Here is a 56,684-nt window from a genome sequence, read left to right on the forward strand (position 1 = left end):
TGACTATCGTCAGTGGAGACAAGGACTTGATTCAGCTGACAGATGAGCATACGGTGGTTGAGATTTCTAAAAAAGGGGTGGCAGAGTTTGAAGCCTTTACTCCTAGCTATCTGATGGAAAAAATGGGAATTACTCCTGCCCAATTTATCGACCTAAAAGCGCTTATGGGGGATTCGTCCGATAATATCCCAGGTGTGACCAAAATCGGAGAAAAAACAGGTCTGAAATTGCTCAAGGAATATGGTAGCCTAGAGGGGCTGTATGAGCAAATTGAGGATATGAAGAAATCCAAGATGAAAGAAAATCTCATCAATGATAAGGACATTGCCTTTTTGTCGAAGACGCTTGCAACTATTGATACACAGGCGCCGATTGAGATTGGGCTGAGTGACTTGGCTTACCATGGTCCGAAGATTGAGGAGCTTGGGCGTTTCTACGATGAAATGGGCTTCACCCAGCTCAAAAAAGCCATGAATGCAGCTGAGGAAACGACGAATACGACTGAGATTGCTTTTGAGGTGATTACTGAGGTTCGAGCAGAGATGCTATCGAAAGACCAGTTTTTCCATTTTGAGCTTATCAAGGACAACTACCACACAGAAGAGATGGTTGGCTTTGCTTGGGGAAATGCTGAAAAAATCTACGTCAGTGATGACACGAATCTTTTGACGCAACCTATTTTCAAGGAATTTTTGGAGAATACTGCGCTTTGTGTCTATGACTTCAAACGTGCAAAAGTTCTGCTCAGTCGCTTGGGAGTCACTCTTCCTCAGCCTGCTTTTGACAGCCGCCTAGCAAAATACCTGCTATCCACCGTCGAAGACAATGCCATCTCCACTATTGCGAGCTTGTACGGTACGACTGTGCTTCCGACCGATGAGGAATTTTACGGTCGTGGTGCCAAGCAAGCGGTGCCAGAAAAAGAGCTACTCTTTGCTCACTTAGCAAGAAAAGTCGCCGTACTGGTCGAGACGGAAGAGCCGATGAGAGCAGCCTTAGAAGAGCATGGGCAAATCGCTCTGTTAGAAGAGATGGAGCAACCTCTATCCTATGTACTTGCCAAGATGGAAATTGCAGGGATTCGCGTGGAAAAAGCAACGCTGCAAGATATGCAAGCAGAAAATGAGGTAGTCTTAGAGCGCCTCACTCAAGAAATCCATGACATGGCTGGCGAGGAATTTAACATCAACTCACCAAAACAACTAGGCGTGATTCTCTTTGAAAAGCTAGGTCTGCCGCTCGAGATGACGAAAAAAACCAAGACAGGTTATTCGACAGCCGTTGATGTCTTAGAGCGCTTAGCCCCAATCGCCCCAATCGTGGCAAAGATTTTGGAATATCGCCAGATAGCAAAACTCCAATCGACTTACGTCATTGGTCTGCAAGACTCGATATTAGACGATGGAAAGATCCATACGCGCTATGTGCAGGATTTGACCCAGACAGGTCGTCTGTCAAGTATTGACCCCAATCTGCAAAATATCCCTGTCCGCCTTGAGCAAGGGCGTTTGATTCGAAAAGCCTTTGTGCCAGAGTGGGAGGACAGTGTGCTTCTTAGCTCGGACTACTCGCAGATTGAATTGCGCGTGTTGGCGCACATCTCAGGAGATGAGCATTTGATTGACGCCTTTAATCACGGAGCGGATATCCATACCTCAACTGCCATGCGGGTCTTTGGCATTGAAAAAGCCGAGGACGTAACACCAAATGACCGCCGCAATGCCAAGGCTGTTAACTTTGGCGTGGTCTATGGGATTTCTGATTTTGGCTTGTCCAATAACCTTGGAATCACGCGCCAAGAGGCAAGATCCTACATTGACATGTACTTTGAACGCTATCCGAAAATCAAGGAATACATGGAAAATGTCGTGCGTGAGGCAAAAGACAAGGGCTATGTCGAAACCCTCTTTCACCGTCGCAGAGAAATTCCTGACATCAATTCACGGAATTTCAACGTGCGGAGTTTTGCGGAGAGAACGGCAATCAACTCACCGATTCAAGGAAGTGCGGCTGATATTTTGAAAATAGCCATGATTTCTTTGGATAAGGCATTGGTTGAGGGCAATTTTAAAACCCGCATGTTACTGCAAGTACACGATGAAATCGTCCTTGAAGTACCAAATGAAGAGCTAGAAAGCGTGCGTAAGCTCGTCAAGGACATTATGGAAGCAGCGATTGAGCTGTCTGTGCCTTTAGAAGCCGATGAAAATGCAGGAAAAACATGGTATGAAGCAAAATAATCTCGTTTTAGCTTTATTTAAGCTAGCTGCGTTATACTAATACCATCAAATAAAGACCTCCTAACTTTATTTTGATAACATCCTAAACTTTTTCATAATAATCTCCGAAAGAGGAGTCCGTAAGGGCTCTTCTTTTTGCCTTTTGAGATGGAAACCCTTTTCATCTATGATATAATAGAAGAAAAGGAGGAAATATCATGTACGAATTTCAAAATCCAACAGACGAACAAGTGAGAAGCTATCTCGCAAACAGCAAGACCATTGCGGTGGTTGGCTTGTCAGATAGAGATAGTGCAGTGAGCAAGCGCGTCTCCAAGTTTATGCAGGACATGGGCTATCAGATTATCCCTGTCAATCCTCGATTAGCAGACGGTGAGATTTTAGGGGAGAAAGTCTATGCCAGCCTAGCGGATATTCCACTTGCGATTGATATTGTCAATGTCTTTCGCAGAAGTGAGTTTTTGCCAGATGTGGCGCGTGAGTTTGTAGAGAGTGATGCTCAAGTCTTTTGGGCGCAACTAGACTTACAAAGTGAGGAAGCAGGAGCGATTTTACAAGCAGCTGGACGAAAAGATGTGGTCATGAACCGCTGTATCAAGCGAGAGTATGCTCGCCTGATGGAAGGATTTGCGAGCTAATGGCGACCCTTGTCATCATTCGTGGCAATTCTGGCTCGGGTAAATCAAGCCTCGCTCAAGCGCTGCAAGATCACTATGGGCGTAGAACCCTCGTCATCTCGCAAGACAATGTCCGAAGAACCATGCTGAGAGAAAAGGTAGAGCCAGATAATCTCTCCATCTCTCTGACCGAGACCATAGCCCGCTTTGGGTATGAGAAGGATCTACTGGTCATTATTGAGGGCTTTTATGAGACAGCAGTCTATGGGGAAATGCTGGAGCGCTTGCGCACGCTCTTTGCTCCGCGTGTCTTTCCCTATTATTATGACTTACCGTTTGAAGAGACGGTCAAACGCCACGCCACTCGAGATAAAAAAGACGACTTTACCGCAGCAGACATGAAGCGCTGGTGGGTGGAGAAGGACTATCTCGGTTGGGAAGAGGAAGAGTTCCTCACCGCTGAGGTGAGCCTTGAGATGGCTATGAAGCGGATTTGTCAAAGGATAGACTATGATTTGTAGAATGTTGATGGTTAATGTTTTATCGTTATCTAGTTTTCAGTTATTCTGTTCAAATAAGACAGCATCAAATGGTTACATCTATCAAATAGAATGAAGTCTGGGGCTTTTCCCAGTCTTTTTTGTTTGTTTCTAAAATTTACAAAAAGCATACATCGCTGATATTGTCCGTGAAAATAGCTCTTGCGCCTAGAATAACGAGAGTATTGTTCGTATTATGAGAACGTTATCTATGTTCCGTCTATACTTATTCAAAAGGTCTATGAAAATGCTATCATCTGTGTTTTGTCTATGTTTGTTTGAGGGGTGCTTTTGATGTATAATGAGAGCGATTTAACAAAGGTGGTTCATTGGAACCTAGAAAGTGAGACGTAGATATGAAGAAACAACTTTGTCTAGCAGCAGCTAGCTTGGCTATTTTATCAGCCGTACCTCAACATTCTCCTATTGTGCAGGTGTCTGCAGAAGTGCTAGACCAACATACTCAAGTGAGAAATCAATTAAAAACCTTGTATAAGCAAATTACTGATTTGGAGAGACAGTATAATCAAAGCCAAGGGTTGAAGAAAAATTATAAGGACGAGGTTAAAAAACCTTATTTTAACGAACTAAAAGCATTTGTTGAGAAAGAGACAGTGGACTCAGTCGATATTTCAGCTTTGATTAGCCAGATTACTGTTGGCGGTGATCCTGATAGAAAGAAAGAAGAATTTGAACAGTTCCTAGCTGATGTAGCTGCTGATTATGACACACGGTTTGCAGATGCTTTAGATAATTATAAGCATCTTATAGCGAATGCAGATCCAAAATATACCAAGCAGCTAGAGGAAGCTGCTGGGAAAAAGGATTTAGGAGCTTTGCTGGAAGCATTCAGTGATATTACAAAGCAAATCCAAAAAGATAGAGAACAGCCTAAGGACACTGCGGATCCAAAACTGCAAAATGACCTCAAAACCTTGTACAAGCAAATCAAGGAGTTGGCAGTGGTAGGCGATGAAAGCTTGAACTTAACTAAAAAGAACTACTATGAGCCTGAAAGTAAAAAGGACTATTTCCAACAGTTAAAAGATTTTGCTGAAAAAGGAAATGCTGATAAGGCTACACTTGAGAAGCTAAAGAAAGAGCTTGCACCTGAGGGAGATGATGCCTTTAACAAGCTCCTAACGGATGTGGCTACTGATTATGATAAAGTGCTCAACAATCTTGTGAGTGCTTTCCGATCTACTTTTGGACGAAGCTACCCAGACTATCTCAATCAATTAGAGGAAGTTGCCAAACAAAAAGATGTTGCAGCCTTGCAGCAAAAATTCAAAGAAATTCAAGAGAAGCTCGATCAAGAAAGAGCATTAAAACCACAAAATGACCTCAAAACCCTGTATAAACAACTTATGGATTTGATGGATTATGACAAACGGGGTACAGGGATTCTTTCGAAAAGTTATAAAGATTTAGATAAAACAGATAATTTTGCTAAATTAAAAGAGTTTGTAGAAAAAGACTTTCAAGGAGTCACTGCTGACGAGATTAAAAAATTGCAAGCTGACATTTCAGATAAAGATGTAATTGTAAAAGATTACCAAAAAATGCTTGATAAGCTTGTAGCAGATGCAAAAGTTTTTCTGGAAAGTAATCCCGATAAGGACAGATATTATAAACAAATAGATGAAGCAGCGAAAAAACGAGATTATACAGAATTAAACGAAACATTCAAGATGATTCAAGCGGAAATTGATCAGAAAAAGAACCTACCTGATTATAAAAAACCGCTTTTAGAGGCAGTTAAAAAACTTCCACTACCAACGAACGTCAGAAATAGCTATTTACAGAGAATCCAAGATGCGACAAGTGCAGAAGAAGCTTCTAAGGTTCACGCAGAAGCATTGGAAGCAGTAAAAGCCCAAGAGGATCTCAAGGCGAAAAAAGAAGCTGCTAAGAAAGAATTGTCAGGTAAAAACGACTTGGAACCCGATGAGCGTTCAGGATATTTGGAACGTGTGGAAAAGGCTTCAAGTGTAGAGGAAGTTGATGCGATTTTGCGTGAAGCAAACGAAAAAGCAGCAAACAACAAACCAATCATCGATAAACGTCAAGCACTGACAGAAGAAATCAAAAAATTAGGCTTTTTGACAGAAGACCACCGCTCTGAGTTGAATGACCGCGTAGAGCAAGCGCAGACCGTAGAACAGCTAGATGCTGTCTTGGCAGATGCTAAGAAGAAAAATATCGAAGATTTAAAAGCGGAAGAAAAAGAAACGCTTAAAAAGGCGAAAGAAATTCTTAAAGTTTTAGATACCCTGCCAGAGTTAAAAGATAAAAATCTTTATGGAACAAGTATCGAGACATGGCCGTACATCAAGGACTTATTAAAACCTTATACAAAGGCTTTTGAAAATTTGAAGCCAACAGATGACTACGATGATAACCGACTTTATCAGATTCGAGAACATCTTTACTTTGTGACACAGTTTGGAGAGGTGGAGAGACTTGCGCGTGAACTTGAGCAAAAACGCCGCCAGTATCCAGAAAATAAAGAGTTAGAAGACGTCATTAAATCCATGTTTACAGGAAGTCCCTGGGCAACCATTGAAACAGGGAAATTTGCTGATTTTAGACATTTCTTGAAAGATGATATCTATCCAAAAGCAAAGAAATTTAACGACATCTATGAAAAATTAGAAGCAGAGCACAGCACTCCGCTTACCCCGCTAACACCAGCAGTCAAGACTACTAAGGAAACGAAGACCGAAGAGCTTCCATTCGAGGAAAAAGTGGTTGAAAATCCAGACTTACCAAAAGGTGAGCGTAAAGTTACCACCCCAGGTGTGAAAGGGATTAAAACGATTGTCGAAGAAGTGAAAACGCAAGGCGACAAGGAACTCTCACGGACCAAGATTTCAGAGATGGTTACTAAACCAGCAGTGACACAAATTGTCGAAGTTGGCACCAAAGAAGTGAAACCATCTGTACCATTGACACCGCTCACCCCAGCGATTAAGACCACTAAGGAAACAAAGACCGAAGAACTTCCATTTGAGGAAAAAGTGGTTGAAAATCCAAACCTACCAAAAGGTGAGCGTAAAGTTACAACGCCAGGTGTGAAAGGGATCAAAACGATTGTCGAAGAAGTGAAAACGCAAGGCGACAAGGAAATCTCACGGACTAAGATTTCAGAGATGGTTACTAAACCAGCAGTGACACAAATTGTCGAAGTTGGCACCAAAGAAGTGAAACCATCTGTACCATTGACACCGCTCACCCCAGCAATCAAGACCACTAAGGAAACGAAGACCGAAGAACTTCCATTCGAGGAAAAAGTGGGAGAAAATCCAAACCTACCAAAAGGCAAGCGTAAAGTTACAACGCCAGGTGTGAAAGGAATCAAAACCATTGTCGAAGAAGTGAAAACTCAAGGCGACAAGGAACTCTCACGGACTAAGATTTCCGAGATGATTACCAAACCAGCAGTGACACAGATTGTCGAAGTTGGTACGAAAGAAGTCAAACCATCTGTACCTCAAACACCACTCACCCCAGCGATTAAAACCATTCAGGAAGCACGCAGTGAGGAAATTCCATTCACAGAACAAGAAGAACTCAATCCAGAACTTCCACAAGGTGAGCGTAGAATTAAAGTACCAGGTGTAAATGGTATTCGTACGATTATTGAAGAAATCAAAACGCAAGGTGATAAGGAGCTTTCACGGAAAGTATTGTCTGAGACAGTGACTAAAGAAGCGGTCACTCAGATTGTCGAAGTTGGAACAAAAGCGCCCGTACCAGCGCCACCAGTTACTCCAGCACCGACTCCTCAGCCAGAAGCGCCGATTGTGCCAGAAACCCCACCAATGGAACCAGAACAAACTCCAGCACCTGCCCCAGCGCCAATTGAACCACAAGCACCGATTGTTCCGGAAACCCCACCAATGGAACCAGAACAAACCCCGGCGCCCGCCCCAGCACCAATGGAACCGCAAGCACCGATTGTACCAGAGCAACCACAAGTACCGGAACAACCGCAAACCCCAGCCCCTGCTCCACAACCAGAGAATCCAGCGCCAATTGAACCACAAGCGCCGATTGTGCCGGAGCAACCCCAAGTACCAGAAACTCCAGCGCCAATTGAACCACAAGCGCCGATTGTACCAGAGCAACCACCAGTGCCAGAACAACCGCAAACTCCGGCGCCCGCTCCAGCTCCAGAGAATCCAGCGCCAATTGAACCACAAGCACCGATTGTACCAGAGCAACCACAAGTGCCGGAACAACCGCAAACCCCGGCGCCTGCTCCACAACCAGAGAATCCAGCACCAATGGAACCACAAGCACCGATTGTACCAGAGCAACCACAAGTGCCAGAACAACCGCAAACTCCGGCGCCCGCTCCACAACCAGAGAGCCCATCGCCAATGGAACCAGAAGCGCCGATTGTACCAGAGCAACCACAAATCCCAGCACCAGAGGCACCTAAGGAAAAAGAACAACCAAAAGCACCTGAATCTCCTAAAACTTCTCCAATGAAACCAAAAGAAGAAGCACCAAAAGGAAATGATTCGAAGAAGCCAGAGGATTCTAGCAAAGCAGGTCAATCCAATACTCCAAAAGAAGAGAAAAAGGATAAACCAGCACCAAAACCTGAAATGCCTAAAGCACCAAAAGGAAACTCTGATACATCTGATAAAGATGGTGTGAAACGACAAAATGAGACTCGTCCGCTTCCACCACGCTCAGAGAAAAATGCTGATGCAAAAGACCGCATGCTCGGTGGTGCGAAATCTACCAAAGCAGCGAAAAAATCAAATAACCTACCAAAAACAGGTGAGAAATCAAGCTTTGCACCCCTAGTTGGAATTGCCCTTGCAGGCATTGCAGCATGGTTTAGCAAATGCAAAAAAAGAATCGTGAAAAAATAATAAAAAAGGAAGCGGAACAATAATCGTGATTTCGAAGAAATCGATTTTGTAGTCCCCCCTTGGCAAGGTTGACTAGGTCAAATTGTTCAGGTTATAAAAAGAACGAGGTTAGAGACTTTTGTCCTAACCTCGTTTTTTATGTTGTTGATGACTCGCCTGATGTTTCAAGCGTTCATAGAAAATAACTTGACTGGCATACCGATAAGGATAGACATAGATGGACAAAGTACCAAAGGTAAAGCTTGATAGAATTGCCCAACCGATGAAGCTCAAATCAAGGATGAATCGACTGCCCTTATACCCTTTCATCATGCGCCGACTTTGTCTTAGAATGGCGAAAGCCTCTTGATAGTGTCCAGTTTTAAGTTGGTCGCAGAGGATAAATTCGACTTGAGAGTAGGCGTAGTTTTGCGGAATGCTGATGATTAGTCCTATAATCATCATGATCACTCCAGCAGCGAGATACATGCTCATGTCTTGTAAACGCCCTTCTTGAGCTAGCGGGATGCCCTCAGGATAGGTAAATGCAATATTGAGTATGATAATGCTGGCATACAGCATGAGAAGTGCTCCCATTGTTGCAAGAATGCTCCAAAGAAAGAGCATGATTTCTTTAATCAAGAGTGTTAGAAAAACAGGTCCAAAGACATCGCTTTGAAAAGCACGAGTGGAGTCTTGGAAATGAACTTCTTGCTTGTTGCCCTGCAGCACTTCTAGCAGAGCAGCGAATGCAGATGTGATAAAGATAGACAGGACAAAATTCATGACCCATGGAAAGAGCGTACGATTAAACAAAAAAGTGAAAAATACGCTAGGGCTTAGAATCTGCTGGATACTGATGGTTGTTGGATGTAAAAGATTAAAAAGAGATGATCCGATAGTGGCAAGAATCGGAGCTAAAAAGAGCAATCGGATACCTTTTACTGATGATTGTAATTGACGAGCTTCTGCTCGAATAGCAGAAATATCCATAGAAAACCTCCATTTCTTACCTTCTAGTATATCATAAAGTCTTCATATAGAAAGGAAAACCCTTTCTATTTTACAGGATTTTTGATACAATCATACAGGACTCAGTTGGCAAAGCTGACTGAAGGTCAGTGGATTGAAAAAGGACTAGGACAAGGCAAGGAGCTTACAGATAACCCTTTAGAACCTGTATTCACAGCTCAGCAACTCTATTCAGGGCTTATTTTTCGCTACTCATCGTTACTTTTTCTCGAAATACAATCAGTATTCCTTCAAAAAAAACGTCTTGATTATCGTAAAATAAGCTCCCGCTTAGAAGACTTCGCTTATGAATACAGGTTCTAGTGCATCAAAGCGACTGAACGATATCCTACTCTTTATTCAATGCGCTATAAAATAAGATCTGGGACTGTTTTTCCCAGAATCGGAGGTAAAAGATGACATCACCTATTCAATATCGGTTGATCAAAAAAGAAAAACACACAGGTGCGCGTCTGGGCGAGATTATCACACCGCACGGCACCTTTCCAACACCTATGTTTATGCCAGTAGGTACTCAAGCAACGGTTAAAACTCAGTCGCCTGAAGAGCTTAAGGAAATGGGTTCAGGAATTATCCTATCCAACACCTATCATCTCTGGCTTCGTCCGGGAGATGAGCTGATTGCACATGCAGGAGGTCTCCACAAGTTCATGAATTGGGACCAAGCGATTTTGACAGATAGCGGCGGTTTCCAAGTTTACTCCTTGGCAGATAGTCGAAATATCACCGAAGAAGGAGTGACCTTTAAAAACCACCTTAACGGTTCCAAAATGTTCCTCTCACCTGAAAAGGCGATTTCAATCCAGAACAATCTCGGCAGTGATATTATGATGAGCTTTGACGAATGTCCACAGTTTTATCAACCTTATGACTATGTCAAAAAATCAATCGAACGCACCAGCCGTTGGGCAGAGCGTGGCTTGAAAGCCCACCGTCGTCCGCACGATCAAGGTCTATTTGGAATTGTGCAAGGTGCAGGTTTTGAAGATTTGCGTCGCCAGTCAGCTCAGGACCTTGTCAGTATGGATTTCCCAGGATACTCTATCGGAGGTTTGGCAGTTGGAGAATCACACGAGGAGATGAATGCCGTGCTTGATTTCACAACTCCGCTTCTGCCAGAAAATAAACCGCGCTACCTCATGGGAGTAGGGGCGCCTGATAGCTTGATTGATGGGGTGATTCGTGGGGTCGACATGTTTGACTGCGTCTTGCCGACACGGATTGCAAGAAACGGGACTTGTATGACCAGCGAGGGTCGTTTGGTGGTGAAAAATGCCCAGTTTGCAGAGGATTTCACGCCACTTGACCATGATTGTGACTGTTACACTTGTCGCAACTATACACGGGCCTACCTCCGTCATCTTCTCAAGGCAGATGAGACCTTTGGGATCCGCTTGACCAGCTACCACAACCTCTACTTCTTGATTAAGCTCATGAAAAATGTTCGCCAAGCCATTATGGATGACAATCTCTTGGAATTCCGTGAAGACTTTATCGAGCGCTATGGATACAATAGTTCAAAACGGAATTTCTAATCATGGAAAAGAACTCTTTCTAAAGACCCTTTATCAGGAAATGATAAAGGCAATCTACAAACTATTGGGATCTATGGTCACGGAGGCTTAGGGAAAAGCGTGCTTGTGCAGGAACTTTGGAGCTTGATTGGCACAGAGAGGGCAAATCTACTAGAGACGGATGTCTATGTCCTAGATAGCTCACTACGTGATTTAGTAGCACCTCGGACCTTTCCAAATCAAAAAGTGACAGCCTGTATGCCTCTCGCTCATGAATTGGGAAGTTTAGAGCGCGATATAAAAGCGCTGCAAGCTGGCTTGGATATTTTGACGATTGAAAAAGACTGGCAAGCGAGCAAGCGTTTGTCAGGAGGAAAGCCAATTCTCATTGTGGAAGGGATGTCTGTTTCGTTTCTATCTTCTACCTTGTTTGATGTGAGAATTTGCCTTTATACGGACGAGGAGACTTCGCTAGCCAGAAGATTGACGAGAGATGTTGCCCACTGCAATCGTAAAGAGGACTTTGTCAGAGCGATGGAAAAAGAGCGACGAGATCAGTATCATGCTTACTATGAAGCCTATCAAGCCCAAGCAGATATTCTCATTAACCAATCACAGAATCAGTTTGTAATAGAAAGAAATACTTATTTTTGATTTCGCCTCCCTCAATAGGGAGGTTTTTCTATAAAAAACTTGACAAATATATTAGGGGGGGGGGATATAATATATTTGTTGTTAAAATATGTTTTGCAGTCAAACGAAGGAGACGATATATGAAAAAAGCATCTATTTACATGAGCGGATTAGCCCTGGCTTCTGCATCAGCGATTGGACTTGCCGCTAATCAAGAAGTCCATGCAGATGAGCAGATGGATAAAGTCTTGGAACAGGCAATCAATGAAGCAAAAGCACAGGAAGATGTTGCAGCAGTGCTTCAAGAAGCGAAGCAAGACGTTGCTCAGCAAGAAAAAGTAGTTGCAGCAGCTCAAGCAGCAGTAGAAAAGCAACAAAAGCAAGTAGCAGACCTAGAGCAAAAGGTTCAAGAAACAGCTCAACTAGACCCTGCGGCAGTAAAAGAGCAAATTAACTCAGCAAAAGCAACTGTGGCAGCAGAAGAAGAAAAGGTTACAAATTTAGAAAAAGGATTGACTAACCTTGTCTCTGAGCAAGAAAAGCAACAGAAAGAACAAGCAGCAGTGCAACAAGCAGTGGATGCCAAAAAAGCAGAAGTAGAAGCAAGTCGCAAAAAAGTGAGCGATAACCAAGTTTCTACGGACAATCAAGCAGCCTTGACTGAGCAAAAAAATGCTCAACAGGCAGTAAAAGGTGCCCAAGCTAGTTTGACAAAAGCTGAGAAAGAACAAGCAGCAGCCCAAACAGCGTTAGATACAGCTAATCAGCAAAATAGCCAGAAGAGTCAAAAGAATGACATTCAAGTGGATCAAACGTGGCTTGATAAAGTAGAAACCTATCTAACTTTAGAAAGTGCGGATACTCGTGATTTTGACAAAATATCAGCAGCTAAAGAAGAATTGCAAACTATGGCAGCTAGCATGATTGCTAAGAATGCCTATAAAGAAGAAAAAGGATTGGATGTCAGCAAGACCTATGATCTAGCCAATCTTCCAGCAGCGATCGTAGAAGATCTATCTCACTATGCAGCGAGCCTTTTAAATCCTATTCGGAAACAATTACAAACAAATGCCTTGGTTGTAAGTCCTGATTCTGTAAAATTGGCTGACTTAGTCGTAGCAGACTATGAAGCCCATGCTGATCAATTACGAGAATCAAGTGATGGTAGCGTTTATGGATATTTTGCGGATGTCAAAACAACAGCTAATAAAGTAGGGATTCCAAGTTTAGGAAGCGATCTTCGCTTGTCAATTTCTAAGGTTTCAACCCAAGTAACTCTACAAGATCTTCATCGTATGGTCTATCAAAGCTTGGTTCAATCTGTTTTTGCCATGAAATCAGATGGAGAAGCCCTTCTTGACTTGCCAACAAGAAAATTGAAGGTAGCGCCAAAACAAGATTACATTGGGATTGATTTTTCAAATAGCAAGGACTTTAGCTTATTGCATTTCACAGGAGTTAGCCAGTCATATGTAGAGCACTCAGCAGATTATAAAGATCGTTTTGGAGTGGTCTATAATGGGACAGTTGTTGCAAACCCTTATGAAAACTCTACTGCAACTAGCGTAGATGTCACACCTCTAAAAGATACCTTAGAGAAAGCGAAACAAGCTGTAAAAGCAGCTCAAGAAGGACTTGAAAAAGCTGAACTTCGCTTGACAAATGCAAACAAGGCAGTTGCGAATTCAACGACTAGCTCAAAAGCCCAAGAGGAAGCCTTAGCAGCAGCGCAGGCAGAACTTGCTAATAAAGAAAAAGAACTAGCCCAACTGGAAGCTACGTTACAAGCAGTTACGAAACAAAGTAATGAAGTAGCTGCAAAAGTAGTAGCCGCAAAAGCAGAAGTTGAAACAGCAAAGGCTAACGTACAAAAAGCAAAAGCAGCCTTACAAGCAGCAGAAATGCTTGATCAAGATCCAACTGCAAAAGAAAAACTAGCAAAAGAACTCGAAAAAGCGAAACAAGCCTTAGCAGAGGCTGAAGAAGCGCTAGCCAAAGAAACCTTTATCCTAGAATTTTACAAGGAAATCTTGCCTAAATTTGAAGAATGGGTCAACGCACAGTTGAAACAGAAAAAAGAAGGGGAGATGACAACATATCGTCCATCACGCTATATGGCTCCGATGAACAAACAAGTATTGTCTACTAAACCTTTGAAAAAGCCTGCTTCGACAGCAAAAGCAGCTTTGCCAGCTACAGGAGAGACTTCTTCTTTCCTTAGCTTAATCGGCTTAGGTCTAGGCTTACTAGGTCTCGCTCAATACAAAAAGAAACAAGGTTAAATCATTTGACCGCCTCCCTCAATAGGGAGGTTTTTTCTTGCTCTTCAAAAAGAAAACCATTTCATCAAATTTCTTTAAAAAATTTGCGCAAAGTCCTTGCAATCTCTAGGTCTTTGTGTTATTCTACTATGGTGCCGTAAAAAAAATACGGTTGTAGCTTTGATGCAAGAGGTTGCGACACGCTCGGTTGCATTGCCACGCAATCACCTGTCGGTTTTCTTGTGGAGCTAGCCTATTATCTTAAATAGACGAAAAGGAGAAAAAGATGGCAAACAAAAAAATCCGCATCCGCTTGAAAGCGTACGAACACCGTACACTTGATACAGCAGCTGCAAAAATCGTAGAAACAGCTACTCGTACAGGTGCAGAAGTTGCAGGACCAATCCCACTTCCAACTGAACGTAGCCTCTACACAATCATTCGTGCGACTCACAAATATAAAGATTCTCGCGAACAATTTGAGATGCGTACTCACAAACGTCTAATCGACATCGTGAACCCAACTCAAAAAACAGTTGATGCATTGATGAAACTTGATTTACCAAGTGGCGTTAACGTAGAAATCAAACTTTAATCAAACACTCGCTACAACGTAGAGATGTGTCTGAGCATAAAAAACGCTCGTTAAAAACTTTTTGAAATAACTTTATAGAAAAGGAAACATTTTCTCATGACAAAAGGAATCTTAGGGAAAAAAGTGGGAATGACTCAAATCTTCACTGAAGCTGGCGAATTGATCCCTGTAACTGTTGTTGAAGCAGCTCCAAACGTTGTTCTTCAAGTAAAAACAGTTGAAACAGATGGTTACAACGCTGTTCAAGTTGGTTTTGATGACCTTCGCGAAGTATTGAGCAACAAACCTGCTAAAGGACATGTAGCTAAAGCTAACACGGCTCCTAAGCGCTTCATTCGTGAATTCAAAAACATTGAAGGCTTGGAAGTTGGATCAGAAATTACAGTTGACACTTTCGCAGCTGGAGATGTTGTTGATGTAACAGGAACTTCAAAAGGTAAAGGTTTCCAAGGTGTTATCAAACGCCACGGACAATCTCGTGGACCTATGGCTCACGGTTCTCGTTACCACCGTCGTCCTGGTTCAATGGGACCAGTTGCGCCAAACCGCGTGTTTAAAAACAAACACTTGGCAGGACGTATGGGTGGCAACCGCGTGACAATTCAAAATCTTGAAATTGCACAAGTTGTTCCAGAGAAAAACGTTATCCTTATCAAAGGTAACGTACCAGGTGCTAAGAAATCTCTTATCACGATCAAATCAGCAGTTAAAGCTGGTAAATAATAAAGAAAGGGGAAATCAGTCACAATGGCAAACGTAACATTATTTGACCAAACTGGTAAACAAGCTGGTGAAGTAGTTCTTAACGATGCAGTCTTTGGTATCGAACCAAACCAAGCAGTTGTGTTTGATGTCATCATCAGCCAACGTGCGAGCCTTCGTCAAGGAACTCACGCTGTTAAAAACCGCTCTGCAGTATCAGGTGGTGGACGCAAACCATGGCGTCAAAAAGGAACTGGACGTGCTCGTCAAGGGTCTATCCGTTCTCCACAATGGCGTGGTGGTGGTGTAGTCTTTGGACCAACTCCACGTTCATACGCTTACAAACTTCCACAAAAGGTTCGTCGTTTGGCACTTAAATCTGTTTACTCAGAAAAAGTTGCTGACAGCAAATTTGTAGCGGTTGACAGCCTTTCATTTACAGCTCCAAAAACTGCTGAATTTGCAAAAGTTCTTGCAGCACTTAGCATTGATACAAAAGTTCTTGTAATTCTTGAAGAAGGAAATGAATTCGCAGCACTTTCAGCTCGTAACCTTCCAAACGTGAAAGTTGCAACTGCTACAACTGCAAGCGTTCTTGACATTGCAAATGCAGACAAACTTCTTGTAACTCAAGCAGCTATCTCTAAAATCGAGGAGGTTCTTGCATAATGAATTTGTATGACGTAATCAAAAAGCCTGTCATCACTGAAAGCTCAATGGCTCAGCTTGAAGCAGGCAAATATGTCTTTGAAGTAGATACTCGCGCTCACAAACTTCTCATCAAACAAGCTGTTGAAGCAGCATTTGAAGGTGTAAAAGTTGCAAATGTGAACACAATCAACGTAAAACCAAAAGCAAAACGTGTTGGACGCTACACTGGTTTTACTTCTAAAACTAAAAAAGCAATCATCACGCTTACAGCTGATTCAAAAGCAATCGAGTTGTTTGCAGCTGCTGATGCAGAATAATCTAAGGAGGAAATATCGTGGGAATCAGAGTTTATAAACCAACTACAAATGGTCGCCGTAATATGACTTCTTTGGATTTTGCTGAGATCACTACTAGCACTCCAGAAAAAACTTTGCTTGTTTCATTGAAGAGCAAAGCTGGTCGTAACAACAACGGACGCATCACTGTTCGTCACCAAGGTGGCGGTCACAAACGTCACTACCGTTTGATTGACTTCAAACGTAACAAAGACGCTGTTGAAGCAGTAGTTAAAACTATCGAGTACGATCCAAACCGTTCAGCGAACATCGCACTTGTGCACTACACTGACGGTGTGAAAGCATACATCATCGCTCCAAAAGGTCTTGAAGTTGGTCAACGTATCGTTTCAGGTCCAGAAGCAGATATCAAAGTCGGAAACGCTCTTCCACTTGCAAACATTCCAGTCGGTACCCTTATCCACAACATCGAGTTGAAACCAGGTCGTGGTGGAGAGTTGGTCCGTGCAGCTGGAGCATCTGCTCAAGTATTGGGACAAGAAGGTAAATATACACTTGTTCGTCTTCAATCAGGCGAAGTTCGTATGATCCTTGGAGCTTGTCGTGCAACAGTTGGTGTTGTCGGAAACGAACAACACGGACTTGTAAACCTTGGTAAAGCGGGACGTAGCCGCTGGAAAGGTATCCGTCCAACTGTTCGCGGTTCTGTAATGAACCCGAATGATCACCCACACGGTGGTGGTGAAGGTAAAGCACCAGTTGGTCGTAAAGCACCATCTACTCCATGGGGCAAACCTGCTCTTGGACTTAAAACTCGTAACAAGAAAGCAAAATCTAACAAGCTTATCGTTCGTCGTCGCAACGAGAAATAATCTGTTACAAGTAGCATAAAACATTATCCGCCAGCTCGGTAGCCTTGCATTTGCAAGGCAGGCCGCTGTGGTACATATTTTAAAGGAGAAAACACTAAAATGGGACGCAGTCTTAAAAAAGGACCTTTCGTCGATGAGCATTTGATGAAAAAAGTTGAAGCTCAAGCAAACGACGAAAAGAAAAAAGTAATCAAAACTTGGTCACGTCGTTCAACGATCTTCCCAAGTTTCATTGGATACACAATCGCAGTTTATGACGGACGTAAACACGTACCTGTTTACATCCAAGAAGACATGGTAGGTCACAAACTTGGTGAATTTGCACCAACTCGTACTTACAAAGGTCACGCAGCTGACGATAAGAAAACACGTAGATAAGAGAGGAGAAAAACATGGCAGAAATTACTTCAGCTAAAGCAATGGCTCGTACAGTGCGCGTTTCACCTCGTAAATCTCGTCTAGTTCTTGACAATATTCGTGGTAAAAACGTCGCTGACGCAATCGCAATTTTGAAATTCACTCCAAACAAAGCTGCTGGCATTATTGAGAAAGTATTAAACTCAGCAATCGCTAACGCTGAAAACAACTTTGGTTTGGAAAAAGCAAACTTGGTAGTATCTGAAGCATACGCAAACGAAGGACCAACATTGAAACGTTTCCGTCCACGTGCGAAAGGTTCAGCTTCACCAATCAACAAACGCACAGCCCACATTACAGTGGTTGTTGCAGAAAAATAAGGAGGTAAAATCGTGGGTCAAAAAGTACATCCAATTGGTATGCGTGTCGGCATCATCCGTGACTGGGATGCCAAATGGTATGCTGAAAAAGAATACGCGGATTACCTTCATGAGGATCTTGCAATCCGCAAATTTATTCAAAAAGAATTGGCTGATGCAGCAGTTTCAACAATTGAAATTGAACGCGCAGTTAATAAAGTCATCGTTTCACTTCACACTGCAAAACCAGGTATGGTTATCGGTAAAGGTGGAGCAAACGTTGATGCACTTCGTGCAAAATTAAACAAAATGACTGGAAAACAAGTTCACATCAACATCATCGAAATCAAACAACCTGATTTGGATGCACACCTTGTTGGTGAAGGAATTGCTCGCCAATTAGAGCAACGTGTTGCTTTCCGTCGTGCTCAAAAACAAGCTATCCAACGTGCAATGCGTGCTGGAGCTAAAGGAATCAAAACTCAAGTATCTGGACGTTTGAACGGTGCTGACATCGCTCGTGCAGAAGGATATTCTGAAGGAACAGTTCCGCTTCACACACTTCGTGCGGATATCGATTACGCTTGGGAAGAAGCTCTTACAACTTACGGTAAACTTGGTGTTAAAGTATGGATCTACCGTGGTGAAGTTCTTCCTGCTCGTAAAAACACTAAAGGAGGTAAATAACCAATGTTAGTACCTAAACGTGTTAAACACCGTCGTGAATTCCGTGGAAAAATGCGCGGTGAAGCAAAAGGCGGAAAACAAGTAGATTTCGGTGAATACGGTCTTCAAGCAACAACTAGCCACTGGATCACAAACCGTCAAATCGAAGCAGCCCGTATCGCGATGACTCGTTATATGAAACGTGGTGGTAAAGTTTGGATCAAAATCTTCCCACACAAATCATACACCGCTAAAGCTATCGGGGTACGTATGGGATCTGGTAAAGGGGCACCTGAAGGTTGGGTAGCACCAGTTAAACGTGGTAAAGTGATGTTTGAAGTTGCTGGCGTTTCAGAAGAAATCGCTCGCGAAGCACTTCGTCTTGCAAGCCACAAATTGCCAGTTAAATGCAAATTCGTAAAACGTGAAGCAGAATAAGGAGAAGACATGAAACTTAATGAAGTAAAAGAATTTGTTAAAGAACTTCGTGGACTTTCTCAAGAAGAGCTCGCGAAGCGTGAAAATGAATTGAAAAAAGAATTGTTCGAACTTCGTTTCCAAGCAGCTGCTGGTCAATTAGAACAAACAGGACGCTTGAAAGAAGTGAAAAAACAAATCGCTCGTATCAAAACTGTTCAATCAGAAGTTAAATAATAGACTAGGGAAGGAGAATTTCAATGGAACGCAATAATCGTAAAGTTCTTGTCGGACGTGTCGTTTCTGACAAAATGGACAAAACAATCACAGTTGTAGTTGAAACAAAACGTAACCACCCAGTCTATGGTAAACGTATTAACTACTCTAAAAAATACAAAGCTCATGATGAAAACAACGTCGCTAAAGAAGGCGATATCGTTCGTATCATGGAAACTCGTCCGCTTTCAGCTACAAAACGTTTCCGTCTTGTAGAAGTCGTTGAAGAAGCGGTTATCATCTAATCAAACCTGAAAGGAGAAAATTGAAATGATTCAAACAGAAACTCGTTTGAAAGTTGCTGACAACAGCGGTGCTCGCGAAATCTTGACAATCAAAGTTCTTGGTGGTTCAAAACGTAAATTCGCAAGTATCGGTGATGTTATCGTAGCATCTGTAAAACAAGCAACTCCTGGTGGTGCGGTTAAAAAAGGTGACGTTGTAAAAGCAGTTATCGTACGTACTAAATCAGGTGCTCGTCGTGCTGATGGTTCATACATCAAATTTGACGAAAATGCTGCGGTTATTATCCGTGAAGATAAAACACCTCGCGGAACACGTATCTTTGGCCCAGTTGCACGCGAATTGCGTGAAGGTGGTTTCATGAAGATCGTGTCACTTGCCCCAGAAGTACTTTAATCAAAAAAACAAACGCAGTCCCCTGAAAGACATCCTTTCAGGGTGCCCTTGTGGGCGTAAGAAATAAAAGGAGAAACCAATGTTTGTAAAATCAGGCGATAAAGTTCGCGTAATCGCTGGTAAAGACAAAGGCGTTGAAGCTAAAGTCCTTACAGCTCTTCCAAAAGTCAACAAAGTTGTTGTTGAAGGTGTAAACATCGTTAAAAAACACCAAAAACCAAATAACGAATACCCTCAAGGTGCTATCGTAGAAAAAGAAGCACCAATCCATGTATCAAACGTTCAAGTTCTTGATAAAAATGGTGTTGCAGGACGTGTTGGCTACAAATTTGTAGATGGCAAAAAAGTTCGTTACAATAAAAAATCAGGCGAAGTGCTTGATTAATCACGAAGGAAAGGAGAAGTAACATGGCTAATCGTTTAAAAGAAAAATATCTTAATGAAGTAGTTCCTGCTTTGACAGAAAAATTTAACTACTCATCAGTTATGGCAGTGCCAAAAGTAGATAAGATCGTTTTGAACATGGGTGTTGGAGACGCTGTATCAAACGCTAAAAACCTTGAAAAAGCAGCTGAAGAGCTTGCTCTTATCTCAGGACAAAAACCGCTTATCACTAAAGCTAAAAAATCTATCGCCGGCTTCCGTCTTCGTGAAGGTGTTGCAATCGGTGCGAAAGTAACCCTTCGTGGCGAACGTATGTATGAGTTCTTGGATAAATTGGTTACTGTATCACTTCCACGTGTTCGTGACTTCCATGGAGTTCCAACAAAATCATTTGATGGACGTGGAAACTACACACTTGGTGTGAAAGAGCAATTGATTTTCCCAGAAATCAACTTTGATGATGTTGATAAAACTCGTGGTATGGACATCGTTATCGTAACAACTGCTAATACTGACGAAGAGTCACGCGAATTGCTTACAGGCCTTGGAATGCCTTTTGCAAAATAATATAGGAGGTAAATCTAATGGCTAAAAAATCAATGATTGCTAAGAACAAACGCCCAGCGAAGTTCTCTACGCAAGCTTACACTCGTTGCGAAAAATGTGGACGTCCACATTCAGTTTACCGCAAGTTCAAATTGTGCCGTGTTTGCTTCCGTGAATTAGCATACAAAGGACAAATCCCAGGCGTTACCAAAGCTTCTTGGTAATAATATGATATGAAGGCGTTAAAAACGCTCAGCAAAAATAGGAAGTTTAGCAAAGGTGCTTGCACCTAGATAAATTTATCTTTTTTTGCCCAGCGTTTAGCCTGAACTCAATGATAATATAGAACTAATCACTTAGTTCAAGGATGATACAACATTATCACACTAGCTGATTTGAACACGAGCTACAACCTTTGCAAAAAAGATAGAATTGCTTAGGAGCGTCACTCCTATGTCAATTCTCCTATTTTTGCGGTGGTTGTCACGCTCTTTGTATCATTGTTAACTAGCAAGTGAAAACTTCAAACTACTAGTAAGAGGAGAATCTTAAAATGGTTATGACTGACCCAATTGCAGACTTTTTGACACGCATTCGTAATGCAAACCAAGCAAAACACGAAGTGCTTGAAGTTCCTGCATCAAACATTAAAAAAGGAATTGCTGAAATTCTTAAACGTGAAGGCTTTGTAAAAAACGTTGAGTACATCGAAGATAACAAACAAGGCGTTATCCGCGTATTCTTGAAATACGGACCAAACGGTGAAAAAGTTATCACAAACTTGAAACGTGTTTCAAAACCAGGTCTTCGTGTGTACAAAAAACGTGAAGATCTTCCAAAAGTTCTTAACGGACTTGGAATTGCAATCCTTTCAACTTCTGAAGGCTTGTTGACTGATAAAGAAGCACGCCAAAAGAATGTTGGTGGTGAAGTAATCGCCTACGTTTGGTAAGATTCTAGCTTCCAAATTCGTCATGATTCGTCGTTATTGCCTTTTGCCGTACGTCAGTACTGCCTGCAAGGCAATGCCTAGACTCATTTAGAATTTGAAACCTAGATGATATAATGAGTATTACGGGCACTGCAAGATTGATTATCTATTTTGCAAAGTCCGAGTTCTGATTATTTATCAAAAACTAGAAAGCTAATTGAGCACGGGCTAAAGCCAGTGTGAAAAAGATAAAATTTACTCCAGTCCCGAAGGACTGTTCACAATTTTCCTATTTTCACTTCGGCTTTTAAACGCCCTTTGCATCTTAGCTTCCCCGTGAAAACTAGCCGAATCGGCTTGATAATCTAACAGGAGAAAGAAAAACATGTCACGTATTGGTAATAAAGTGATTACATTGCCTGCTGGTGTTGAATTGACAAACAAGGACAATGTGGTAACTGTAAAAGGACCTAAAGGAGAGCTTACTCGTGAGTTCTCTAAAGATATTGAAATCCGTGTGGAAGGTACAGAAGTAACTCTTCACCGTCCAAACGATTCTAAAGAAATGAAAACAATCCACGGAACAACTCGTGCCCTTTTGAACAACATGGTTGTTGGTGTATCAGAAGGATTCAAGAAAGAACTTGAAATGCGTGGGGTTGGATACCGTGCACAACTTCAAGGGACAAAACTTGTTTTGGCTGTTGGTAAATCTCATCCAGACGAAGTTGAAGCTCCTGCAGGTATTACATTTGAACTTCCAAACCCAACTACAATCGTAGTTAGCGGAATTTCAAAAGAAGTAGTTGGTCAAACAGCTGCTTACGTTCGTAGCTTGCGTGCTCCAGAACCATACAAAGGTAAAGGTATCCGCTACGTTGGTGAATTCGTTCGCCGTAAAGAAGGTAAAACAGGTAAATAATATGGATTGGTTGATTTTTCAACCTTTTCAATCCATGTATTTAATCTGTGCATAAGCACACGAAAAAAATTAAGAGGTGAATATTGTGATTTCGAAACCAGATAAAAATAAAATCCGCCAAAAACGCCACAAACGTGTACGCGGAAAACTCTCTGGAACTGCTGATCGCCCACGTTTGAACGTATTTCGTTCTAATACAGGCATCTACGCTCAAGTAATTGATGACGTAGCGGGTGTAACGCTCGCAAGCGCTTCAACTCTTGACAAAGAAGTTTCAAAAGGAACTAAAACTGAACAAGCCGTTGTTGTTGGTAAACTAGTTGCTGAACGTGCAGTTGCTAAAGGTATTACTGAAGTGGTGTTCGACCGCGGTGGATATCTATATCACGGACGTGTAAAAGCTTTGGCTGATGCAGCTCGTGAAAACGGATTGAAATTCTAATAGGGAGGACACTAAAAAATGGCATTTAAAGACAATGCAGTTGAACTTGAAGAACGCGTAGTTGCGATTAACCGCGTTACAAAAGTTGTTAAAGGTGGACGTCGTCTTCGCTTTGCAGCTCTTGTAGTTGTAGGAGATCGTAACGGTCGTGTAGGTTTTGGTACTGGTAAAGCTCAAGAAGTACCAGAAGCTATCCGTAAAGCGGTAGAAGATGCGAAGAAAAACTTGATTGAAGTACCAATGGTTGGAACAACAATTCCTCACGAAGTAACATCTGAATTTGGTGGAGCTCGTGTATTGTTGAAACCAGCTGTAGAAGGGGCTGGAGTTGCTGCGGGTGGTGCGGTTCGTGCCGTTATCGAGTTGGCAGGTGTAGCTGATATTACTTCTAAATCACTTGGTTCTAACACTCCAATCAACATCGTTCGCGCAACTGTTGAAGGATTGAAACAATTGAAACGTGCTGAAGAAGTTGCTGCCCTTCGTGGTATTTCAGTTTCTGACTTGGCTTAAGAAGGGGGATAACATGGCTCAAATTAAAATTACTTTGACTAAGTCTCCAATCGGACGCATTCCGTCACAACGTAAAACTGTTGTAGCACTTGGACTTGGCAAATTGAACAGCTCAGTTATCAAAGAAGATAACGCTGCAATCCGTGGTATGATCACAGCAGTATCTCACTTGGTAACCGTTGAAGAAGTAAAATAAGACAAAACGCAAATCTTTCATTTTGTAGTTGAGTCCTGACAAGATTGATTTTCTAATCAATACTTGTATATTTCAAAAAATAAACACAGGACGAAGTCGCTTAGAGAAATCTTTGCGACTTACTGTCCATTCGTATAGGCGAGTTTTTAGGTTGAGGCCTTACCCAGCCTAAAGGCGCTAGCATTTTACACATAAGGAGAAAGAAAAAATGAAACTTCATGAATTGCAACCTGCTGCAGGTTCTCGTAAAACTCGTAACCGTGTTGGTCGTGGTACATCATCAGGTAACGGTAAAACATCTGGACGTGGACAAAAAGGTCAAAAAGCTCGTAGCGGTGGCGGAGTACGTCTAGGCTTCGAGGGTGGACAAACTCCATTGTTCCGTCGTCTTCCAAAACGTGGATTCACAAATATCAATGCTAAAGAATACGCAATTGTAAACCTTGATCAATTGAACGTATTTGAAGATGGTGCTGAAGTAACACCAGTTGTTTTGGTGGAATCAGGTATCGTTAAAGCTGAAAAATCAGGAATCAAAATTCTTGGTAACGGTGAATTGACTAAGAAATTGACTGTGAAAGCAGCTAAATTCTCTAAATCAGCTGAAGAAGCTATCACTGCTAAAGGTGGTTCAGTTGAAGTCATCTAAGAGAGGTGACATATGTTTTTTAAATTATTAAAAGATGCCTTAAAAATTAAGCAAGTACGCTCAAAAATCTTCTTTACTCTATTCATCATTTTTGTCTTTCGTATGGGGACAAACATCACTGTACCAGGGGTGAATGCAAAGAGTTTAGAAGCTCTAAGTGGGCTATCTTTCTTGAATATGTTAAGTCTTGTATCGGGAAATGCGATGAAAAATTTCTCAGTCTTTGCACTGGGAGTGAGTCCCTACATTACAGCTTCTATCGTTGTCCAGCTCTTGCAGATGGATATCGTACCGAAGTTTGTAGAGTGGGGCAAGCAAGGTGAGGTTGGCCGTAGAAAGCTCAATCAAGCAACTCGTTACATTGCTTTAATCCTAGCCTTTGTACAATCGATTGGGATTACGGCTGGTTTTCATACGTTATCAAGTGCGAAATTAGTCGCAACTCCAAACTGGCAGACCTATTTGTTGATTGGCTCTATCTTGACCACAGGTTCAATGATTGTGACATGGTTAGGTGAGCAAATTACAGATAAGGGATATGGAAATGGTGTTTCTATGATTATCTTTGCTGGGATTGTTTCTGCAATTCCAGGCATGATTAAAGGAATCTATGAAGATTACTTTGTCAATGTCCCAAGTGATCGTATTAATTCTTCTATTATCTTTGTCAGCATTTTAGTGATTGCTGTCTTGTTGATTATTTATTTCACAACATTCGTGCAACAAGCAGAATACAAAATTCCAATCCAATATACAAAACGGGCACAAGGAGCACCTTCTAGTTCCTATCTTCCATTGAAGGTCAATCCAGCAGGAGTGATTCCTGTTATCTTTGCAAGTTCGATTACAGCTGCTCCAGCTGCTATCTTACAATTCTTGCGTTCAACTGGACATGATGGACAATGGGTGCGGACTATTCAAGACTTATTTGCAACGACAACTCCAAGTGGAATTGCGATGTATGCACTCTTGATTATTCTATTTACATTCTTTTATACATTTGTACAGATTAATCCTGAAAAAACAGCGGAAAATCTTCAAAAGAGTGGTGCGTATATCCATGGCGTTCGTCCTGGTAAGGGAACTGAGGAGTATATGTCGAAACTCCTTCGTCGCTTAGCGACAGTAGGATCTCTTTTCCTAGGTTTTATTTCGATTTTACCGATTGTCGCAAAAGATGTCTTTGGATTATCAGATGCGATTGCTCTTGGTGGTACTAGTCTTTTGATTATTATCTCAACAGGTATTGAAGGAATGAAACAACTAGAAGGCTATCTCCTAAAACGGAAATACACTGGTTTTATGGAAGCAGAGTAAATAAATGTGAAATAGCAGTGCTGTGGATTCACGAGAATCCCAGCCTTCTATTTTGTTTTTAAAGAAATTTATTCTATACGAATAGGTTTCTTTAAAAACAAAATAAGGAGAACAATCATGAATCTTTTGATTATGGGTTTGCCAGGTGCTGGTAAAGGAACTCAAGCAGCTAAAATTGTTGAACAATTCAATGTTGCTCATATCTCAACTGGAGATATGTTCCGTGCAGCTATGGCGAACCAAACAGAGATGGGTGTACTTGCCAAGTCTTATATTGACAAGGGTGAACTCGTACCAGATGAAGTGACAAATGGTATTGTGAAAGAGCGTTTAGCTCAAGATGATATCAAAGAACACGGTTTCTTGCTAGATGGTTACCCACGTACGATTGATCAGGCACACGCTTTAGATGAAACACTAGCTAGCCTTGGTATTGACCTTGAAGGGGTTATCAATATTCAAGTGGACCCAGCGAGTCTATTGGAGCGTTTGAGCGGTCGTATCATCCATAAAGAAACAGGTGAGACCTTCCATAAAGTCTTCAATCCACCAGCTGGGGATTATAATGAAGATGATTATTACCAACGAGAAGATGATAAGCCAGAGACTGTTAAACGTCGCTTGGATGTGAATATTGCACAAGGTGAGCCGATTATTGAACATTACCGTGCCAAAGGTCTAGTTCATGATATAGAAGGCAATCAAGAAATTGAGGCAGTCTTTGCAGATATCGAAAAAGTCCTTACAAAATTGCAATAAAAGCGGTTTTCCTACTTGCATTAGTGGCAAAGTAGTGGTAAAATGAATTAGTCTGACTTATAATTGTTACCTCTGTATAGAGAGGTACGAATCGAAATTTAGGGAGGTACTTTTGCGTGGCAAAAGACGATGTGATTGAAGTAGAAGGTAAGGTAGTCGATACCATGCCAAATGCTATGTTTACGGTTGAACTTGAAAATGGACATCAGATTTTAGCAACAGTTTCTGGTAAAATTCGTAAAAACTATATTCGTATTTTAGCGGGAGATCGTGTTACTGTGGAAATGAGTCCATACGACTTGACACGTGGACGTATCACTTACCGCTTTAAATAGTCGAAAAAATTGGAGGGATAAGAAATGAAAGTAAGACCATCGGTCAAACCAATTTGCGAATACTGCAAAGTTATTCGTCGTAATGGTCGTGTTATGGTAATTTGCCCAGCAAATCCAAAACACAAACAACGTCAAGGATAATTTAGAAAGGAGAAAACATGGCTCGTATTGCTGGAGTTGACATTCCAAATGACAAACGTGTAGTCGTATCACTTACTTATGTGTACGGTATCGGTCTTCCAACTTCTAAGAAAATTCTTGCAGCAGCAGGAATCTCAGAAGATATTCGTGTAAAAGATTTGACATCTGATCAAGAAGACGCTATTCGTCGTGAAGTAGATGCAATCAAAGTTGAAGGTGACCTTCGTCGTGAAGTAAACTTGAACATCAAACGTTTGATGGAAATCGGTTCATACCGTGGTATTCGTCACCGTCGTGGACTTCCTGTCCGTGGACAAAATACCAAAAATAACGCTCGCACTCGTAAAGGTAAAGCTGTTGCGATTGCAGGTAAGAAAAAATAAAATAGGAGGTAAAAAAATTGGCTAAACCAACACGTAAACGTCGTGTGAAAAAGAATATCGAATCTGGTATCGCTCATATTCACGCTACATTTAATAACACTATTGTTATGATTACTGATGTGCATGGTAATGCAATTGCTTGGTCATCAGCTGGTGCCCTTGGTTTCAAAGGTTCTCGTAAATCTACACCATTTGCGGCTCAAATGGCATCTGAAGCAGCTGCTAAATCAGCACAAGAACACGGTCTTAAATCAGTTGAAGTTACTGTAAAAGGTCCAGGTTCAGGTCGTGAGTCTGCTATTCGTGCTCTTGCTGCCGCTGGTCTTGAAGTAACAGCAATTCGTGATGTGACTCCTGTGCCACACAATGGTGCTCGTCCTCCAAAACGTCGCCGTGTATAATTCAGAATCTTACACTGCTTTTCGTTTAAGAGGGAGTAACTAAATGATTGAGTTTGAAAAACCAAATATAACAAAAATTGATGAAAATAAAGATTATGGCATGTTTGTAGTAGAACCACTTGAACGTGGTTATGGTACAACGCTTGGAAACTCTCTTCGTCGTGTCCTTCTTGCTTCCCTACCAGGAGCAGCCGTGACTTCTATCAATATTGAAGGAGTCCTACACGAATTTGATACAGTTCCAGGTGTCCGTGAAGACGTGATGCAAATTATTTTGAACGTTAAGGGCATTGCTGTTAAATCTTACGTCGATGACGAAAAGACAATTGAACTTGATGTTGAAGGCCCAGCAGAAATCACTGCCGGAGATATTTTGACAGATAGCGATATTGAAATTGTAAACCCTGATCATTATCTCTTTACTATTAGCGAAGGAGCACGCTTTAAAGCAGTCATGACAGTCAATACTGGTCGTGGTTATGTTCCAGCAGATGAAAATAAAGCAGATGATGCACCAGTGGGAACACTTGCGGTAGATGCAATCTATACGCCAGTGAAAAAAGTTAATTACCAAGTTGAGCCAGCTCGTGTTGGTAGCAATGATGGTTTTGACAAACTAACCCTTGAAATCATGACTGACGGGACAATTATCCCTGAGGATGCTCTAGGACTTTCTGCGCGTATTTTGACAGAACATTTGGATCTCTTTACAGACTTGACAGAAGTAGCAAAAGCGACTGATGTGATGAAAGAGGTTGATAAGTCATCAGATGATCGTATCTTAGATCGCACGATTGAAGAATTGGATCTATCTGTTCGCTCATACAACTGTTTGAAACGTGCCGGAATCAACACTGTCTTTGATTTGACAGAAAAATCTGAGCCTGAAATGATGAAAGTAAGAAATCTAGGTCGTAAGAGTCTTGAAGAAGTCAAAGTTAAATTGGCGGATCTTGGCCTTGGACTAAAAAACGATAAATAAAGGAGGAATACATGGCTTACCGTAAACTAGGACGTACTAGCTCACAACGTAAAGCAATGCTTCGCGATTTGACTACGGATTTGATTATCAACGAATCTATCGTAACAACTGAAGCTCGTGCGAAAGAAATCCGTAAAACCGTTGAAAAAATGATCACTCTAGGTAAACGTGGTGATTTGCATGCTCGTCGTCAAGCAGCAGCGTTTGTACGTAACGAAATTGCATCAGAAAACTACGATGAAGCAGCTGATAAATACACATCAACAACTGCTCTTCAAAAATTGTTCTCTGAATTAGCGCCTCGTTATGCAGAGCGTAACGGTGGATACACTCGTATCCTTAAAACAGAACCACGTCGTGGTGATGCTGCCCCAATGGCAATCATTGAACTTGTATAAGATCATCAATTTTGTTGAGTGTTATGATGATGGAATGTTGTGGCATTCTTAGTCTAGCTCTGGTCTACCGCTGGGGGAACCCAGCGGGAACACTCATCATAAAGATCACAAGCAGACGCTTGTTTACGAAATTGCTTTTAAGAAAAACAATTTCGTAAGCAGGCGTTTTTAGGGCACTTTGTCAACTGTAGTGGGTAGATGAGAATCTAAACCCTAGAGAGGATCTTATTGTTCCTCTCTTTTTTGATGTTTAAGGTGATGAGAATTTTAGTTTTAAAGTTACTAAAATTTCTAAAACCAAAAGCTTGTCGTTTGATGTCTTTGATAAGTTTGTTGGTAGCTTCTAGCTTAGCATTAGAATAGGGAGGCTCTAAAGCATTCCTAATATATTTCTTGTATCGTAGAAAAGTCTTGAAGACTTTCTTAAAAGGTGGATTAACAAGCTTTATAGTATCTTCCATAAGTGAAAAAAAGTGAAGGCTATTCTTTTCTTGAAAGTGGAATAAGAGGAGCTGATAGAGGTCGTAATAGAATTGAAATTCATCTGAGAATTTAAGCGCTATATCTACGATTTCTTTAGGTGTTCTCGTTTCACGTAGTGTCCGCGAATAGAAGAGTTTATCAGAGAGCTTGCGGCTGTCTTTGTGGAGTATTCGCCAGTGATTCTTCAAGATACGGTAAGGTAATGACTGCTTATCAAACTGCTTCATAATGGCGATTCTAGTTGCCATCATGGCACGATTGAGATGTTGGATGATATGGAAGCGATCGAGGACAATTTTGGCATTAGGAAAGAGCAGCTTGATGATGGGAATGTAAGCTCCCGACATGTCTAGGGTGACGACTTTAACATCCTTTCTAGCTTCTTTAGAATATTTATAGAAATAGTTTTTGATGGTAGTTTGCCGATTATTCTCAAGGATAGCAATGATCTTTTTCGTCTTGTAATCCTGAGCAATGAAGGCTAGTTTTCCCTTGTTTCTAGAGAATTCATCCCAAGATAGGATATCAGGAAGTCTTGAGTAGTCTTCTTTGAAGGAGAATTTAGTCAGCTTTCGCTGTACGGTAGAGACAGACACGTGGTTCTTCTTAGTGATATCAGAGTTCGTTAGTCTTTCCGTATGTAGTTGAGTGATTTTGTCCCAGATAGGTTGAGAAATTTGATGATGTTTCTTGACGAGAGGCGTTTGAGCTACGGATACACGTAGACAACACTTGCATTTAAAGCGTCGTTTTCTAAGTTTTAGAAGAGTAGGAAATCCTTGAAGATCAAGAATAGGAATCGAGTATTCTCGTTGGAAGTCATACTTTATCATTTTTCCCTGGCAGTGAGGACAAGAAGGAGAAGGATAATCTAAGGTTGCTTGAAGGAGGATATGGGATTTAATCTTGTAAGCAGAAGTGATCGTGATATTTTTATCTTTTATTCCGATAAGATTTGTGGTATTATTAAGTCGTTCCATATGATTCTTTCTAATGAGTAGTTTGGTTGCTTTTCATGATAGATTATATGGGACTTTTTTTCTACACTGAAAAAGCCCTGTAATCTCTTCAGTGGGAGTTACCCACTACAGAAATTATAGAACCCGTTTTTAGCTATCCAAAAGGAAAAATGCTAGTCTACTACAATTATATTTGCTATAATATAAAAAATGAGTTTTTGGAGCAATCTATGGAGAGATCACTGGAATTATTATATCAGCGCTATACAGAAGCATTGAAGGAAGAAACAGAGCTATTTATCGGTATTGAATTAGAATTTCCTATTGTTAATTGTAAAGGTCAAGCTACGGATATCCGAGTAAGTCAGCAGTTGATGGGATTTTTAGCAGAAACACTGAATTTTGTGATTGAAAAAAGAGATCGACAAGGAAATCCGATTCAGCTTTCCTGCCCAAAAACAGGAGATTGCTTATTGTTTGAAGTATCTTATAATATTTTAGAATTTGCATTTGGAAAAGCAAAAGTTATTCAGGAAGTTGAAGAACGTTTTGAACAGTACCTCAAGATTATACAGTCGTATTTACGCTCGTATGAGCACGAATTGCAAGGCTGGGGAATTCATCCTCAGTGGCAGCAAAATGACAATCGTCCGGTGTCCTCGCCTCGTTACGAGATGCTGATGCATTATTTAGCATTATCGAAGTCTCTAGATAACCCTTTTCTTCATCCTTATCCTCAATACGGAGCATTCATTTGTGGCAGTCAGGTTCAATTGGATGTCACAAAAACAAATTATCTCAGAGTTATAAATGCGTTTAACCAGATTGAGCCAGCAAAAGCCTTTTTGTTTGCCAATTCTACTTTTGAGCCTTCAGAATGGACGACAAATGTAGCACGTGATCTGTTTTGGGAAGAGTCTATGCATGGTATTTTCTCTGAAAATGTTGGTGTCTTTCCTTATGATTTTCAAACAGAGAGTGAATTTTTTGATTATCTGAATCAATCAGCTATTTTTACAGCGCATCGAGATGGTGAAAGCTACTATTTTTACCCAATTCAGGTAAAAGATTATTTGAAGCAAGATAAAATAGAAGCTTTTAGCCTAACAGGTCAGAAGACTTTGATTAAGCCCTCTGAGAAGGATTTTTCAACGCATCGGAGTTACCAGTATCAAGACTTAACAACGCGAGGCACAGTTGAATTTCGCAGTGTTTGTACGCAAAATTTTGAGCTGACTTTTTCTTCTGCCGCTTTTCATCTTGGATTATTAGTCGAATTAGAGAAATTAGAAAGCTTATTGCGAGAGTCTTTCTTTTTCCAAAGATATGGAAGAGAGTATCGACAGTTACGCCGTAAGTTTGCCCAACCATTAGACGTGGAGGAACAGAAAGCCATTGTTCAATTTTCCAAAGAATTGTTGCAATTAAGTAGAAAAGGATTGGAGCAGAGACATCAAGGAGAAGAAATGTATTTATATCCTTTATTTGATCAAGTAGGATCTAAATTTGAAGGAGTACTGTATAATATTGTTGCTTTTAGAAAGTGAATTTTTTTCTTAAATACAACTGAAGAAGACCATAAAACTAGAAACCAGAACTTCTATCGATAGAAGTTCTGGTTTTTTAGTAGTCAGGAATTTTTAGGCTCAGATTCTTTTTTAAAGTCAGCATTATTATTGTCTCTACTTGTTTATGTATGAAATATGATGTATTTGAATGGAAACAATAAGAAAAAGACAGTTGGATATCCATCTGCCTTTCTTAATGTTATAGTCCGTACGGGATTCGAACCCGTGTTACCGCCGTGAAAAGGCGGTGTCTTAACCCCTTGACCAACGGACCATGTATGTATATAATACCGTAAAAACTATTAGAAGTCAAGCCCTAAAACTCTAAATGTGGAAGAAATTTATAATTTTTCTAAAAATATAAGTTTTCCCCCGTTGTAAAATGAAGTGCAACAGAAAAAGACATGTTTATCTGATATACTAAAGTTGCGAAACAAAGTATAGAAAGATAGATAAACATGTCCACTACTGATTGTACCACAAAACGTTCTTATAAGCATCTGACAGCTGGTCAGAGAGGGAAAATTCAGGCTTGGTTGTCTGATGGTCATTCCATGGCTGAGATTGCTCGTAGAATAGGCGTTCACCGTTCCAGCATCTCACGCGAGATTAAGCGTGGCTCTGTCCAGCAAGTCAAGAAAGTCAATGGTAAACTCGTTTATTTTCAGGACTATTTCGATGAGACAGCCCAAAATCTGGCTGAAAAGAGGCGGGAGGCTGTTTACTGTCTGAAACTTGAAAAGGTCTCAGAGTCTTTCCTAACCGCCTTTACGGAGGCCATGTTGGCTCAGCCAAGAATTCATAGTGTCGATACCTTTATTCATGCCTATAAGCAGGACAATCCTGATGAGCTAGTTCCCAGCACTAAAACCATGTACACCTATATTCATCAAGGATTACTGGCAGTTAAGCCTATTGACTTACCTCGTGCCATGCGACTAAAACCAAAGGTCAAGAAGCGTACATCAACTAAGAAGCATTTGGGGACTTCCATTGAGGAACGCCTAGAAGAAATCAATAATCGTTCTGAGTTTGGACATTGGGAGATTGACTCTGTCCTTGGATTGAAAACAGCTGGAGAGCCATCTATCCTGACCCTGATTGAACGCAAGACACGCTACGCGATCACCGTCTATCTGGCTGGGAAGAAGGCGGAGTATGTGAACGAAGCCGTGTCTCAACTCCTTAAGGAGTACCCCATCAAATCCATCACAGCGGATAACGGGGCGGAGTTTGCGACTCTGAGTCAATTAGAAGGGGTTTAGGTGTACTATGCTCATGCCTATTCCTCACACGAACGAGGCACCAATGAGAACTTTAATGGCTTGCTTAGGGAGTTTATCCCAAAAGGTAAATCGCTCAAATTCATCACAGCTGAGAGCTTAGCTACGGCTACCTCAGCCATCAACCAGAGACCAAGAAGATTATTAGGCTATCAGTCTGCCAAAACTCTGCTTGGGATAGCCCAAGCAGCCTAATACCAAACTCAACTTTACATCAGATACACACTGTTGCACTTAACTTGACAATTCGGCAAATATAAGTTTTGACACAAATAATTCATCTTTTTAGATTGTTAGCATGGTGTAAGATAGATTAAAAGGACTCTCAGATGTTTTATAAAAAATAGAAACTTTTTGTGTTATTTAGATTAGATAGTTGAGCAGATAAGTAAAAAATTTTAATTTTTAAATGTCAGTGAATTAGCACAAAAGTTAATGAATTTTTAAGAAAAGTACCTTATAAAAATTTTAGAGATTCGTTTAATTATATTTCGTAGTTTTATGAATATGAAAGCAAAAAGAATATAGACACTGTCATATTCAAGACAAAGATAACATATAGCTAAAAGGTTTAAGCTACATGCCAACAAAAGCAGATCTGATTGTATAGACTAATGAATCTTCGGAGTATATTGACTCACACGTTACCTCACTCTATGAAACAGGCACTATGCCAGCTTCTTCAGAAGATGAGTCATCCAGTACCCCCCCCGCATTATCCTATGATGAAATCAAGTCAAAAATGGAAGAAAATTAAGGATTAAATTGAGTTCTTGTAATAGAACTCAATTTTTTTGATATCTGAAATGACTCATTATGCGCCTGTATTGTCAGTTTTATCTAATTCAAGAGACTAGACAGCTGAATTTTCAGTCTATATAGGGAAAAGTCATTCAAAGCATTTCATTCTCTGCTAGACTATATACAGAGAGGAAAGGAGGCTGAAGGCTATGGAGGATTTCGGGAAGGTTTATAGAAAAGTACGAGGTATCGTCATGAGATGTAGAAAGGATTACTATGTCCATCTATGGGAGTTAGGTGATTGGGACCAAGAAGGAATGCTAGTCCTGTATCAATTATTGAGTCAACACCTAGACTTGGAAGACAGTAGATTGTATGTGTATTATAAGACCAAGTTCCGTAATCATGTCTTAGATGTGATTCGGAAACAAGAAAGCCAGAAAAGGAGATTAGATAGAATGTCGTATGAAGAAGTAAGTGAAGTAGGACATAGATTACATACAGGAGGCTTACTCCCTGATGAAGCCTATCTACTAAAAGACCAACTCAGCCGTTATCGCTCAGGACTCACCCCAGACTTACAAGAGCAGTACGACCGCTTACTCGCCGATGAACGATTTAAAGGACGCCGCAAACTCTTACGAGACTTACGCATCCATTTAAGAGACTGGGAGTAAAAGCACCCTCACTATAGAGCGTATCTACAATACAAAAACTAAAAAGAACAGGAACATAGAGAAAAAGGAGAAAGTATGAACACATATAAGAGACATAAAGGGAGCTATCTTGGCTATTATTACAAAAGCGGACTTCATTTACGGATGGATTATGAGAGTTATCAAGTCCATGTAGAAAAAATCTTGGAAATAAGTAAAAAAAGTTCAGAAGAGGGAGGGGTATAGAAAATATTTTAAAATAGAGAAAAACACCTTATCAATCAAAAAAGGATTAAAAAAAGTAATAAAAAAATCAAAAAAAACGAAAAAAAGTGTTGACAAAGAAATGGATAGGTGATATACTAAGATAGTTGTCGCGAGAGAGCGACAAAGACCTTTGAAAACTGAACAAGACGAACCAATGTGCAGGGCGACTGAGGAGACTCAGTCAGTCAAACACAAGAAACAATAAATCTGTCAGCGAGACAGAAGTGAGTGAGAGCTCAAACTTTATATGAGAGTTTGATCCTGGCTCAGGACGAACGCTGGCGGCGTGCCTAATACATGCAAGTAGAACGCTGAAGCTTGGTGCTTGCACCGAGCGGAGGAGTTGCGAACGGGTGAGTAACGCGTAGGTAACCTGCCTGGTAGCGGGGGATAACTATTGGAAACGATAGCTAATACCGCATAACAGTGCTTACTGCATGGTAAGCATTTGAAAGGTGCAATTGCACCACTACCAGATGGACCTGCGTTGTATTAGCTAGTTGGTGGGGTAACGGCTCACCAAGGCGACGATACATAGCCGACCTGAGAGGGTGATCGGCCACACTGGGACTGAGACACGGCCCAGACTCCTACGGGAGGCAGCAGTAGGGAATCTTCGGCAATGGGGGCAACCCTGACCGAGCAACGCCGCGTGAGTGAAGAAGGTTTTCGGATCGTAAAGCTCTGTTGTAAGAGAAGAATGTTAGTGGGAGTGGAAAATCTGCTAAGTGACGGTATCTTACCAGAAAGGGACGGCTAACTACGTGCCAGCAGCCGCGGTAATACGTAGGTCCCGAGCGTTGTCCGGATTTATTGGGCGTAAAGCGAGCGCAGGCGGTTAGATAAGTCTGAAGTTAAAGGCTGTGGCTTAACCATAGTACGCTTTGGAAACTGTTTAACTTGAGTGCAGAAGGGGAGAGTGGAATTCCATGTGTAGCGGTGAAATGCGTAGATATATGGAGGAACACCGGTGGCGAAAGCGGCTCTCTGGTCTGTAACTGACGCTGAGGCTCGAAAGCGTGGGGAGCGAACAGGATTAGATACCCTGGTAGTCCACGCCGTAAACGATGAGTGCTAGGTGTTGGGTCCTTTCCGGGACTCAGTGCCGCAGCTAACGCATTAAGCACTCCGCCTGGGGAGTACGACCGCAAGGTTGAAACTCAAAGGAATTGACGGGGGCCCGCACAAGCGGTGGAGCATGTGGTTTAATTCGAAGCAACGCGAAGAACCTTACCAGGTCTTGACATCCCAGTGACCGTCCTAGAGATAGGATTTTTCTTCGGAACACTGGTGACAGGTGGTGCATGGTTGTCGTCAGCTCGTGTCGTGAGATGTTGGGTTAAGTCCCGCAACGAGCGCAACCCTTATTGTTAGTTGCCATCATTCAGTTGGGCACTCTAGCGAGACTGCCGGTAATAAACCGGAGGAAGGTGGGGATGACGTCAAATCATCATGCCCCTTATGACCTGGGCTACACACGTGCTACAATGGCTGGTACAACGAGTCGCAAGTCGGTGACGGCAAGCTAATCTCTTAAAGCCAGTCTCAGTTCGGATTGTAGGCTGCAACTCGCCTACATGAAGTCGGAATCGCTAGTAATCGCGGATCAGCACGCCGCGGTGAATACGTTCCCGGGCCTTGTACACACCGCCCGTCACACCACGAGAGTTTGTAACACCCGAAGTCGGTGAGGTAACCGTAAGGAGCCAGCCGCCTAAGGTGGGATAGATGATTGGGGTGAAGTCGTAACAAGGTAGCCGTATCGGAAGGTGCGGCTGGATCACCTCCTTTCTAAGGAAAAAGGAACTGTATATTGGTCGTCATGTTTAGTTTTGAGAGGTCTTGTGGGGCCTTAGCTCAGCTGGGAGAGCGCCTGCTTTGCACGCAGGAGGTCAGCGGTTCGATCCCGCTAGGCTCCATACAACTCGAGAGAGTTGTAGAGATTTGCACATTGAAAATTGAATATCTATATCAAATAGTAACAAGAAAATAAACCGAAAACGCTGTGAATTAATGAGTTTTCTAATTTGAAAGAATTAGGTTAAATAAGGTTAAGTTAATAAGGGCGCACGGTGGATGCCTTGGCACTAGGAGCCGAAGAAGGACGTGACTAACGACGAAATTCCTTGGGGAGCTGTAAGTAAGCAATGATCCAGGGGTGTCCGAATGGGGGAACCCAACATGTAATGCATGTTATCCATGACTGTTAAGGTCATGAGAAGGAAGACGCAGTGAACTGAAACATCTAAGTAGCTGCAGGAAGAGAAAGCAAAAGCGATTGCCTGAGTAGCGGCGAGCGAAACGGCAGGAGGGCAAACCGAAGAGTTTACTCTTCGGGGTTGTAGGACTGCAATGTGGACTCAGATTTTGTAGAAGAATCTACTGGGAAGTAGAGCCAAAGAGAGTAAGAGCCTCGTATTCGAAACAGAGTCTGTACCTAGCAGAATCCTGAGTACGGCGGGACACGCGAAATCCCGTCGGAATCTGGGAGGACCATCTCCCAACCCTAAATACTCCCTAGTGACCGATAGTGAACCAGTACCGTGAGGGAAAGGTGAAAAGCACCCCGGGAGGGGAGTGAAATAGAACCTGAAACCGTGTGCCTACAACAAGTTCGAGCCCGTTAATGGGTGAGAGCGTGCCTTTTGTAGAATGAACCGGCGAGTTATGATATGATGCGAGGTTAAGTTGAAGAGACGGAGCCGTAGGGAAACCGAGTCTGAATAGGGCGGATTAGTATCATGTTATAGACCCGAAACCATGTGACCTACCCATGAGCAGGTTGAAGGTGCGGTAAAACGCACTGGAGGACCGAACCAGGGCACGTTGAAAAGTGCTTGGATGACTTGTGGGTAGCGGAGAAATTCCAAACGAACTTGGAGATAGCTGGTTCTCTCCGAAATAGCTTTAGGGCTAGCGTCGATGTTAAGTCTCTTGGAGGTAGAGCACTGTTTGGGTGAGGGGTCCATCCCGGATTACCAATCTCAGATAAACTCCGAATGCCAACGAGATATAATCGGCAGTCAGACTGCGAGTGCTAAGATCCGTAGTCGAAAGGGAAACAGCCCAGACCACCAGCTAAGGTCCCAAAATAATTGTTAAGTGGAAAAGGATGTGGGGTTGCACAGACAACTAGGATGTTAGCTTAGAAGCAGCTATTCATTCAAAGAGTGCGTAATAGCTCACTAGTCGAGTGACCCTGCGCCGAAAATGTACCGGGGCTAAAACAATTTACCGAAGCTGTGGATTACCTAATAGGTAATGGTAGGAGAGCGTTCTATGTGTGGTGAAGGTGTACCGTGAGGAGCGCTGGAACGCATAGAAGTGAGAATGCCGGTATGAGTAGCGAAAGATGGGTGAGAATCCCATCCACCGTAAGACTAAGGTTTCCAGGGGAAGGCTCGTCCGCCCTGGGTTAGTCGGGACCTAAGGAGAGACCGAAAGGTGTATCCGATGGCCAACAGGTTGATATTCCTGTACTAGAGTATGAAGTGATGGAGGGACGCAGAAGGCTAACTCAACCAGACGAATGGAAGTGTCTGGCTAAGTAGTGAGGCGTGGTATGAGTCAAATGCTTATACCTATAACGTTGAGCTGTGATGGGGAGCGAAGATTAGTAGCGAAGTGAGTGATGTCACACTGCCAAGAAAAGCTTCTAGCGATGTATCATACTCTACCCGTACCGCAAACCGACACAGGTAGTCGAGGCGAGTAGCCTCAGGTGAGCGAGAGAACTCTCGTTAAGGAACTCGGCAAAATGACCCCGTAACTTCGGGAGAAGGGGTGCTCAGTAATACTGAGCCGCAGTGAATAGGCCCAAGCAACTGTTTATCAAAAACACAGCTCTCTGCTAAATCGTAAGATGATGTATAGGGGGTGACGCCTGCCCGGTGCTGGAAGGTTAAGAGGAGGGTTTAGCGGCAACGCGAAGATCTGAATTGAAGCCCCAGTAAACGGCGGCCGTAACTATAACGGTCCTAAGGTAGCGAAATTCCTTGTCGGGTAAGTTCCGACCCGCACGAAAGGCGTAATGATTTGGGCACTGTCTCAACGAGAGACTCGGTGAAATTTTAGTACCTGTGAAGATGCAGGTTACCCGCGACAGGACGGAAAGACCCCATGGAGCTTTACTGCAGTTTGATATTGAGTGTCTGTGCCACATGTACAGGATAGGTAGGAGCCAAAGAGATCGGGACGCCAGTTTCGAAGGAGGCGCTGTTGGGATACTACCCTTGTGTTATGGCCACTCTAACCCGCATAGTTTATCACTATGGGAGACAGTGTCTGACGGGCAGTTTGACTGGGGCGGTCGCCTCCTAAAAGGTAACGGAGGCGCCCAAAGGTTCCCTCAGATTGGTTGGAAATCAATCGCAGAGTGTAAAGGTATAAGGGAGCTTGACTGCGAGAGCTACAACTCGAGCAGGGACGAAAGTCGGGCTTAGTGATCCGGTGGTTCCGAATGGAAGGGCCATCGCTCAACGGATAAAAGCTACCCTGGGGATAACAGGCTTATCTCCCCCAAGAGTTCACATCGACGGGGAGGTTTGGCACCTCGATGTCGGCTCGTCGCATCCTGGGGCTGTAGTCGGTCCCAAGGGTTGGGCTGTTCGCCCATTAAAGCGGCACGCGAGCTGGGTTCAGAACGTCGTGAGACAGTTCGGTCCCTATCCGTCGCGGGCGTAGGAAATTTGAGAGGATCTGCTCCTAGTACGAGAGGACCAGAGTGGACTTACCGCTGGTGTACCAGTTGTCTCGCCAGAGGCATCGCTGGGTAGCTATGTAGGGAAGGGATAAACGCTGAAAGCATCTAAGTGTGAAACCCACCTCAAGATGAGATTTCCCATAACGTTAAGTTAGTAAGAGCCCTGAGAGAAGATCAGGTAGATAGGTTAGGAGTGGAAGTTGTGTGAGCAATGGAGCGGACTAATACTAATAGCTCGAGGACTTATCCAAAATAAGTAAGATTCAACGAGAACATAGCGTGGTTTAGTTCTTGAGAGGATTTGATAAGATATTCAATTTTGAGTGTGGAAATACTCAGAATAGTTAAGTGACGATAGCCTAGGAGATACACCTGTACCCATGCCGAACACAGCAGTTAAGCCCTAGAACGCCGGAAGTAGTTGGGGGTTGCCCCCTGTGAGATATGGTAGTCGCTTAGCTATAGGGGAGTTTAGCTCAGCTGGGAGAGCATCTGCCTTACAAGCAGAGGGTCAGCGGTTCGATCCCGTTAACTCCCATATAAGCGGGTGTAGTTTAGTGGTAAAACTACAGCCTTCCAAGCTGTTGTCGCGAGTTCGATTCTCGTCACCCGCTTTGAACGGAAGTTCATACCAAGTCAGTGTACTTGGGCGCGTAGCTCAGGTGGTTAGAGCGCACGCCTGATAAGCGTGAGGTCGGTGGTTCGAGTCCACTCGTGCCCATTTGAATATTATGGTCCGTTGGTCAAGGGGTTAAGACACCGCCTTTTCACGGCGGTAACACGGGTTCGAATCCCGTACGGACTATATATTGGAGGATTACCCAAGTCCGGCTGAAGGGAACGGTCTTGAAAACCGTCAGGCGTGTAAAAGCGTGCGTGGGTTCGAATCCCACATCCTCCTTAGACTAATAATAGCGCGGGATGGAGCAGCTCGGTAGCTCGTCGGGCTCATAACCCGAAGGTCGTAGGTTCAAATCCTGCTCCCGCAATTTGGCTCGGTAGCTCAGTTGGTAGAGCAATGGATTGAAGCTCCATGTGTCGGCGGTTCGATTCCGTCTCGCGCCATTAATTTAATAATTTGGAAGGGTAGCGAAGAGGCTAAACGCGGCGGACTGTAAATCCGCTCCTTCGGGTTCGGGGGTTCGAATCCCTCCCCTTCCATACCTTTACGGGCATAGTTTAAAGGTAGAACTAAGGTCTCCAAAACCTTCAGTGTGGGTTCAATTCCTACTGCCCGTGTTTATAATATGGCGGGTGTGGTGAAGTGGTTAACACATCAGATTGTGGCTCTGACATTCGTGGGTTCGATTCCCATCACTCGCCTTTTATATTATTGGGGTATAGCCAAGCGGTAAGGCAAGGGACTTTGACTCCCTCATGCGTTGGTTCGAATCCAGCTACCCCAGTTTAACTTATGCCGGCGTGGCGGAATTGGCAGACGCGCTGGACTCAAAATCCAGTGTCCGCAAGGACGTGCCGGTTCGACCCCGGCCGCCGGTATAGTTGAAAGTCTTCAAACGTTGATTTGAAGACTTTTTTAGTTGCTTTTGGTCAACTTTTGGTCATTCATTCTTGATTTTAGTTAAACTCTTTAATACTGCCCTTACTTTATTGTTCTCAATTTCTGCTTTTTCTTTAATGAGATGCCCATAAGTCTCTGTAATTTCTGTAATGTCTTTATGTCCCATTAGTTTCGATACAGCCCATATATCAACACCCATTGCAAGCATTGTTGAACAATAAGTGTGACGTAAACCTGTACTTGTCATTGTGTTTGGGAAAATACGTAGGTCTTTAAGGATTTGTTTTAAATGTTTATTGATTCCTGCATTTGTTATGATTTGATTGTTTAAATCAATAAAAATCATGTTCTCATTATTTATGATTTTCCCATGTTCAATGAAGACATCTTGTTCTTGTTTGAGATTTTTAAGAATTGTTAGTGTATCGTTATCAATGGGTATTGTCCTGATAGAATCCTCTGTTTTTGCTTTAGACCAGCGATGCCGTACAGTATCGTAACGACGATAGGTTTTGATTTCTGAAGTTTTCCATAGGATACAATCCCATGTAAGACCAGCGACCTCCCCTGCACGTAGACCAGTCTTTAGCTGGATTAGTAGCAGATGCGGAATAATTGACACTGTACTGTCTAAATTAGTTTCTAAGTAATTTACTAATTTTTGATAATCTTCAAAACTATGGATATATTTCTCATCTTTTCTTTTTTTAGGTGGACGCCCTGAGAGAATAACCCCTTCTGTAAAGTTATCAATATTCAGTTTATCACGCTGAGCAAAAACAATGACATTGCGAATTTCTGCATTCATTCTACTTACGTTATCACGACAATTTGTTTCAGCGTATTTATTGATAAAAGCTTGATACTCGCTTGCTTTTATTTGGATTGCAGGTTTATCTGAAAGATGTTTTTTAATAAACTTTCCTCGTAGCAAGTGCTTATTCATTGTCGTATCTGCTTTATCTAGCGGTTTTACAGCTAATTCTAACCATTTTTTCCAAAGGTCATAAAAAGTAATAGTTTTATCAATGATTGCACCTTTCATCAGCTGTATTTCTATGTTAATTGCTTCGATTTCAGCTTCACGTTTTGTTCGAAATCCTGAGTTAGATGCAACTACTTTTTTATTTTTGAATATACGGTAGTCCCAAGTTTTATTTTTACCTCTTCTTCTATATGAAATTGCCATGATTACCTCTCTTCTAAGAAGCGATAACCAAGATATTATCTTGGTTATCATACCACATTTATTTAAAGATTTCTACAAAATTTATTTAAAGATTTTTACAAAGTTTTGCTCAAAAAATGCTCGGGTCTTGCTAGATAAGAAGAAGTAGCGTCCTCCCTGACTTTCAGGATATTTCACGAATCCGTTGGGGTTTATTGCTATATCAATTTGAGAGCGAATATCAGAACGATATAGAACGTTTTCTAAGAGCCATGGTCGAGAGACTGAAAGCAAGTCCAAAACGTCATTCAATGTCATATAACGACCTTGAGAACTTTCTTTTTGAAGTCGTTCGTATTCTTCCTTTTGCACTATGATATGACTTTCAGGTAATTTAACAGTAATATTTTCTAATGTAAGTTGTAATTCATTCATGATGTTTTTTCTCTTTCGTTAAAAGATAATTTATGAGATAATAGGCAGTAGAGGAGACTACTACCCTATCTCTTCTTATTGTTTTGTAGCATCACTCTTGTGCTTCTTGGCGGAATCTTTAGGGGTGATGTTATTATTTTTGTAAAAAACATGAAAGGTATCTTCTAGGAAGTCTTCAAAATTTAGCTTAGATAACTCATTACCAAACTTATTTATCCATAGGTCTACGTCGGGATTGGGGTCATAGTTTACTTCATATTCCTGTATTAATCTGATAATGAAGTGATTACGAGCTTGAACCCCCCAAATTTTTTCAATGATGCGAAGCAAGGGATAGAAACCGCTTCCTTTTAGCATGTGTAGTATCTTCCCAATAATGTCATTGTTACGAGAATTTAGAGACGCTAGTGCTGGAAAATCTCCAAACCCTTTTAGTAAATCTTTGGTAAACAAAATAGGCTCACCAGTATCGGTACTATGAAAGCAGTATTTATCGAGCATTTTATTTACAATTAGTTTGCTCAAATCTTGTGGATGTTTAATGGTCAGCAATAAGGCTAGGATTTGGTTACTATAAGTGCCTTTATAGGACGCTTCCATACGTACCCAAGTATCACAATATTGGGTTAGATGCATATATCGTCCACGATTATCTAGTTGCTCTTGATATTTATCGTAGATACGGAGCAGGGCATTCACGTTCTTCTTTTTACTACCAATATAGATAGTTTCAGCTTTACCATCGATTTCTCTAGCACTAATTATAGAACGATTTTTATTACCTTTATGAGTGGTGAGGATATATTTTTTGGTTTTTAATCCTTGATAGAGGTCATTGACAGTCATATCATAATTAAAGTAATCCACTGCTAGGTCAATACGAGACAGACGTAGTTCGTAATAGTCATCATCTAGCATTTGAGCTATATTATGTACATCAATCGCTTTATCATAGAAGTCTTGATAGGTAGCTCTATAGTGCGATAAAGCGAATGCGCTAAACTTGATAATAATTCCCATGGTGAAATTGAACTCATGCCATGCTATCGCAAAATAATAAGGAAGGTTTTCGAAGGTAAATCCGTCAGTATAGCCTGCTGGAGAGGTTTTTAGTGAGACATAACTTCCAAATAAAATTGATAGAGATAGCTTCTGATCTATTGTTTCAGCTAATGATAAAGCAATTTGATTCCAATTGTTAGGATATTCACCGACTGTATCTTCTGTTGGCTTGATGACAAATGTAAACTCGTCTATACTAGTCATAATGACTGGGTTGTGCTTATCATTCTCGGAGAGATATTTTTCTATTTGATTTTTACAGACCAAAATTTTCTTCTTTCTATCCGCCTAACAAGTGAAAGTTAACAGGGCGGTAAATTTTGTTTTAGTTAACTATTACTATTAAGTAGTGAAATTCCTATGCTTTTATTATTTCATAGTTTCAGATAATGGTCACCCTAAATTCCAGAGTTACTGTGGAACGTTGATTTGATAACTTTTTGAGATAAAAGGGAGTTCGTTCCCTAAAGTGGAATGTGCATAGGTTTAAATCATAAAAGGGAGTGGAACGGGGGTCTTTACAGTATCCCCGTTAGCCAGCTAAAGCTGGCGAGGCTGTCTGCCTCCTCCTATCGCCTACGGCTACGGAGGGGCAGCATCCTCATCTATATCTGCTAATCTAGCTAAAAATGCTTTGATACAGTCAATCATCTTCTGACGATTTCGTACTTTGGGAACGAGGCAGGGCTTAATTTCATAGCCGTCTATTTGGATATAACCTTTGCCTATTTTTTGTGGCTTAATTTCTAAGTCAGTATCGAAGAGCATTTTTTTAGCTTCTTGTGACAATCGACCTAGACCAATTTTCACAGAAAAATTATCTCTAATTCCACCCATAAAATAAATGGAATCTGCTCTCTGAAGTACGAAAATCCCTCTCATATTTAAGCTCCTAGATAGACGTAGGATTTCTCCTAATTTGTTCTTATATTCTTCTGATGTCTTTTTATCAAGCATGGATATCCACGAGGAATATTCATCGAACACTAACCACCATTGGGAATAGTCGTCACTTTCTCCCGATAGTCTTTTTCGAAATTCTTGATAAAACCTATCAAATCCTTGTGTAACGTTTTCAAACGCATAGTAAGAATCATAGGAGCGAGCAAACAAGAAATCGTCTGAATGTTTATAGTCTAGAAGAATTATTTTAGCCTCTCCATCAGAATATAGATATATCAGAGCGATAAGCTGTAATAGGAACGTAGATTTCCCTGTGCCAGTCGAACCTGTCAGCATGAGGAATGGATGAGAGGAGATATTCCAGTGAATATCACCTCCTGTTTCCAAATTTTTCAGAATAGGGATATTAGAACTTCCCATAAATATCTACCTCAATTTCAGCTGGTGTTAGCTCTGCCTCAAGCATTTCTATCGTCGTACAAATCCGAATGCTTATGGCTTTTTCCGGTTCCCTATCTTGCCTAGTTACAACACAATCAAAGGCAACTGATAATTTTTTTGAGGAGTAAGCCTTTACATACTGACGAACACGGCTGGTAAATTTTTCTAGTAAGTCCTCCTCAATCTCTTCTTTCAGATATATGAAGAATTGCTTTGTAGAAGACCACTCGACTCCTTGTACATATTTCAATGTTGATATTGGGAGTTCTAGTTCGCTTATTTCAAATTCACACAATCGATGGTACAGAGATTCAGAAAGAAATGCTAGTTCTTTTTGTTCTTGTCGTTCTTTTAAGTAATCTGTTACTTTATTTTTTACATACTCTATGAAATTTTTCATGATGTTTTCCTCTTTTTGCCTTCTTTCTGAATCTTGTCATCTGTTTTCTTGCTGTTGTTAGGAGATGATACTAATCTTAAAGGAGCACGAAATGGTTCAAAGATTGCTGATAGGAGTACTAGAAAAAATGAATATAATTTAAAACCGAAATGGGATGGACGAGTATTTGTCTCTCTCATACAGTTTAAATAAGACCTTTTCAATCTCGACTGGATGTGTGGGCTAGGATGGACTAGACGCCATAAAAAGAATGAAATGTAGTAGGTTATGAATCCAACTAAAAGGATTGCTAGTAGTTCTGCTGTAGATTGTTTTAGTTCCTGAATGAATAAATTATAAAAAGTCATGATAAGACCTCCTTTTTGTATAAAGCATCAGTGCTTTATCAAAGAATTATTTGACAAAGCACCAATGACTGAACTAAGCTAAAATCGTTGCCGATTTAGCTTTGACGCTGAGGTTTGCTCGATTACCATTAAGATATGATGAAACCGTCACGCCTTCCAACTCTACTTCAATCTTTGTATCTAAGTACGATTGGAATTCAGATACACTAGCATTGAGTACTTTTACAGATTGGGTCATAAATTTGCCATTATCTGTGCGGTAACCAAGGTCAAGTGTTACTCCAATGGTAGCTTGTGTATTGAAGTCCGTTGCAGGACTGACACCCATAAGCATACCTTCAAGAATCATTGATTTTGCTTCCATACTTTTCTCCTTTCCACCTCGACCTATTTTTTGCTCTGAGAGAGTGAGGGGTTCTTCAGACCAATTGGCTATTCTATAGCCTTAATAACTTATAGCTAACATATTGCTTGTAGCTATACAAAAATTATCCCAGGAATAGGCTGTCAACTAAAGTGTAATTTATGCCCCTCGCAAATCCCTTGATAATACTGAACTTGTTAATTTTAGGGTAAGTTTTTAGTGTATTTTCAGAACTGATTATCTTCTGAGATAACTTTTTCAAATATTAGCTATAATCCAATTATAAAATATTCCAAGTAGGATATTTAGGGTAATTATGTTAGCTTTTTTTGAGTTATTTAATGTCTTATTTATCCAATAAATATCAATAATTTAAGCATCCTAATGTTTGCTTATATATATTTGGTGTAATTATTACTTAAACCATTGTAAAATCAGATGATTTCAATTATAGTTATAGTATAAAAATATGGAGGAGTTCATAATGGCTTTTAAAGAAAATAATTTTAACGAGCTTTTAACGGCTTGCATTATTCTTCATTCAGTTGATGAGCATGAATATTATAAAGACTTCTGTGAATCTGAGAAAGCCCAGTTAGAAAAAATTAAACTGGGAACAAAGGATTCTATGTTGGTTTTTAGTGAAAAAATGGTTACAGGTGATATCACTGATTACCTTCCAAATGTCAAGATAGAAAGAGAGTTGAGTAAAGAGTACAGAACTTATGAGACTTTAAAAAAGGTTTTTTATGGTCAAAAAATTGCCAAAAAAACATTCGACATTATTACTGATTGTTTTCAAGAGCTTGGTGATAAGATTGTACGAGAGATTGAAGAAAATAATCCTGAAAGGCTATCTAAAATAGATAAAATTGTTGATTCTAAAATCGTGGGTAAATCCTTAGAACCATTGCTAACAGAGTATCTAAAAAAAATACAATCTCATAAGAAAAATAGTTTGTATTCCTATGGCTTACTTGAAATGATGAAGAATGAACCATTTGAGAGAGCTGTATCCAATAATATTTCTATCATTGAGGAAATTTTTACAGATGAAACAAAATCGCAATTTATTTACAGTCTCGTCGATAATCTGAAAATTTTTGATATGCCTGAAGTTATAGAAAAATTTAACCTCTGTCTTAAAGATATCAATTCAGATGACCGTAAGGCGTTACAAAAGGCGTTAGCTATTATTTCAGATAATTTAGATATATTGCCGTACTTAGCTTATAAAGGAATTAACAGTAGAATAAGAGAAGAAATTATTTATCCGACTATGTATCGAGAAGCATTCCTCAGTAAAAGTTCAAAAAGCATTTAACCACGCAAAAACCCACTAAGTTAGATAGGCTTAGTGGGTTCTTCTATGTCCTTATTTAGTTATGTAATTCATCTAATAGTGCAGTAAAATGATGGAGAACTTTTTCTTGTTTATGTGGTTCTAGTTCGTCAATTTTATCAATAAAGGAGATAAGGGCTTGGCTTGTGAGGTTGAGTTTCATATCAAAAAAGGTTTCAAAGTCACAGTCGAGAGCTTGAATGACACTTTCTAATGTTTTGATGGTGATATTACTGTTCGTATTTTCGATTTTATAGATATATTTCAGCGGTAGGTTTGCACGTTCCTCTAGTTGCATTTGTGTCAGTCCTTTTTGCAATCGTAAGACACGTACTCTTTTACTAATGTAGTCTTTGAGATTTAATTGAGCCATGTAGTATTCTCCTTTTAAAGATATCATAAACTTTTAAGGAGTAATAAAAAACTACATAAAAATAGAAAAAGGGATACAAATAGCTTTAAAAAGCTACAACTTGTGATATAATATCTTTATAATACGAAAAAAGGAGTTTTATATGGCGAAAAATCAATCCCATAGTGGCACCATTAAGGTGTCTAAGGCTTACGGCGCTGTCGGTGTATTGGCTTTGTCGGGTGCTTTGGCTCTAGGCGGGGTATCTGTTAGTGCTGATAGTGTTGAGGGTAATAGCACGGCAACCGCTACTGAGGCGGTAGCGCCTACTAATACAGTAACTGAAGCTCAGCTTACTGAGGCTAAAGAGGCAGTCGATACTACCCATAGTGCAGTCCTCGCTCAGGATAGTACGGTCAAGGAGGCTGAGGCTAGTCTTGAAGCTAATCGTGCGGAGGTAGCTAGCCTTGATACTCAGATTGCTGAGGTCAAGGAAGTAGATAGTCAAGCCGTTGCGGAAGCTAAAGAGGCGGTTACTCGTGCGGAGTCGGCTCTTGGTAACCAATCAGTCGAAGCCGTAGAAGATAAGGTAGCTGATGCTAGTCAGGCTCTTGCCGACTCCATCAAAGCCGTTAGCGATGCTGAGCAAGACCTTGCTCTTGCAGAGAGGGGTACTGAGGTGACTGAGACTGTCACTGAAACGGTAGAGGTACCTGCTGAGGGGGCTAAGTCTCAGCTTTATGACCCAAAAACTGCTGACCGTGATGCTCGTATCTTTATCAACCCTGAGTATATTCAGGCTATCAAAGACCTAGCGAATGGTACTGGCACTGCTGATGCGGTCGACGCAGCTATCAAAAAGGGGGGTACTGAGGTTATCAAGTACTCTAGAAGTGGTAAACCTTTGTTGACTGCTACTTATGGTGACTTGGGTGAGTACAATCTGAAAAATCTAGGTAAGACGGCTAAACATTCGGGTCTTGAAAACTTAGACAATAGTACCAAGTATGACATCAGAGAACCCCTACCAGCAGAACTCTCTCGAAACCTTTCATTGTACGGCGCAGCCGTTTTGAACCACGTCCGCAGTCTCTTTGGTCAACCGTTGCTAGAGGTTAGCGAAGCCACTGCAACTTTTGCCAACAAGTACCAGTCGGTACAGGAGACTGACCGTCATCGTGATTTCACTTTCGACGAAGTGGCTCAAACCGTTGGTAAGGGCTTAGATGTAGACTACATTGCGAATAGCGCTTTGTATATCAATAAAGGAGGTGATTCGTTTACAGATGGCGGAGAGATTTTCCTTACAGAAGGTCAACTTTACAACTCCGTATATAATGCATTGATTCCTAAGCTTTTTGGTAAGGGTGATTACTCTGAGGCATTGAAGTTGTTAGGTTTCACTTCAAAAGCTAATGAGTTTATGATTAGTCCGTCGGTAGGTTACGGTGCGCATGAGATTCCGTTGAGTAGGACAGTCTTATCTCTCGTAGACTCTAGTTCTCCAGCCTTAGCGAACCCATACGAAGTCCGCTCAGGGGGTACGTCTACCACTAAGCAAGTTACCAAAGAAGTAACCAAAACGGTAGTAGACCCAGCAGCCGTTTCCAATGCCAAAGCTACCCTATCGGCAGCTCAGGCTACGAAGATTGGTGCTGAGGCACGTCTTGAATCAGCTCAAAATGAATTAGCTAGCGTTCGTTCCTTGGCTCGTGCGGTCAAGGAAGCTAAAGACCTTTACACTTCTCTCGCTGAGGCGGTATCTAGCCGTCAGGAGACGTTGGCTCGTTTGATGACTGCTAAAGTGGCAGCAGAGGAGGGGGTAGAACGTCAGGTAGCTTTAGTAGTTGCGGAGCGTGAGGAGCTGAATCGTTTGATGGGGGCTTATGAAAATGCGCTAGCTAAGTATGCTAGTCTTAAAGAAGCCTATGATGCACAACCAAAGCCTGAAAAACACCATGAAGTTGGTACAGGCGTAACTGCTAGCAAGCCTGTATATGAGCTTCCTAAAGTTCAAGACCATGGGACACTCGGAGGAGATAGTCAGATTGGGGTTGGTTCACAAAATGGCGGTGCTCTTGGTGGAAACAAAAAACCTAGTACAACTGTCGGAACTCAAAAAGACAAAACAGATAAGGTTGATACCCTTGGTATGAAGCCTTCGAAATCCGATATGAAAACCCCACAATACATGGGAAGTCAGACTACTTACGGACAAGGAATGCCTGCAAAAGCCGTTTCAACTGTTCGTAACAATCAAGCATCTAAACAAGCTATTACAACAGCTAATAGCTTACCAAAAACAGGAACAAATAACTCTATCCTAACATTGCTCGGTACAGCAAGTATCAGCCTTGTTAGTCTAGTAGGATTGAAAAAGAAAAGAGGATAAAAAAATGGCAAGAGATATTTTAGCATATCGTCTAGGGAAGCGGAAAAAATCTGGCTCTATGTCAGCTGAAAGTATCTTTGATGCTCATTATTATCATGCATTGGAAGATTTAGATTCTTCAGATGGTAAATCTCATAAAGTTTTATTTACTACTAAGACAAAAATTAACAAAAAAGATCTTAAGAAAGTTATCATTGTAGCTAATAATTTCCAAAAGGCTCTCATTGCTTCAATCGATCATCATGAGACTTATGATAAAGCAAAACCTAATCCAGCTTATAGGATTCCTTCTCAATGGGAAAGAGAAAATAAAGAAATAGAAATTCCTCAGAATTATCATTGGTTTGAATTATATGATGTTCAAGCTATTGATGATGAAGAGTTATCTAAATATAAGAACGGAAATAACTCACTCAAACATAGCCTAGGTGGCAGAAAAACGGCAATATACGTTGAAAAGTCTGAATAAACCAAAAAAGCAACTCCTATTCATGTGGGAGTTGCTTTTGGATTCTCAGAAATCGTTGGAAAGAACAAGCTATTCCAACAATTTCTTGAGAATGATGATAAAAGGGTTATGATTTTATGCTATAATAGATAGCGTAGAAAAGTGAAGACGGTGGCTACAAATTTTGAAAGGGGTGGTGCTTATGAATGTAAGTACAGAAATCCACTTAGAAAGGAGTAGCACTTTGTCAGTTGCGGAAGCATTGCAAGTGATGTTGGGTTTTGGTGGTTTTATCATCAGCCTGCTAACATTTGTGATTGCCTTAATTCTGCTTCGAGATAAAAAATAACCCCTCCCCACTTTTGACCGAGTTGTTGGACGAGTTATAGTCTAATTAGGGTCACCGTCTTTTTAACGGTTCTACATGGGAGTTGAGTTCCTGCTCAACTCCTTTTCTAATACTATTGTAGCATAGCTTGTAGGCTTTTGCAAGGGTATGGTATAATGGATTCGGCACTAACGATACCGCCTTAGTCAGGAGGTACCGCTTTTGAAAGAACTCATTATTACACTTATTCTTGCTCCGCTCATGGTCAACATATTAACAAAGTTGATTAGCGACTGGCTAGATAGCAAGCGAGGCAAACACTCCAAACGTTAGTGTCTAGCCCACAAAAAATCCCTCTGTATTGGTCGTACAGGGGGATTTGTGTTTCTTTTGAAAGAAACTCTTACACTTCCCCTATATTGTATCATTTTTTCTATGGCGCTGTCAAAAGTTTAGAGGTTTTATCATCAGCCTGCTAACATTTGTGATTGCGTTAATTCTGCTGCGAGATAAAAAATAACCGTCTCAACTTTGGCAGGTTAACGGTTATTTTTTAAAATAATACAAAATGTGCCACCGCCTTAAACGGTTCTACATTGGAGTTGAGTTACTGCTCAGCTCCTTTTCTAATACTATTGTAGCATAGCTTGTAGGCTTTTGCAAGAATATGATATAATAGATAACGTAGAAAAGTGTCCCTAAAGGGATGTGATTTTCTAAGTTCCTAAAGGAACTAGAATATCGCAAAGACGGTGGCTCCTAATTCTGAAAGGTGTTGATGCCTATGGGCAATTCATCAAAATCTGACGGAAAGGAGGAGCTGAATTTTTGACAGCTTTTGAAGTTGTACAAACGATTCTAGGTTTTGGTACCTTTACCATTACTTTGATTGGATTGTGCTATAAAATCTTCAAAAATGATGACAAAAAGAAATAGCCGTCAATACTTTGGAACAGTAACGGCTATTCTTTATAGCATTTACGAGCCACCGTCTTTTTAACGGTTCTACATGGGAGTTGAGTTGACGCTCAGCTCCTTTTCTCATACTATTGTAGCATATCTTGTAGGCTTTTGCAAGGGTATGGTATAATGGATTCGGCACTAACGATACCGCCTTAGCCAAGAGGTGAAATCCAGTGTACGAATATCTACTCACCAATTTCGTTGCACCATTTTTGGTCGGCATCATTCTACATTTAGTCAGTAAATGGATAGATAAGAATGATAAATAGTGTCTGTTAGCAAAAGCTAACAAAACCCTCAGTATTTGCGGTACTGAGGGTTTATTCTTCGTTGCAATGGTGAAAACCAAGCACGAATATCTACTTCCTCTACATTATATCACCTTTGCTACTGCTCTGTCAAAAACTTAGTGGTGATGCCTATGGGCAATCATCAAAATCTAACGGAAAGGAGGAGCTGAATTTTTGACAGCTTTTGAAGTTGTACAAATGATTCTAGGTTTTGGTACCTTTACCATTACTTTGATTGGATTGTGCTATAAAATCTTCAAAAATGATGACAAAAAGAAATAGCCGTCAATACTTTGGAACAGTAACGGCTATTCTTATATAGTAAAACTGAGCCACCGTCTTTTTAACGGTTCTACATGGGAGTTGAGTTACTGCTCAGCTCCTTTTCTAATACTATTATAACATTTTTACGGTGATTTACAAGTAGAAAAAATTGGACTATACCATTGGACCGAGAACGGTATCGAACTGTGAATAAAATGTAGTAGAAAAATAATTTTTTATTTGTAAAACTATGATTTTAACTCGGAATGAATTTGGTCACCTAGTGGTCAAATTTGTTATTTTTTATACTAACTAGCGAATGATAATATCTTGATTTTACGCTATTTTTACTTTCAATTTTAATAAATTTTAACGCTAGTTCGTAGGCCGCCGGTATAGTTGAAAAGACAAGGTTTCTAAGCCTTGTCTTTTTGTTTCTGTTTGCTTTATCTAGCGATTCAATTACTAATTTTTATAGGCATTTTGTCAACTGTAGTGGGTGAAGTGAATAGGTTACACTAAACTAGACAGAAATTATAAAGTGTTCTATACTAAAGAAAACCAGGAGGAAAATATGTCTAGAAAAACACGTCGCTACTTCACAGATGAATTCAAACAACAAATCGTTGATCTTCACAAGGCAGGTATGAAACGAAGCGAGCTTATCAAAGAGTATGAGCTAACTCCCTCAACATTCGATAAATGGGTTAAACAGGCAAGAACAACCGGTTCCTTCAAAACTGTTGATAACCTAACTGATGAGCAACGTGAGCTGATTGAACTCAGAAAACGAAATAAAGAGCTTGAAATGCAGGTCGATATCTTAAAGCAAGCGGCAGTGATTATGGCACGAAAAGGAAAATAATCACTGCGAACAAAAAGAATTACAGCATTTCAGCCATGTGTCGGTGCTTGAACATTCCGCGTTCTAGCTATTACTACAAAGCTGTGGAGGCTATATCCGAGGCTGGTCTCGAAGAAAAAATCAAACGCATTTTTCTCGAAAGCAAGTCCAGATACGGTGCTAGGAAAATCAAGAAATGTCTACAAGTACAAGGTATCAACTTGTCTCGTCGTCGGATTTCTCGCATCATGAAGAGACTGAATTTGGTTTCTGTTTACCAGAAGGCTGCCTTCAAACCACATGCTAAAGGGAAAAATGAGGCATCCATTCCAAACCTCCTAGCCAGACAGTTTCACCAAGAGAAGCCCTTGGAAGCTCTTGTGACGGATTTAACTTATGTCCGTGTTGGTAAGCGTTGGGCTTATATCTGCTTGGTCATTGACCTCTTTAATCGCGAAATCATCGGACTGTCAGCTGGTTGGAACAAGACTGCAGAGCTGGTCAAAGAGGCTATTCAAAGTATCCCTTATGCGCTGACTAAGGTCAAGCTCTTCCATTCTGATCGAGGGAAGGAGTTTGATAATCAGCTGATTGATGAGATATTAGAAGCCTTTGGTATCACACATTCACTCAGTCAAGCCGGTTGTCCATATGACAATGCCGTAGCCGAGAGTACCTATCATTCTTTCAAACTTGAGTTTATTAACCAAGAAACATTCCATTCCTTGGAAGAATTAACTCTAAAAACCAAAGACTACGTTCACTGGTGGAACCACCACCGCATTCATGGCAATCTCAACTACCAAACGCCTATGACTAAGCGAGTCATCGATTAAGCAAAAAACACTTTATAAAATTTGTACAGAAAACTGTTGCCTTTTCATTCAAATATCTCTTGTTGAAAGATATTTACAAGTTATCTGATGTGGATGTGGTTGAGCGCTCTTTTTCAGATATGGCCTTTAAATTCTTTCTTGGTCTAGCTCCTGAAGATTCTGTCATTGAACCTTCATCTCTGACAAAATTTAGAAAACTTCGGATTAAAGATGATCGTTTACTTGATTTACTAATCTATAAATCTGTTCAAATTGCCATTGAACACAACTTGATTAAAAGTAAACTTCTTATCGTGGATGCCACGCACACTAAGTCTCATTACAACCAGAAGAAACCTCAAGAAGTCCTTAGGGAACGCTCAAGAGCCTTACGAAGAACGATCTACCAGTATTCTGAAAGCATCAAAACTGAGTTCCCAAATAAACCTCAGGAAGATAACCTTGAAGCGGAATTGGCTTATACCGAGAAGCTCATGACTGTGGTAGAAAAACACAAAGACATTTTGGCTCTGCCCGCAGTCTCACAAAAGTATAATTACCTCAAAGAAGCTGTTGATGATGACTTAGAACACTTACAAGCCTCTGTCAAAGAAGAAGCTAGAGTTGGACATAAGACAGCGGATAGCTCCTTCTATGGTTATAAAAGCCATGTTGCGATGACGGACGAACGGATTATTACTGCTTGTGTTGTGACTTCGGGTGAGCAAAGTGACGGGAAATATCTTCCTAGCTTGTATGAGAAAACAAAGGAAAATGGTGTTGAAGTAGACACTATTATTGGTGATACTGCTTATTCAGGAAAAGAGAATATTCAATTAGCTCGAGAAGAAAAGATTCATTTGGTCTCAAAACTAAATCCTTCTGTTTCAAAAGGATACCGTAAAGAAGAGGATGCGTTTGAGTTTAATAAAGACGCAGGTCTCTTTGTCTGTCCCGAAGGGCACATGGCTATGCGTAAGGCAAGAACTGGTAAGAAGAATCAGAAGCGAAACCAAAAAACAACCCATTACTTTGATATTGAGAAATGTAAGATTTGCCCTTCTAAAAAAGGATGTTATAAAGATGGTACGAAATCAAAGACTTACTCCATTACTATCAAAAGTGATGTCCATCTTTTTCAGAAACGATTTCAGGAAACACCCTATTTTAAAGAAATGGCTAGACATCGCTACAAGATAGAAGCAAAGAATGCGGAACTCAAACAAAGACATGGTCTTGATGTCGCCAGGGCATCAGGTCTTTTCAACATGGAGTTACAGGCAGCTACAACCATCTTTGTAGTCAATATGAAACGAATTATGACTCTAATAAACCGAAAATAGTCAAAAAGAAACGAGGAAGCAACTCTAATTCTAGAGAGATTCCTCGTTTTCTGTTCATATAAAATATTAAGGGGACTTTTTCAGTGGTCTCTATCAAGCTTGTTGTATGTTAAGTAAAAATTAAAAATATGGAGATTTATAAATTTATATTCGAAATGTGTATGAAAAAGAATCTTTCTACAGTCAATAGGGTATGACTGAGGAAAGATTCTTTTATTTTAATCCTGTGATTTTAATTGTTCTCCGAGGGAAATGAGGTAATCTTTGAGGTCGTCTTTGACTTGTGGGTGTTGGAGTGCATAGTCAATAGAAGTTTTCATGAAGCCGAATTTGTCTCCGACGTCATAGCGGTTGCCTTTGAATTCGCGTGCAAATACGCGTTGTGTTTTGTTTAGGGTATCAATAGCGTCGGTGAGTTGGATTTCATTTCCTGCACCTGGTGCTTGATTTTCTAAAATGGCAAAGATTTCTGGGGTGAGAAGATAGCGTCCGATAATAGCAAGGTCACTTGGTGCGTTTTCTGGGGCTGGTTTTTCAACGAAAGTGTTTACACTGTAAAGTCCGTTAATGCCTTCGCCTTGAGGAGCAATCACACCGTAGCTTGATACATCTTCGTGAGGGACTTCCATGACGGCAATAGTTGAAGCATGAGTTTCTTCATAATCGTTCATGAGTTGCTTGGTGAGTGGAATAGCCTTATCGTCAGTGATGTCCATGAGGTCATCTCCAAGCATGACGACAAATGGTTCATTGCCAACGAATGCTTTGGCTTGTAAGACAGCATCACCTAGTCCGCGTGGATGGCTTTGACGGATGAAGTGAAGGCGGATGCCTGTTGTTTCATCAACGAGACGAAGAAGCTCGTGCTTTCCTTTTTCTTTTAGGTTGTATTCTAATTCAAAGTTGGAATCAAAGTGGTCTTCAATGGAACGTTTGGATTTTCCTGTGACGACTAGAATGTCTTCGATGCCTGATTTGAGGGCTTCTTCGACAATGAATTGAATGGTTGGTTTGTCTACGATAGGAAGCATCTCTTTAGCGAGTGCTTTAGTGGCTGGGAGGAAACGTGTTCCAAGTCCAGCGGCAGGGATAACGGCTTTTCTTACTTTTGTCATGATTTTCTCCTTTTGATGTAGAGAATGGTTTAAGACCATTCGTTTTCGGCTTTA

At 41.1% G+C, this 56,684-nt stretch carries 60 protein-coding genes, 14 tRNA genes, 3 rRNA genes and 2 pseudogenes (2 of these 79 running past the window's edge); 67 read left to right on the forward strand and 12 right to left on the reverse strand.

Features of this window, described 5'->3' with window-relative positions:
• From polA to AB1I63_08730, 4 genes are all read left to right on the forward strand, one after another.
• Nucleotides 1-2,240, forward strand: the 3' portion of a protein-coding gene (polA, locus tag AB1I63_08715; GenBank protein ID MEW4354930.1) for a DNA polymerase I. 400 nt of this gene lie to the left of the window's left edge; 2,240 of the gene's 2,640 nt are visible here — the last part of the coding sequence; its start codon lies beyond the left edge, outside the window; the stop codon is at nt 2,238-2,240.
• A gap of 194 nt (nt 2,241-2,434) precedes the next feature.
• Nucleotides 2,435-2,878, forward strand: coding sequence for a CoA-binding protein (locus tag AB1I63_08720; protein ID MEW4354931.1), 444 nt, complete (start codon nt 2,435-2,437; stop codon nt 2,876-2,878).
• Entirely contained in the window at nt 2,878-3,378 is a 501-nt protein-coding gene (locus AB1I63_08725; GenBank protein ID MEW4354932.1) for a kinase, read from the forward strand. The genes AB1I63_08720 and AB1I63_08725 overlap by 1 nt, the downstream gene beginning before the upstream one ends.
• 374 nt (nt 3,379-3,752) lie before the next feature.
• Entirely contained in the window at nt 3,753-8,285 is a 4,533-nt protein-coding gene (locus AB1I63_08730; protein ID MEW4354933.1) for a G5 domain-containing protein, read from the forward strand.
• Nucleotides 8,286-8,408: 123 nt separating this feature from the next.
• Here AB1I63_08730 and AB1I63_08735 read toward each other — a convergent pair whose 3' ends face one another.
• Complete coding sequence (locus AB1I63_08735) at nt 8,409-9,257, reverse strand: DUF975 family protein (protein MEW4354934.1); 849 nt, start codon at nt 9,255-9,257, stop codon at nt 8,409-8,411.
• A gap of 105 nt (nt 9,258-9,362) precedes the next feature.
• Here AB1I63_08735 and AB1I63_08740 point away from each other — a divergent pair, with 105 nt between their 5' ends.
• The 33 genes from AB1I63_08740 (at nt 9,363) to rplQ (ending at nt 28,833) form a co-directional block, all read left to right on the forward strand.
• On the forward strand, nt 9,363-9,599 hold the full coding sequence (locus AB1I63_08740) for a hypothetical protein (GenBank protein ID MEW4354935.1): 237 nt from the start codon (nt 9,363-9,365) through the stop codon (nt 9,597-9,599).
• A 92-nt stretch (nt 9,600-9,691) separates the two neighbouring features.
• Complete coding sequence (gene tgt / locus AB1I63_08745) at nt 9,692-10,831, forward strand: tRNA guanosine(34) transglycosylase Tgt (protein MEW4354936.1); 1,140 nt, start codon at nt 9,692-9,694, stop codon at nt 10,829-10,831.
• Between the two features lie 105 nt (nt 10,832-10,936).
• A complete protein-coding gene (locus AB1I63_08750; GenBank protein ID MEW4354937.1) occupies nt 10,937-11,464 on the forward strand; it encodes a phosphoribulokinase in 528 nt (175 codons plus the stop codon).
• Between the two features lie 119 nt (nt 11,465-11,583).
• A complete protein-coding gene (locus AB1I63_08755; GenBank protein ID MEW4354938.1) occupies nt 11,584-13,725 on the forward strand; it encodes an SEC10/PgrA surface exclusion domain-containing protein in 2,142 nt (713 codons plus the stop codon).
• 265 nt (nt 13,726-13,990) lie between these two features.
• Nucleotides 13,991-14,299, forward strand: coding sequence for a 30S ribosomal protein S10 (gene rpsJ, locus AB1I63_08760; protein MEW4354939.1), 309 nt, complete (start codon nt 13,991-13,993; stop codon nt 14,297-14,299).
• A 96-nt stretch (nt 14,300-14,395) separates the two neighbouring features.
• A complete protein-coding gene (gene rplC / locus AB1I63_08765; protein MEW4354940.1) occupies nt 14,396-15,022 on the forward strand; it encodes a 50S ribosomal protein L3 in 627 nt (208 codons plus the stop codon).
• Between the two features lie 24 nt (nt 15,023-15,046).
• A complete protein-coding gene (rplD, locus tag AB1I63_08770; GenBank protein ID MEW4354941.1) occupies nt 15,047-15,670 on the forward strand; it encodes a 50S ribosomal protein L4 in 624 nt (207 codons plus the stop codon).
• Nucleotides 15,670-15,969 (forward strand): 50S ribosomal protein L23, encoded by a 300-nt coding sequence (locus AB1I63_08775; protein MEW4354942.1) that lies wholly within the window; start codon nt 15,670-15,672, stop codon nt 15,967-15,969. Before rplD ends, AB1I63_08775 begins: the two co-directional genes overlap by 1 nt.
• 17 nt (nt 15,970-15,986) lie before the next feature.
• The gene (gene rplB / locus AB1I63_08780; protein ID MEW4354943.1) at nt 15,987-16,820 is read left to right on the forward strand and encodes a 50S ribosomal protein L2; all 834 of its coding nucleotides are present in this window, start codon (nt 15,987-15,989) and stop codon (nt 16,818-16,820) included.
• A 99-nt stretch (nt 16,821-16,919) separates the two neighbouring features.
• The gene (gene rpsS / locus AB1I63_08785) at nt 16,920-17,198 is read left to right on the forward strand and encodes a 30S ribosomal protein S19 (protein ID MEW4354944.1); all 279 of its coding nucleotides are present in this window, start codon (nt 16,920-16,922) and stop codon (nt 17,196-17,198) included.
• Between the two features lie 14 nt (nt 17,199-17,212).
• Nucleotides 17,213-17,557: a 50S ribosomal protein L22 gene (gene rplV, locus AB1I63_08790; protein ID MEW4354945.1), complete on the forward strand. Its 345-nt coding sequence runs from the start codon at nt 17,213-17,215 to the stop codon at nt 17,555-17,557.
• A gap of 12 nt (nt 17,558-17,569) precedes the next feature.
• Complete coding sequence (rpsC, locus tag AB1I63_08795) at nt 17,570-18,223, forward strand: 30S ribosomal protein S3 (protein MEW4354946.1); 654 nt, start codon at nt 17,570-17,572, stop codon at nt 18,221-18,223.
• Between the two features lie 3 nt (nt 18,224-18,226).
• A complete protein-coding gene (gene rplP / locus AB1I63_08800) occupies nt 18,227-18,640 on the forward strand; it encodes a 50S ribosomal protein L16 (GenBank protein MEW4354947.1) in 414 nt (137 codons plus the stop codon).
• 9 nt (nt 18,641-18,649) lie between these two features.
• A complete protein-coding gene (gene rpmC / locus AB1I63_08805) occupies nt 18,650-18,856 on the forward strand; it encodes a 50S ribosomal protein L29 (protein MEW4354948.1) in 207 nt (68 codons plus the stop codon).
• 23 nt (nt 18,857-18,879) lie between these two features.
• Nucleotides 18,880-19,140: a 30S ribosomal protein S17 gene (rpsQ, locus tag AB1I63_08810; GenBank protein ID MEW4354949.1), complete on the forward strand. Its 261-nt coding sequence runs from the start codon at nt 18,880-18,882 to the stop codon at nt 19,138-19,140.
• Between the two features lie 25 nt (nt 19,141-19,165).
• Nucleotides 19,166-19,534: a 50S ribosomal protein L14 gene (rplN, locus tag AB1I63_08815; protein MEW4354950.1), complete on the forward strand. Its 369-nt coding sequence runs from the start codon at nt 19,166-19,168 to the stop codon at nt 19,532-19,534.
• A gap of 79 nt (nt 19,535-19,613) precedes the next feature.
• A complete protein-coding gene (gene rplX / locus AB1I63_08820) occupies nt 19,614-19,919 on the forward strand; it encodes a 50S ribosomal protein L24 (protein MEW4354951.1) in 306 nt (101 codons plus the stop codon).
• Between the two features lie 23 nt (nt 19,920-19,942).
• Complete coding sequence (gene rplE / locus AB1I63_08825; GenBank protein MEW4354952.1) at nt 19,943-20,485, forward strand: 50S ribosomal protein L5; 543 nt, start codon at nt 19,943-19,945, stop codon at nt 20,483-20,485.
• Nucleotides 20,486-20,502: 17 nt separating this feature from the next.
• Nucleotides 20,503-20,688, forward strand: a complete 186-nt coding sequence (locus tag AB1I63_08830; protein ID MEW4354953.1) for a type Z 30S ribosomal protein S14 — start codon at nt 20,503-20,505, stop codon at nt 20,686-20,688.
• 329 nt (nt 20,689-21,017) lie between these two features.
• On the forward strand, nt 21,018-21,416 hold the full coding sequence (gene rpsH, locus AB1I63_08835; GenBank protein ID MEW4354954.1) for a 30S ribosomal protein S8: 399 nt from the start codon (nt 21,018-21,020) through the stop codon (nt 21,414-21,416).
• A gap of 364 nt (nt 21,417-21,780) precedes the next feature.
• Nucleotides 21,781-22,317, forward strand: a complete 537-nt coding sequence (gene rplF / locus AB1I63_08840) for a 50S ribosomal protein L6 (GenBank protein MEW4354955.1) — start codon at nt 21,781-21,783, stop codon at nt 22,315-22,317.
• Between the two features lie 85 nt (nt 22,318-22,402).
• Nucleotides 22,403-22,759: a 50S ribosomal protein L18 gene (gene rplR, locus AB1I63_08845; protein ID MEW4354956.1), complete on the forward strand. Its 357-nt coding sequence runs from the start codon at nt 22,403-22,405 to the stop codon at nt 22,757-22,759.
• A gap of 18 nt (nt 22,760-22,777) precedes the next feature.
• A complete protein-coding gene (gene rpsE / locus AB1I63_08850; protein ID MEW4354957.1) occupies nt 22,778-23,272 on the forward strand; it encodes a 30S ribosomal protein S5 in 495 nt (164 codons plus the stop codon).
• Between the two features lie 13 nt (nt 23,273-23,285).
• Nucleotides 23,286-23,468 (forward strand): 50S ribosomal protein L30, encoded by a 183-nt coding sequence (gene rpmD, locus AB1I63_08855; GenBank protein ID MEW4354958.1) that lies wholly within the window; start codon nt 23,286-23,288, stop codon nt 23,466-23,468.
• A 208-nt stretch (nt 23,469-23,676) separates the two neighbouring features.
• A complete protein-coding gene (gene rplO / locus AB1I63_08860; GenBank protein ID MEW4354959.1) occupies nt 23,677-24,117 on the forward strand; it encodes a 50S ribosomal protein L15 in 441 nt (146 codons plus the stop codon).
• Nucleotides 24,118-24,129: 12 nt separating this feature from the next.
• Entirely contained in the window at nt 24,130-25,434 is a 1,305-nt protein-coding gene (secY, locus tag AB1I63_08865; GenBank protein ID MEW4354960.1) for a preprotein translocase subunit SecY, read from the forward strand.
• Between the two features lie 117 nt (nt 25,435-25,551).
• Nucleotides 25,552-26,193: an adenylate kinase gene (locus AB1I63_08870; protein ID MEW4354961.1), complete on the forward strand. Its 642-nt coding sequence runs from the start codon at nt 25,552-25,554 to the stop codon at nt 26,191-26,193.
• 116 nt (nt 26,194-26,309) lie between these two features.
• Nucleotides 26,310-26,528 (forward strand): translation initiation factor IF-1, encoded by a 219-nt coding sequence (gene infA, locus AB1I63_08875; GenBank protein MEW4354962.1) that lies wholly within the window; start codon nt 26,310-26,312, stop codon nt 26,526-26,528.
• Nucleotides 26,529-26,552: 24 nt separating this feature from the next.
• A complete protein-coding gene (rpmJ, locus tag AB1I63_08880) occupies nt 26,553-26,669 on the forward strand; it encodes a 50S ribosomal protein L36 (GenBank protein ID MEW4354963.1) in 117 nt (38 codons plus the stop codon).
• 17 nt (nt 26,670-26,686) lie between these two features.
• A complete protein-coding gene (rpsM, locus tag AB1I63_08885) occupies nt 26,687-27,052 on the forward strand; it encodes a 30S ribosomal protein S13 (protein ID MEW4354964.1) in 366 nt (121 codons plus the stop codon).
• Between the two features lie 17 nt (nt 27,053-27,069).
• Complete coding sequence (gene rpsK / locus AB1I63_08890) at nt 27,070-27,453, forward strand: 30S ribosomal protein S11 (GenBank protein ID MEW4354965.1); 384 nt, start codon at nt 27,070-27,072, stop codon at nt 27,451-27,453.
• Between the two features lie 43 nt (nt 27,454-27,496).
• Nucleotides 27,497-28,435, forward strand: coding sequence for a DNA-directed RNA polymerase subunit alpha (locus AB1I63_08895; GenBank protein MEW4354966.1), 939 nt, complete (start codon nt 27,497-27,499; stop codon nt 28,433-28,435).
• Between the two features lie 11 nt (nt 28,436-28,446).
• On the forward strand, nt 28,447-28,833 hold the full coding sequence (gene rplQ, locus AB1I63_08900) for a 50S ribosomal protein L17 (GenBank protein ID MEW4354967.1): 387 nt from the start codon (nt 28,447-28,449) through the stop codon (nt 28,831-28,833).
• A 206-nt stretch (nt 28,834-29,039) separates the two neighbouring features.
• Here rplQ and AB1I63_08905 read toward each other — a convergent pair whose 3' ends face one another.
• Entirely contained in the window at nt 29,040-30,296 is a 1,257-nt protein-coding gene (locus tag AB1I63_08905; protein MEW4354968.1) for an ISL3 family transposase, read from the reverse strand.
• A 209-nt stretch (nt 30,297-30,505) separates the two neighbouring features.
• Between AB1I63_08905 and AB1I63_08910 the strand changes: the two genes are divergently transcribed.
• Nucleotides 30,506-31,822: a gamma-glutamylcysteine synthetase gene (locus AB1I63_08910; protein MEW4354969.1), complete on the forward strand. Its 1,317-nt coding sequence runs from the start codon at nt 30,506-30,508 to the stop codon at nt 31,820-31,822.
• 223 nt (nt 31,823-32,045) lie between these two features.
• On the opposite strand, the gene AB1I63_08915 is transcribed toward AB1I63_08910, so the two are convergent.
• Nucleotides 32,046-32,117, reverse strand: a tRNA-Glu gene (locus AB1I63_08915).
• Nucleotides 32,118-32,301: 184 nt separating this feature from the next.
• Here AB1I63_08915 and AB1I63_08920 point away from each other — a divergent pair.
• From AB1I63_08920 to AB1I63_09010, 19 genes and pseudogenes are all read left to right on the forward strand, one after another.
• Nucleotides 32,302-33,321 (forward strand): annotated as a pseudogene (locus tag AB1I63_08920) (IS30 family transposase).
• 755 nt (nt 33,322-34,076) lie between these two features.
• Nucleotides 34,077-34,544, forward strand: coding sequence for a sigma-70 family RNA polymerase sigma factor (locus tag AB1I63_08925; GenBank protein ID MEW4354970.1), 468 nt, complete (start codon nt 34,077-34,079; stop codon nt 34,542-34,544).
• A 75-nt stretch (nt 34,545-34,619) separates the two neighbouring features.
• Complete coding sequence (locus AB1I63_08930) at nt 34,620-34,769, forward strand: hypothetical protein (protein MEW4354971.1); 150 nt, start codon at nt 34,620-34,622, stop codon at nt 34,767-34,769.
• A 264-nt stretch (nt 34,770-35,033) separates the two neighbouring features.
• Nucleotides 35,034-36,581 (forward strand): 16S ribosomal RNA (locus AB1I63_08935).
• Between the two features lie 55 nt (nt 36,582-36,636).
• Nucleotides 36,637-36,709: transfer RNA gene (locus AB1I63_08940), tRNA-Ala, on the forward strand.
• Between the two features lie 130 nt (nt 36,710-36,839).
• A 23S ribosomal RNA gene (locus AB1I63_08945) occupies nt 36,840-39,743 on the forward strand.
• 93 nt (nt 39,744-39,836) lie between these two features.
• A 5S ribosomal RNA gene (gene rrf, locus AB1I63_08950) occupies nt 39,837-39,952 on the forward strand.
• Together the 16S, 23S and 5S rRNA genes with 13 tRNA genes alongside form the textbook arrangement of a ribosomal RNA operon.
• A gap of 5 nt (nt 39,953-39,957) precedes the next feature.
• A tRNA-Val gene (locus AB1I63_08955) sits at nt 39,958-40,030 on the forward strand.
• Between the two features lie 5 nt (nt 40,031-40,035).
• Nucleotides 40,036-40,106 (forward strand) — tRNA-Gly (locus tag AB1I63_08960).
• Between the two features lie 33 nt (nt 40,107-40,139).
• Nucleotides 40,140-40,213: transfer RNA gene (locus AB1I63_08965), tRNA-Ile, on the forward strand.
• A 12-nt stretch (nt 40,214-40,225) separates the two neighbouring features.
• A tRNA-Glu gene (locus AB1I63_08970) sits at nt 40,226-40,297 on the forward strand.
• A 6-nt stretch (nt 40,298-40,303) separates the two neighbouring features.
• Nucleotides 40,304-40,393: transfer RNA gene (locus AB1I63_08975), tRNA-Ser, on the forward strand.
• Nucleotides 40,394-40,407: 14 nt separating this feature from the next.
• A tRNA-Met gene (locus tag AB1I63_08980) sits at nt 40,408-40,481 on the forward strand.
• A 3-nt stretch (nt 40,482-40,484) separates the two neighbouring features.
• Nucleotides 40,485-40,557, forward strand: a tRNA-Phe gene (locus AB1I63_08985).
• Nucleotides 40,558-40,572: 15 nt separating this feature from the next.
• Nucleotides 40,573-40,653: transfer RNA gene (locus tag AB1I63_08990), tRNA-Tyr, on the forward strand.
• 7 nt (nt 40,654-40,660) lie between these two features.
• A tRNA-Trp gene (locus tag AB1I63_08995) sits at nt 40,661-40,731 on the forward strand.
• Nucleotides 40,732-40,742: 11 nt separating this feature from the next.
• Nucleotides 40,743-40,815: transfer RNA gene (locus tag AB1I63_09000), tRNA-His, on the forward strand.
• A gap of 11 nt (nt 40,816-40,826) precedes the next feature.
• Nucleotides 40,827-40,898, forward strand: a tRNA-Gln gene (locus AB1I63_09005).
• Between the two features lie 10 nt (nt 40,899-40,908).
• Nucleotides 40,909-40,992 (forward strand) — tRNA-Leu (locus AB1I63_09010).
• A 62-nt stretch (nt 40,993-41,054) separates the two neighbouring features.
• On the opposite strand, the gene AB1I63_09015 is transcribed toward AB1I63_09010, so the two are convergent.
• The 6 genes from AB1I63_09015 to AB1I63_09040 all read right to left on the reverse strand — a co-directional run bounded on the left by AB1I63_09015 (nt 41,055) and on the right by AB1I63_09040 (nt 46,134).
• Nucleotides 41,055-42,203 carry a site-specific integrase gene (locus AB1I63_09015; GenBank protein ID MEW4354972.1) on the reverse strand — a complete coding sequence of 383 codons (1,149 nt, stop codon included), beginning with the start codon at nt 42,201-42,203 and terminating at the stop codon, nt 41,055-41,057.
• A gap of 81 nt (nt 42,204-42,284) precedes the next feature.
• A complete protein-coding gene (locus AB1I63_09020; protein MEW4354973.1) occupies nt 42,285-42,617 on the reverse strand; it encodes a DUF771 domain-containing protein in 333 nt (110 codons plus the stop codon).
• A gap of 75 nt (nt 42,618-42,692) precedes the next feature.
• Nucleotides 42,693-43,946 carry a replication initiation factor domain-containing protein gene (locus tag AB1I63_09025; GenBank protein ID MEW4354974.1) on the reverse strand — a complete coding sequence of 418 codons (1,254 nt, stop codon included), beginning with the start codon at nt 43,944-43,946 and terminating at the stop codon, nt 42,693-42,695.
• A 315-nt stretch (nt 43,947-44,261) separates the two neighbouring features.
• On the reverse strand, nt 44,262-45,002 hold the full coding sequence (locus AB1I63_09030) for an FtsK/SpoIIIE domain-containing protein (GenBank protein ID MEW4354975.1): 741 nt from the start codon (nt 45,000-45,002) through the stop codon (nt 44,262-44,264).
• A complete protein-coding gene (locus tag AB1I63_09035; GenBank protein MEW4354976.1) occupies nt 44,989-45,423 on the reverse strand; it encodes a hypothetical protein in 435 nt (144 codons plus the stop codon). Before AB1I63_09035 ends, AB1I63_09030 begins: the two co-directional genes overlap by 14 nt.
• 420 nt (nt 45,424-45,843) lie before the next feature.
• Complete coding sequence (locus AB1I63_09040; protein MEW4354977.1) at nt 45,844-46,134, reverse strand: hypothetical protein; 291 nt, start codon at nt 46,132-46,134, stop codon at nt 45,844-45,846.
• A gap of 484 nt (nt 46,135-46,618) precedes the next feature.
• Here AB1I63_09040 and AB1I63_09045 point away from each other — a divergent pair, with 484 nt between their 5' ends.
• The gene (locus tag AB1I63_09045; GenBank protein MEW4354978.1) at nt 46,619-47,458 is read left to right on the forward strand and encodes a hypothetical protein; all 840 of its coding nucleotides are present in this window, start codon (nt 46,619-46,621) and stop codon (nt 47,456-47,458) included.
• A 55-nt stretch (nt 47,459-47,513) separates the two neighbouring features.
• Here the strand turns inward: AB1I63_09045 and AB1I63_09050 are convergent, their stop codons facing one another.
• Nucleotides 47,514-47,849 (reverse strand): helix-turn-helix transcriptional regulator, encoded by a 336-nt coding sequence (locus tag AB1I63_09050; GenBank protein MEW4354979.1) that lies wholly within the window; start codon nt 47,847-47,849, stop codon nt 47,514-47,516.
• Nucleotides 47,850-47,991: 142 nt separating this feature from the next.
• On the opposite strand from AB1I63_09050, the gene AB1I63_09055 reads away from it, so the two are divergent.
• From AB1I63_09055 to AB1I63_09095, 9 genes and pseudogenes are all read left to right on the forward strand, one after another.
• Nucleotides 47,992-50,220, forward strand: a complete 2,229-nt coding sequence (locus AB1I63_09055; GenBank protein MEW4354980.1) for an LPXTG cell wall anchor domain-containing protein — start codon at nt 47,992-47,994, stop codon at nt 50,218-50,220.
• A 4-nt stretch (nt 50,221-50,224) separates the two neighbouring features.
• Nucleotides 50,225-50,689, forward strand: a complete 465-nt coding sequence (locus tag AB1I63_09060; protein MEW4354981.1) for a hypothetical protein — start codon at nt 50,225-50,227, stop codon at nt 50,687-50,689.
• Nucleotides 50,690-50,870: 181 nt separating this feature from the next.
• Complete coding sequence (locus AB1I63_09065) at nt 50,871-51,017, forward strand: putative holin-like toxin (GenBank protein MEW4354982.1); 147 nt, start codon at nt 50,871-50,873, stop codon at nt 51,015-51,017.
• A gap of 201 nt (nt 51,018-51,218) precedes the next feature.
• Nucleotides 51,219-51,329 (forward strand): type I toxin-antitoxin system Fst family toxin, encoded by a 111-nt coding sequence (locus AB1I63_09070; protein MEW4354983.1) that lies wholly within the window; start codon nt 51,219-51,221, stop codon nt 51,327-51,329.
• Between the two features lie 495 nt (nt 51,330-51,824).
• Nucleotides 51,825-51,932, forward strand: a complete 108-nt coding sequence (locus AB1I63_09075) for a putative holin-like toxin (protein ID MEW4354984.1) — start codon at nt 51,825-51,827, stop codon at nt 51,930-51,932.
• A 200-nt stretch (nt 51,933-52,132) separates the two neighbouring features.
• Nucleotides 52,133-52,228: a type I toxin-antitoxin system Fst family toxin gene (locus AB1I63_09080; GenBank protein MEW4354985.1), complete on the forward strand. Its 96-nt coding sequence runs from the start codon at nt 52,133-52,135 to the stop codon at nt 52,226-52,228.
• A gap of 195 nt (nt 52,229-52,423) precedes the next feature.
• A complete protein-coding gene (locus tag AB1I63_09085) occupies nt 52,424-52,531 on the forward strand; it encodes a putative holin-like toxin (GenBank protein ID MEW4354986.1) in 108 nt (35 codons plus the stop codon).
• Nucleotides 52,532-53,087: 556 nt separating this feature from the next.
• A protein-coding gene (locus AB1I63_09090) for an IS3 family transposase (GenBank protein MEW4354987.1) occupies nt 53,088-54,193 on the forward strand; the annotation gives its coding sequence in 2 pieces (ribosomal slippage) (nt 53,088-53,364 and nt 53,364-54,193; 1,107 coding nt in all).
• 47 nt (nt 54,194-54,240) lie between these two features.
• Nucleotides 54,241-55,515 (forward strand): annotated as a pseudogene (locus AB1I63_09095) (IS1182 family transposase).
• Nucleotides 55,516-55,733: 218 nt separating this feature from the next.
• Here the strand turns inward: AB1I63_09095 and galU are convergent.
• Together galU and AB1I63_09105 are read right to left on the reverse strand one after the other, a co-directional pair.
• A complete protein-coding gene (gene galU / locus AB1I63_09100) occupies nt 55,734-56,630 on the reverse strand; it encodes a UTP--glucose-1-phosphate uridylyltransferase GalU (protein MEW4354988.1) in 897 nt (298 codons plus the stop codon).
• A gap of 29 nt (nt 56,631-56,659) precedes the next feature.
• Nucleotides 56,660-56,684, reverse strand: the 3' end of a protein-coding gene (locus AB1I63_09105; GenBank protein ID MEW4354989.1) for an NAD(P)H-dependent glycerol-3-phosphate dehydrogenase. The gene runs 992 nt beyond the window's last position; the window shows 25 of its 1,017 coding nt (coding positions 993-1,017); the start codon falls outside the window, past its right edge; its stop codon occupies nt 56,660-56,662.

It is taken from the genome of Streptococcus pneumoniae (genome assembly GCA_040719455.1).
GTDB lineage: Bacteria > Bacillota > Bacilli > Lactobacillales > Streptococcaceae > Streptococcus > Streptococcus pneumoniae_G.

Coding starts and splice junctions, on each gene's coding strand:
- AB1I63_08725 (MEW4354932.1), top strand. CDS start 2,878: ATGGCGACCCTTGTCATCATTCGTGGCAATTCTGGCTCGGGTAAATCA.
- AB1I63_08730 (MEW4354933.1), top strand. CDS start 3,753: ATGAAGAAACAACTTTGTCTAGCAGCAGCTAGCTTGGCTATTTTATCA.
- AB1I63_08735 (MEW4354934.1), bottom strand. CDS start 9,257: ATGGATATTTCTGCTATTCGAGCAGAAGCTCGTCAATTACAATCATCA.
- tgt (MEW4354936.1), top strand. CDS start 9,692: ATGACATCACCTATTCAATATCGGTTGATCAAAAAAGAAAAACACACA.
- AB1I63_08755 (MEW4354938.1), top strand. CDS start 11,584: ATGAAAAAAGCATCTATTTACATGAGCGGATTAGCCCTGGCTTCTGCA.
- rpsJ (MEW4354939.1), top strand. CDS start 13,991: ATGGCAAACAAAAAAATCCGCATCCGCTTGAAAGCGTACGAACACCGT.
- rplC (MEW4354940.1), top strand. CDS start 14,396: ATGACAAAAGGAATCTTAGGGAAAAAAGTGGGAATGACTCAAATCTTC.
- rplD (MEW4354941.1), top strand. CDS start 15,047: ATGGCAAACGTAACATTATTTGACCAAACTGGTAAACAAGCTGGTGAA.
- AB1I63_08775 (MEW4354942.1), top strand. CDS start 15,670: ATGAATTTGTATGACGTAATCAAAAAGCCTGTCATCACTGAAAGCTCA.
- rpsS (MEW4354944.1), top strand. CDS start 16,920: ATGGGACGCAGTCTTAAAAAAGGACCTTTCGTCGATGAGCATTTGATG.
- rplV (MEW4354945.1), top strand. CDS start 17,213: ATGGCAGAAATTACTTCAGCTAAAGCAATGGCTCGTACAGTGCGCGTT.
- rplP (MEW4354947.1), top strand. CDS start 18,227: ATGTTAGTACCTAAACGTGTTAAACACCGTCGTGAATTCCGTGGAAAA.
- rpmC (MEW4354948.1), top strand. CDS start 18,650: ATGAAACTTAATGAAGTAAAAGAATTTGTTAAAGAACTTCGTGGACTT.
- rpsQ (MEW4354949.1), top strand. CDS start 18,880: ATGGAACGCAATAATCGTAAAGTTCTTGTCGGACGTGTCGTTTCTGAC.
- rplN (MEW4354950.1), top strand. CDS start 19,166: ATGATTCAAACAGAAACTCGTTTGAAAGTTGCTGACAACAGCGGTGCT.
- rplX (MEW4354951.1), top strand. CDS start 19,614: ATGTTTGTAAAATCAGGCGATAAAGTTCGCGTAATCGCTGGTAAAGAC.
- rplE (MEW4354952.1), top strand. CDS start 19,943: ATGGCTAATCGTTTAAAAGAAAAATATCTTAATGAAGTAGTTCCTGCT.
- AB1I63_08830 (MEW4354953.1), top strand. CDS start 20,503: ATGGCTAAAAAATCAATGATTGCTAAGAACAAACGCCCAGCGAAGTTC.
- rpsH (MEW4354954.1), top strand. CDS start 21,018: ATGGTTATGACTGACCCAATTGCAGACTTTTTGACACGCATTCGTAAT.
- rplF (MEW4354955.1), top strand. CDS start 21,781: ATGTCACGTATTGGTAATAAAGTGATTACATTGCCTGCTGGTGTTGAA.
- rpsE (MEW4354957.1), top strand. CDS start 22,778: ATGGCATTTAAAGACAATGCAGTTGAACTTGAAGAACGCGTAGTTGCG.
- rpmD (MEW4354958.1), top strand. CDS start 23,286: ATGGCTCAAATTAAAATTACTTTGACTAAGTCTCCAATCGGACGCATT.
- rplO (MEW4354959.1), top strand. CDS start 23,677: ATGAAACTTCATGAATTGCAACCTGCTGCAGGTTCTCGTAAAACTCGT.
- secY (MEW4354960.1), top strand. CDS start 24,130: ATGTTTTTTAAATTATTAAAAGATGCCTTAAAAATTAAGCAAGTACGC.
- AB1I63_08870 (MEW4354961.1), top strand. CDS start 25,552: ATGAATCTTTTGATTATGGGTTTGCCAGGTGCTGGTAAAGGAACTCAA.
- rpmJ (MEW4354963.1), top strand. CDS start 26,553: ATGAAAGTAAGACCATCGGTCAAACCAATTTGCGAATACTGCAAAGTT.
- rpsM (MEW4354964.1), top strand. CDS start 26,687: ATGGCTCGTATTGCTGGAGTTGACATTCCAAATGACAAACGTGTAGTC.
- AB1I63_08895 (MEW4354966.1), top strand. CDS start 27,497: ATGATTGAGTTTGAAAAACCAAATATAACAAAAATTGATGAAAATAAA.
- rplQ (MEW4354967.1), top strand. CDS start 28,447: ATGGCTTACCGTAAACTAGGACGTACTAGCTCACAACGTAAAGCAATG.
- AB1I63_08905 (MEW4354968.1), bottom strand. CDS start 30,296: ATGGAACGACTTAATAATACCACAAATCTTATCGGAATAAAAGATAAA.
- AB1I63_08910 (MEW4354969.1), top strand. CDS start 30,506: ATGGAGAGATCACTGGAATTATTATATCAGCGCTATACAGAAGCATTG.
- AB1I63_08925 (MEW4354970.1), top strand. CDS start 34,077: ATGGAGGATTTCGGGAAGGTTTATAGAAAAGTACGAGGTATCGTCATG.
- AB1I63_08930 (MEW4354971.1), top strand. CDS start 34,620: ATGAACACATATAAGAGACATAAAGGGAGCTATCTTGGCTATTATTAC.
- AB1I63_09015 (MEW4354972.1), bottom strand. CDS start 42,203: ATGGCAATTTCATATAGAAGAAGAGGTAAAAATAAAACTTGGGACTAC.
- AB1I63_09020 (MEW4354973.1), bottom strand. CDS start 42,617: ATGAATGAATTACAACTTACATTAGAAAATATTACTGTTAAATTACCT.
- AB1I63_09030 (MEW4354975.1), bottom strand. CDS start 45,002: ATGGGAAGTTCTAATATCCCTATTCTGAAAAATTTGGAAACAGGAGGT.
- AB1I63_09035 (MEW4354976.1), bottom strand. CDS start 45,423: ATGAAAAATTTCATAGAGTATGTAAAAAATAAAGTAACAGATTACTTA.
- AB1I63_09040 (MEW4354977.1), bottom strand. CDS start 46,134: ATGGAAGCAAAATCAATGATTCTTGAAGGTATGCTTATGGGTGTCAGT.
- AB1I63_09045 (MEW4354978.1), top strand. CDS start 46,619: ATGGCTTTTAAAGAAAATAATTTTAACGAGCTTTTAACGGCTTGCATT.
- AB1I63_09050 (MEW4354979.1), bottom strand. CDS start 47,849: ATGGCTCAATTAAATCTCAAAGACTACATTAGTAAAAGAGTACGTGTC.
- AB1I63_09055 (MEW4354980.1), top strand. CDS start 47,992: ATGGCGAAAAATCAATCCCATAGTGGCACCATTAAGGTGTCTAAGGCT.
- AB1I63_09060 (MEW4354981.1), top strand. CDS start 50,225: ATGGCAAGAGATATTTTAGCATATCGTCTAGGGAAGCGGAAAAAATCT.
- AB1I63_09065 (MEW4354982.1), top strand. CDS start 50,871: ATGAATGTAAGTACAGAAATCCACTTAGAAAGGAGTAGCACTTTGTCA.
- galU (MEW4354988.1), bottom strand. CDS start 56,630: ATGACAAAAGTAAGAAAAGCCGTTATCCCTGCCGCTGGACTTGGAACA.